Raw genomic sequence first — 55,976 nt, 5'->3', positions numbered from 1 at the left:
TCATCCACGGCCATTACCTTCAGGCCATTGACCTTGGCTTTGGCCACAATGGCCGGGCCGAGGGACACATCCGGCGGGCAGATCACAAAGCCCTTGGCGCCGTTGGCCGCCAGGCTGTCGATGGCCGAGAGGGTTTTTTCACCATCGGGCACGGCGATCTTGATCACGGTAAAACCATGTTCCTTGCCGGCTTTTTCGGCGAAGGCCCATTCGGTCTGGAACCAGGGCTCTTCGGCCTGTTTGACCAGAAAGCCGATCTTCACTTCTTCGGCCGATACAAAACCGCTGAAGGCAACCGCGAGCGCCACGGCGCCGAGTGTTTTCTTGAACATGAACCACCTCTGATTGTTGTTAGTCGTGGTACATCACTGAACGCCCGCCATCGATCATCAGGCAGGTTGCGTTGATAAAGGGCGCCTCGTCGGTCGCCAGAAACAGTGCCGTCATCGCCACCTCGACCGGCTGGCCGATGCGCTTGGGCGGGTGCAGGTCGAACGCGCGCTGGCGCTCGGCGTGGGGGTCGGGGAAACCGTTCCAGTAATCGACGTTGAGCTGGGTTTCGATATAGCCCGGCGCGATGGCATTCACGCGGATGCCCTTGGGCGCGTACTCGATGCCGAGGGCCCGGGTGAGGCCGAGCAGGCCGTGCTTGGCCACGGGGTACGGGAAGCAACCGGGAATGATGTGGCTGGAATGGGTAGAGGCGATATTGATGATGTTGCCGATGCCCTGCTCGATCATGTGCGGGAGCACCGAGCGGCAACCGTACCAGGCGCCGTCGAGGTCGATGGCGAAGCAGCGGCGCCAGTCTTCGTCGGTCATTTCCAGAGGGTCGCGGAACACATTGACCCCGGCGCAGTTGACCAGTACATCCACACGCCCAAAGCGCTCGATTGCCACGTTGACCAGCGCCTGCCATTGCTCTTTTGAAGTGATATCGACGGGTTGCGCGTAGATTTCAGCGCCGCGTTCGCGCCATTGGGCAGCGACTTTCTCGACCTTGTCGCCCTGGATATCCGCGATCACCAGGCGCGCCTGCTGGGCCTGGAAACACGCGACGATCGCCTCGCCAATGCCTTGGGCGGCGCCGGTGATGATCACCACTTTGTGCTTCAGCCGCTCGCCATAGGTGGGCTCGGGCACGGCGGGTAACGACAACGGTTGGGGCTGCATCGCTTCACCTGTTTTATTTTTGGTAGTGAGTGCTGATGCAGGCGACTATAAACCCATCTTTTGAAATATCTCAATATATAAATTTGCATCCCATATAGTGAGTAAAAATCAAAAAAATGTGGGAGGGGGCTTGCCCCCTCCCACATTTGGACTTCGTTGTTGATTTAACCCTGGGCAAAATCCCGCAGCGCATCGCCTTCCATGCGGTAGCGCACCCACTCTTCCTGTGGCTGGGCGCCGATGGATTTGTAGAAGGCAATTGCCGGCTCGTTCCAGTCCAGCACGCTCCACTCGAAGCGCCCGCAACCGTTGTCGCAAGCGATCTTGGCCAAGTGCCGCAACAGCTTCTTGCCCGCCCCGCCGCCGCGTTGCTCGGGGTTGATGTAGAGGTCTTCGAGGTACAGGCAGTTGCTGCCCAGCCAGGTGGAATAGCTGAAAAAGAACACGGCAAAGCCAATCGGCAGACCATCGCGCGAGCAGATCAGGCCATGGGCGGTGGCGCCCTCGCTGAACAGGCTGCGTTCGATGTCCACCACGCTGGCGATCACTTCATGCCGGGCCTTTTCGTATTCGGCAAGTTCGGTGATGAAAGTCAGGATCTGCGCAGCATCGCTGGGCACGGCGGGGCGAATCTCGATGGACATGGGCGAGCCTTGGGCAATTTCAAAGCCGACATACTAAGGGGGTTTCGTGACGGATTGCAGCACACAAAATCTTACAGGTAACCCACGACCGTTCGTCGCCATCAAGGCACGAACGCGCGAGCCGGGCGGACCAATAGAGGGTAAGGACATTAATCATATGGAGACACCCTCATGAAAAATTCCAAGTTTGCTGCTCTCGCCCTCACCGGTCTGTTGTCTGCTGCGTCGCTGAGCGCCTTCGCCGCCAGCTCGACCACCGGGCCTACCGATCCAACCCCTGACGCCACCACCGAGTCGCAGAAATCCATGGGAACCGGGCTCGACACCAATGGCGGCGCGATCATTCAACCGGGCGCCGACCCGCGCACCCAGGGCAACGATACCCAGCGCCAGGCGCCCGCTGCCGTCGGTAACGGCAAAATGGGCCCAGCGATCAATCAGCCCAATATCAACAAGGGCGATGACTCCAACGTCCCTGGCGCACCCAAACAGCCTGCTCCTTGATCCACCGACAGTAAGACAGACACCCGATCATTCCCCAGTGAAGAGGTACGCATGAACGTCGATAGAAACCTTGAAAAAGAAGTCCTCACCCGCCTGCTGCACGCCCACCCGCACGGTTTGGGCAAGGAGGTGCTGGATAACTACCGCGGTGAAAAGGTGGTCGCCAGTGTCTTGGCGTTTCTCCAGGACCGCGGGTTGATCAAGGATGGGCATGTGACCACCGACGCCGCCGGTGAATATTCGTTGAACCTGCCGATCAAGCTGACCGCGTCGGGTGTGGATGAGGCCCGCAAGCTGGAAGGTGAGACCAGCCAGTAGCCTAAATGCTGTAACAAATGTGGGAGGGGGCTTGCCCCCGATGGCAGTGGGTCAGTCAGTAACTCTTTAGCTGACCCACCGCTATCGGGAGCAAGCCCCCTCCCACATTTTGTCCGGTGTTTATTCAGAGACTAAGGCGTCGACTTCATCGGTGCCAGGCGAGGTCGCCGGCCCCCAGCGCGTCACCGCCAACGCCGCCGCCGCATTCGCTCGGCGTGCCGCATCCGCAGGTTTCAACCCCTTGGCCAACCCGGCGATAAACACCCCTGCATGGGCATCCCCCGCGCCATTGCTGTCCACGGCCTGCACCTTGAAGCCGGGCACATGCTCAATCTCACCCACACGCCCTACCCAGCAGCCATTCGGCCCGTCGCGCACGACCAGCAGCGTCTCGGCGGGCAAGTGACGGTTCAGTTCGGGCAACGCGGATGCAATATCTGCCGCGCGGGTGAACGCCAGGGCCTCCGGGCCGTTGCTGGTCCAGATGTCGATGCGTGGCAACAACGCGCGCATCAATGCCGAATCCGGCGCCTTGACCAGCGGGCCAGGGTCGAACACCACCACGACCTGGCGTGGCAAGGCCAGCAGCCAGTCGATCAGCGGCTCTGCCTTGCCCTCCAGCAGCAGGCTGTAGCCACTGACGTACACATAGTCGTCCAGCCGCGGCACCACGCTGGCCAAGTCCTCGGCACTCAGTTCACCCTCGGCGCCAATGTGGGAAATGAAGGTTCGCTCAGTGCTGGCTTCGGTCAGCGACACACACAAACCGGTGTCCTTGCCGCTGCTGGCGCCCAGGGCCATGTCGATGCCTTCAGCCTGCATCGCGGCGCGGGCCAGGTCGCCGAAACGTCCCTCGCCGTGGCGGCCCAGGTAGGACACTGGCAGGCCATTACGCCGTGCGGCGGCCATCACGTTGAAGCCTCCGCCGGCTTCGAAGCTGGCGGAGTTCGCCAGCACGTCGCCGCCGGTGGCGGGCAAGGTATCCAGGGCCATGACCAGGTCAACGATGACCTGGCCGGTGTGCAGCAATCTAGACATTAGCGCTCTCTACCAAAGCCGGGCGACGGTCAGCCGCGCCGCCGAGTACCGCATAAATCCCGCCGGCCACCAGGAAGGTGACGATCCAGCCCAGGCCGTTATGGCCCAGCCAGGAGTCGGACAGCGGCCCGGCGAACCAGATGTTTTCGGCGGTGGTGCCGATGGTGGTGAAGCTGAAACCCAGTACGATCGCCACGGCCCAGGCGCCGAAGGCACGCCATTCCACGCCGCCACGGTACCAGTAGGCGCTGCTTGGGCTCACGTCCAGCAGGTCTTGGGGGCTGTAGTAGTGGCGATGGATCAGGTCGACCACAAAGATCCCGACCCACGCGGTGATCGGCACCGCCAGCAACGAGATGAAGGTGATGAACGGGCCGTAGAAACTGTCGGCGATGAGCATGAAGTAAATCGAACCGGCGAAGATCGCCACGATGTCGACGATCACTGCGTGCACGCGCTTGACCTTCAAGCCGAGGGTCAAGGTGGTGAGGCCGGCCGAGTACACCGACAGGTTATTCGACAGCAGCAGCCCGCCAAACGCGGTGATCAGGTACGGCACGGCCATCCAGGTCGGCAGCATGTCGCGGATCGCGATGATCGGATCGGTGGCCGACGCCAGGTCGTTATTGCCCACCGACAGCAGGCCGCCGAGGGTGATCAACAGCACCAGCGGAATCCCCGCGCCAAACGCGGCGGACGCCACCAGGCGCACGGCCTTCACGCTGCGGTGCTGGTAGCGCGACATGTCGGCACCGGCGTTGGCCCAACCAATGCCGGTGCCGGCCGCCATGGTGCCGACGCCGATGATCATTGCGCTCAGCGGCGCCGGGGTGGCGTTGAACACCGCACTCCAGTCGATGGTGGCGCAGAGGAAACCGCCGACCAGGATATTCAAGGCGCCGAACACGTAGGTGGCCCACTTCTGGATCACCAGCAAGGTGGCATGGCCCAGGCCGGAAACCGACAGGGTCAACAGTACGAAAATGGCGATGAAGATCAGCGTGAGTACCGGCGCGCTTTTGGCCTCGACCGGCGAGCCGAACAGGATCGAGCACAACGACAGCAACACAAACGCCGCCGTGGTGGTGTTGACGGTTTCCCAGCCCAGGCGCGACATCAGCGACACCAGGGTCGGCCCGATATTGCCGCGCACGCCGAAGATGGCGCGCGACAGGGTCAGGCTCGGCGCACGGCCACGCCGGCCGGCAATCGAGATGATGCCGACCACCGCGAAAGAACCGGCGGCGCCGAGAATCGCCACGATGATCGCCTGCCAGATCGCCAGGCCGCGAAACGCCACCAGGGTCGCGCCCAGCGGCAAGCCGAGGATGCTGATATTGGCCGCGAACCACACCCAGAACAGTTGCAGCGGGTGGCCGTTGCACTCGCCTTCAGGGACCGGTTCGATGCCGCGTGTTTCCAATTGCCCGGCGCTTTGGCCGGAAGACGTGCTGCTCATGAGGGGGTGCTCCTGGTGCCTGTATTGTTGTGGTTGTGGCAGATCTGCAAATAGAAACTCTTACGCGGTCTCCATGACTCGACACGATCAATTGTGGGAGGGGGCTTGCCCCCTCCCACCTTTTTTTGCCTGCGGCGCTTAGCGCATTGCGAGCAACCCCTGGACCAGCGGCTGCAAATCCAGGCCGTTCACCTGTTTGACCTGTTCAATCATCGCTTCCGGCCAGCACTGCATGCCCAGGCACGCGCCCAACATGGCGCCGAGAATCGCCGCGATGGTGTCGGTGTCGCCGCCCAGACTGGCGGCCAGGCACAGGGCTTCGAAGGCATTCATGTCGCCGACCGCCACTTGCTGGGCCAGGGCAAACGAAACCACCACCGACTCCTGGGAGGCGACGGAAGTCCCGATCAGTTCGTACAGCAAGTCGGCAAACAGCGCCTTGTCGCCGCTGCCGACGCTCAGGGTGCGCGCCCAACTGATGCGCGTGGAAATGCGCCCACCGGCAATCCAGTGGCCATGGCCTTCGGCCTGTTGGGCGATCTGCGTACCGATATTCAAAGCTTCGCCAAGGTCCACACCATTGATACCAGCCGACACCACCGCCGCCACCGCCGCCGCGCTGGAGATGCCCAGCGTGGTGTTATGGGTCACCTGGCACGCCTGGATCACCGCCTGGATAAACCGCGCCGGGTCGCTGACATCGGCAGCGATGCCCACCGGAGTGATGCGCATGGCGGCGCCGTTGGTGGTGCCGTAGCGTCCCGATTCTTCCGGGGTGTGGCCGGCGAGGATCATGTCGATCGCACGTTTGGTGGACGGGCCGAGCAGATCCTGGGAGCCCTTGGCGCGCATCACCGCTTCCCAATCGATCAGGCGTTGGGCGAGCACGGTGGGTTCGATGGTGCCTTGGCCTTCGACCAGCAACTCGCCGACCAGGATCGCCTGTTCGGTGTCATCCGTAATCGAGCCGGCGGGCATGTTGGGTGCGATGGGCTGATCGGCGTCGGCATCTTCCAGTGCGGTAATGGCACCAAAACGCTGCTGCACCTGCTCACGGCTCAGGGACTGGGTGGGCATGCCCAGGGCATCGCCCAGGGCCAGGCCGTAGAAAGCCCCGAGGGCGCGGGTATTCGGGGTCATTTCGAAGATCCAAACTGCAGGTGCAGGCGAAAGTGCAGAGGGTCGAGCAAGCTTTCAACGTATTCCATGAAACGCTCGCGCCGGTCGTAGGTGGTACGCGACGCCTTGAGAAACACCGTGCCGGTCGGGCGGCCAAGCAGCTCGGCGTCTTCATCGCTGAGGGGCTCGGCGCCGATCCATTGGTCACCTTCGGCGCCCACGTAGCCGTAGGCGGCCAGGGTGATGGTCAGGGAATTATCGATCAGGCCCACGCGGGGCAGGCTGTCGAGGCCGCCGGCGGCGGGCATCAGCGAACGCTCAAGGGACACAGCGATGCCATCGGGCGTGCGGCGCAGGCGGTCGAGGGCGATAAATTGGTCGCTGCCAAAACGGCTGAACAGGTCCGGGCGGGTCACCGCTTCCAGGCGCAGGATGTCGGTGGTCACCCGCGCGCCGGTGTCGGCCAGCGCCTGGGCCCAGCCGCTGCGCTGGTCGAGCGCCATGCCGTCAAAGGTGACGATGGAGCCGACGCCGCTTTGGGTGGCGATGTAATTGCGGCGCTTGAGCTCGGCGAGGGCTTCGCGCAGGGTACCTCGGCTGACCGCAAATTCTTCGGCCAGTTGATGCTCGCCCGGCAGCAGGAAACCGTCGGCCATTACCCCACCCTCAATACGGCGGATGAGCTCGTCGACGACGCGTTTTTTCTTATCAAATCGGACATGTCTAATCATGTACAAATTGATAACCGAAAGGAGCCGTTTGCAGCAAGCGAATTATTTCAGGGAAATGAAAAAACCGGCCTCAGGGCTCCAGCCCGATGCGGAAAAACTCCCCTCCGCTCCATACGCCCAGCCAGTTCTGACCGTTGATCGGGCGGCTCACCGCCAGCTCCACCAATTGGTAGAACACGTTGCGGTGTACCAGGGCTTCGAGGTTGGTGCGCACCCGCAGGTAGGGTGACGGCTCCTGGGTGACGGGGTCGATCACCACACGAAATGGGTGTTCGAGGCCGGCCTCGACCTCTTCGTCGACATTGGTGGTAAATCGCAGCAGCTGGCTCTCGCCCTGCCCCTGCACATCCAGGGTAACCGCCACAAATGGCGCATCTTCGACGCTGATCCCGACTTTTTCCACCGGGGTAATCAGGAAGTAATCATCGCCATCGCGGCGGATGATGTTGGAGAACAACTTGACCATCGGCTTACGCCCGATCGGCGTGCCCTGGTAGAACCAGGTGCCGTCGCGGGCGATGCGCATGTCGATATGGCCGCAGAAATCCGGGTTCCACAAATGCACCGGCGCCGGCCCCTTGCCCTTGGGCAGTTGCGCCAACAGATCATTGGCCTTGGCGGAATCGGTCATGGGGATCTACCTTTTGGTTACTGATCACTCATGCCCAGCAGGCTCCGGGCGTACTGCGCCAGCGGACGGGCGACCAGGTCTTCTGGCTTGTTGTCGTGGAACGTCAGTAAACCGCCACGACTGCGAATGCGTGCAGTATCAATCAAATACTGTGTGCTGGTCTCGATCAACATGATCTGGATGACCCCGTTGTCCAGGCCAACCCGGTCCAACGCCTCTTGGTCAGCCCACTCATCGGCGTTGCCGATGCGGTCATCGGCCTTGGCGAAGCGGCAATACAACAGGTAGTGGGCGCCCGCCGCACGGGCTTCGGCCATCGCCTGCTCGAGGCCTTCAGGCTGACGGGCACGGCGCACCATGGGGAAATATTCGACGAAACCGTTGAAGGCTTCTTCGGCCACCACGTTCGGGCGTGGGTAGGCGCTGCCCGGTGGCACGAATGTGCCCTGGGCGATAAACACAAAGGAGTCCGGCTGTATGCGCACCGATGCGGTACGGCGGGTATCACTGTGGTCGAGCAACCCGGCGTCGCTCATCTGATAGCGGGTGCCTTCGGCCATATCGCTGACGGTCATGCAACCACTCAGCGTCAACGACGCCAGCAACAAAACCAGACTACGCATCCTAATCCTCCAGAGGCCGGTGACGGAAAACCGGCGAATGGGCGTGAGATGCAGAATCCGCGCCATTCAGCAGCGCCTCCCACATTGGTTGATGTGTAATCCTAGCCGCCGATGATTTTCATGATGGTGGCACCGCCGGAGAAGGCGACTTCCTGCTTATCGCCCAACGCCTTCATCAGCAAGCCTTGCAACGCCGGCAACGCCTGGTGACGCGGTTTGTCCAGCAGGTCGCCAACATAGTGTCGATTGCTCGACGACAAACAGCCATGCAGCCAGCCGGTAGACGACAAGCGCAGCCGCGAGCAGGTACGGCAGAACGGCACGCTTTCATTGGCGATCACGCCAAAGAAGCCTTTGCCAGGCACTTCATAACGCACTGCGGTGGCATCCACCGGGGCATTGGCTTGCAGGTATTCGTGGTGTTCGCCAATCAGGCTGAGCAGTTGTTGCAGGCTGACGAACTGTTGCAGGAACGCATTGGAATCCTTGGCCAGGTGGCCCATGCGCATCAGTTCGATAAAGCGCAACTCGTAGCCACGTTCCAGGCAGTATTCGAGCAGCGGCATCACCTGGTCGAGGTTCTGGCCGCGCAACGGCACCATGTTGACCTTGATCTTGATCCCGGCGGCGCGGGCCTGGTCCATGCCGTCGAGCACGGTGGCCAGGTCGCCGCCACGGGCGATAGTGCGGAAGGCGCCAGCATCCAGGGTGTCGAGGGAGACGTTGATACGCCGAATTCCGGCGTCCACCAGCAACGGGAGTTTGCGCGCCAGCAGTTGGCCGTTGGTGGTCAGGCTGATATCACTGAGGCCCATCTGCCCCACGGCGCCCATGAACGCTTCGAGCTTCGGGCTGACCAGCGGCTCACCGCCGGTAATGCGCAGGCGGTCGATACCAGCCGCTTCGATCAGGTATTCCACGCCACGCGCCATGGCCTCGGCCGAGAGCTCGTCCTGGGCAGCCACCAGCCGCTTGCCGTTGGGCACGCAGTAGGTACACGCGTAATTGCAGGCTGAGGTCAGGCTGATCCGCAAATTGCGAAAACGCCTGCCTTGACGATCAACGATCATGGATCACTCCGGCAGAGGATGATTCGGGCGCGCTAAAAGCTGACTTAAAATTCAGCTTTTAGCAAGATCCTTGCCTGAGTATATTCCTGGGGTACTGCGCCTGGCTTTAAATAATCAGCTGGCAGGCGTTTCAGCGGGCGCGTGCGGCAGCTCGGTGCTGTGCTTGCGCTTGTTGCCCATGCGCACGCCGATGTCCATCAGGAACTGGAAGAAGCCTTCCTGATCCTCCAGCACATTGCTCCAGAACGGCGAGTGGTACAACGCCACGGCGCCATGCACCAGGGCCCAGGCGGCGCAGTAGTGGAAATACGGCGGTACGTCTTCCAGCTTGCCTTCACTGATGCGGCCTTTGATCAGCAGGGTCAGGCGTTCGAAGTTCGAGGCGCGGATCTTGTGCAGCTCCTCGACCATTTCCGGCACCTGATGGCCCTTGACCACCTTCTCTTCCAGGCGGTCGAACAAGCGGTAGCGCTGCGGGTCGCGCATGCGGAACTCGAAGTAGGCGCGGGACAGCGCTTCCTTGTCCTTGTCGACATCGGCCGAATGCAGCAGCTCGTTCAAGTCACGCTCGTAGTCGAGCATCAGGCGCAGGTAGATCTCGGCCTTGGACTTGAAGTGTTTGTAGATCGTGCCTTTGCCGATACCCACGGCATCCGCAATCATCTCGACGGTGACGCTGTCTTCACCCTGTTCGAGGAACAACTTCAGTGCGGTGTCGAGAATTTCCTGCTCACGGCGGCGAAACTCACGGACCTTACGGGGTTCTTTGTGCATGAGGAAGAGGTCTGCAAAGGTCGGAATAGGGAGGGTTGCGCAGGGCCACGATTACATGGCGATACGATTTACCCAGTGCGAGGGATTATCCCGACTGAACGGTCGTTGGGCAACGCCTATGTGAACCCGTTACGCACTTTACTTTCAGCGCGCGAACGATTTCATGCCTGCCAGTCAGAAATAATACGCAACAACTACAGCTGTGCACCCGCCCAATGAGAACTCAAGCGAAGCGCGCGTATTCCAAATCTGTTTAAAAAACGACCAGTCGCGACTGGACTGAATCGGATACTGATCAATACTTGAACTGTCGGCGCGGCATCTCCCCCAAGTGACGCGTCGACCTGGGTACCGACGGACTGTGTGCCCTTGTTTACTCCTAATGGTCTTAACCCGGATTCCCCCCCCAGAACCCGGGTTTTTTTTGCCCGCGATTTGCTCGCGTCAGCCGGCCACATGAGCCAGCGGGAACAGACGCTTGAAGTTCGCCGTCGTCTGCTCGGCAAAGCGCTCGTAGGATTCGCCGCGCAGCATCGCCAGGTAATCCGCCACATCGCGCACATACTCCGGCAGGTTCGGCTTGCCGCGATGGGGGATGGGCGCCAGGTAGGGCGAGTCGGTTTCCACCAACAGGCGATCGGCCGGTACTTGGCGCGCCACGTCACGCAGGGCGTCGGCATTGCGGAAGGTGACGATGCCCGACAGGGAAATATAGAAACCCAGGTCCAGGGCCGCCTTGGCCATGTCCCAGTCTTCGGTGAAGCAATGCAGCACGCCGGCCTGGGGCAGCGCGGCTTCGCGCAGCAAGGTGAGCGTGTCGGCGCGGGCGCCGCGGGTGTGCACGATCACTGGCTTGCCGGTTTGCTGGGCGGCTTGCAGGTGCAGGCGGAAAGAGGCCTGCTGCAACTCGGCGGCTTCGGGCTCGTAGTGGTAATCCAGGCCGGTTTCGCCGATGGCCACCACACGCGGGTGGTTGAGTTCGCCCAGCAGCCAGTCGAGGGCCGGGGCTTCGCCGGGCTTGAGGTCCAGCGGGTGGATACCCACCGAACAGTCCACATCGGCGTAGCGATCAGCCAGGGCTTTGACGTCGGCGGCGTTTTCAGCGCTGACGCCGATGCACAGGAAGTGCCCTACCCCGCGCTGGCGCGCGGCGTCGAGGGCGGCGTCAAGGGAGCCGCCGTGCTGGGCAAGGTCGAGGCGATCCAGGTGGCAATGGGAGTCTACGAGCATAGGAAGTTACAACTTTGTTCACGGAAAAGGGTCTGGCCCACGATACACCCGCAGGCCGCTGAAATTATCGTCGGCCGAGCAGGCCAACCCACTGCACCAGCAGCGCTTCGAGCAACAGCACGCGGTTCAGGTTGGCCTTGCCGAGGACCTTCTGGCGTTGGGCGAGGATCCAGTCCTGGATCGTCAACACCTTGTCCTGGGCGCTCTTCTGCGCGAGGTATTGCACCACCTTGCGCATGTCCGGCAGGCCCAGGCCGTTTTCATCCTGGGTCAGCTGGTAGCGCAGGATCAGGCTCGACCAGTCGCAGAACCAGTCGAACAGCAGCAGCAAGGGAATGTCCTTCCAGGCGGTTTCGGCCAGCTGCGTGGCGGAGACCTCCTGCTTGATCAGCTTCTTCACGCCCTCCACCACCAGCGCACGCTGCTCGCGTACACCTTGGGCCTGCAGCTTTACGGCGGCCAGCGGCGAGCCGGCGGCCAGGGTCAGCAGCTCCACGCGTTCGTCTGCCGAGCAGTCCGGCAGCGCCTGCGCCAGCCATTGCAGGCTCATGGCCTCGCTCGGCAAAGGGCACGCCTGCTGCACGCAACGGCTGCGGATGGTCGGCAGCAAGCGGCTTGACTGGTGGCTGACCAGCAGCAGCACGGTATCGCCGGACGGCTCTTCCAGGCTCTTGAGCAAGGCGTTGGCGGCGTTGATGTTCATCGCCTCCACCGGCTCGATCAGCACCACCTTGCGCCCGCCCATCTGTGCGGTTTGCACGACGAAGCTGACGAGGTCGCGCACTTGGTCGACCTTGATCGCCTTGTCGGCCTCCTCCGGCTCAAGCACGTAGTTATCCGGATGGCTGCCGGCCTTGAGCAGCATGCAGGATTTGCATGCGCCGCAGGCTTCCAGATTGACCGGGCGCTGGCACAGCAGGCTGGCCATGAGCCGCTCGGCCAAGTCACGTTTACCGATCCCCACCGGGCCGTGCAACAGGTAGGCATGGGCGTGCTGGGCACGGCCGGCCAATTGCTGCCAGAGGCTGTCCTGCCACGGGTAGGCTTCAGCCACGGGCGCGCTCCAACAGGGTCGGCAACAGGGCGTCGATGGCCTGCTGCACCTGGGCCAACGGCTGGGCGGCGTCCAGCAGGGAGTAGCGCGCGGGTTCGGCCCTGGCGCGCTTGAGGAATGCGCTGCGCACCGCATCGAAGAATGCCCGACCTTCCAGCTCGAAACGGTCAAGGCGGCCACGCGCGCTGGCGCGGGCCATGCCCACTTCCACCGGCAAGTCGAACAGCAGGGTCAGGTCCGGGCGCAACTCGCCCTGCACGAAGGTTTCCAGGCTGGCGATGCGCTCCAGGGACAAACCCCGGCCGCCGCCCTGGTAGGCGTAGGTGGAATCGGTAAACCGGTCGCAAATCACCACGGCGCCGCGCGCCAGGGCTGGGCGGATCACCTCGGCCAAGTGCTGGGCGCGGGCGGCAAACACCAGCAGCAGCTCGGTGTCCGCATTCATCTGTTCTTCGCCTGGGGCCAGCAGCACCTCACGAATGCGCTCGGCCAGCGGCGTGCCGCCGGGTTCACGGGTCAGCACCACTTCAATACCTTCGGCGCGCAAACGCTCGGCCAGGTAATCGCGGTTGGTGCTTTTGCCGGCGCCTTCAGGGCCTTCCAGGGTAATAAACAAGCCAGTCACAGGCAGTCCTTAGTCAGAGTCATTGCGGGCTTTGCGGTGCGGAGGTGTCTGGCGCAGGCTCGGCGGGTGCATCAGTAGCCGGCGAGGTTGCGCCTTCGGCAGGCTTTACCACCGGCGCCGGGCTGGAACGGTAATCGGCGCGGCGCTTGAGCTGAAACTCACGCACGGCGGCATTATGCGCATCCAGGTCATCGGAGAAAATATGGCTGCCATCGCCACGCGCAACAAAATACAGGCTGCTGCCCGGCACCGGGTTGAGTGCTGCATGGATTGCCTCGCGCCCAACCATGGCGATGGGCGTCGGCGGCAGCCCGGCAATCATGTAGGTGTTGTAGGGGTTGGCTTCCTTGAGGTGGGCGCGGGTCAACTTGCCGTTGTAGCGCTCGCCCAGGCCGTAGATCACGGTAGGGTCGGTCTGCAACAACATGCCGATCTTGAGGCGGCGCACGAATACCCCGGCGATTTGCCCGCGTTCCTCGGGCACGCCGGTCTCTTTCTCCACCAGGGAGGCCATGATCAGCGCCTGGTAAGGGTCGGTGTACGGCGCATCGGCGGCGCGTTTGCTCCACTCCTGGGCGAGCACGTCATCCAGGCGGTTGTAGGCTTTTTTCAGGAACTCGACGTCGGTCATGCCGCGCACGAAACGGTAGGTATCCGGGAAGAACCGACCTTCAGGGAACACACCCGGGTGGCCGAGCTTGTCCATCACTTCGCTGTCGGTAAGACCGGAAAGGGTCTGCACGATCTTTTCGTGCTTGGCCAGGGCCGAGCGCACCTGGCGGAAATTCCAGCCTTCGACCAGCGTGAGGCTGTATTGCACCACCTCGCCACGCTGCCACACGCCGATCAGGCCCTGGGCGGTCATGCCCGGGGTCATGCGGTATTCGCCGCTGTGCAGGGGTTGGCCGTCGAGGTTGAAGCGCCAGTACAGGCGCAGCCAAAAGGCACCGTCGAGCACGCCATCGGCTTCCAGGCGGTTGAAGGTGCCCGTCGGGGTCGCCCCGGCCGGCACGTCGAGCAGTTGCTCTTCGGTCAGCTTCAACGGCTGCTTCAGGGCAGCGTCGTATTTCCAGGCGCCATAGCCCAACAGCAAAGCCGCCGAGAACAGGCCGATCAGCAGCAGTACAAGCAGTTTTCGTATCAACTCAAATATCCAATAGCGCGCGAACAATGGCCTGCAGTTTACGGGTGAGCGGCCCAACCGGCCAGCTCATCGCAGCACAGCCACGCACCGGCCAAATGCCATAAACGCTGTTGCACACAAATACTTCGTCAGCCTGCTGCAACTGCTCGAGGCTGATGTCGGCCACGGCCACCGGGACGCCCAGGGATTGTGCCTGGGCCAGAATCTCGGCGCGCATCACGCCCGCAACGCCGCAACGATTCAGATCGGCGGTTAGTAACAAGCCATTGCGCACCAGGAACAAGTTGCTGAATACGCCTTCGATGACCCGTCCAGACATATCCAGCATCAAGCCTTCGGCATGCTCGGCGTCTTGCCATTCGGCGCGGGCGATCACCTGCTCCAGGCGGTTGAGGTGCTTGAGGCCGGCCAGCAACGGCTGCTCGGCCAAACGGGTGGCACACGGAAACAGGCGGATGCCGTCGGCTCCATGGGCGGGGGGATAGGTAGCGGGCGCACTGCCCTGCAAGATACGGCGCACCGGCGCGCCGGGGTTGATGCCATAACCGCGCAGGCTGTCGCCACGGGTGAGGATCAATTTGAGGACACCGTCGCCGAGGGCGGCGGCATAGGCCAGCACTTCGCTGCGGATCAATTGCGGGTCCGCAGCCAAGGCCAGGCGCCTGCAGCCCTCATCGAGGCGCTGCAGGTGGCGGTCGAGCAGCACGGGCTGCCCGGCCTTGACGGCGATGGTCTCAAACACCCCATCGCCATACGCCAGGCCGCGATCTTTCAGGGGCACCGTGCCCTCTGGCTGACCGTCGACCCAGCTGTGCATCACTCGGCGAACCGGCGGAACACCAGGGAACCGTTGGTGCCACCAAAGCCGAACGAGTTGGAGATTGCCACGTCGATCGGCATCGACTGCGCTTCGTGAGGCACAAAGTTCAGGTCGCAGCCTTCGTCCGGCTCATCGAGGTTGATGGTCGGCGGGGCGACCTGATCCTTGATGGCCATGACGCTGAAGATCGCCTCGACCGCGCCCGCCGCACCCAACAGGTGGCCGGTCATGGACTTGGTGGAACTGACCGCCAGCTTGTAGGCATGCTCACCGAACACCGACTTGATGGCTTCGGCTTCCGCCAGGTCGCCGGTCGGGGTCGAGGTGCCATGGGCGTTGATGTACTGCACCTGGGCCGGATTCACCTTGGCATCACGCAGGGCATTGGTAATGCAGCGCGCGGCCCCGGCACCGTCGGACGGTGGCGAAGTCATGTGGTACGCGTCGCCGCTCATGCCAAAGCCAATCAGCTCAGCGTAGATGGTGGCGCCACGCGCCTTGGCGTGTTCCAGCTCTTCCAGTACCAGCGCACCGGCACCGTCGGACAGTACGAAACCGTCACGGCCTTTGTCCCACGGACGGCTGGCGCGAGTCGGCTCGTCGTTGCGGGTCGACAGCGCACGGGAGGCACCAAAGCCGCCCATGCCGAGACCGCAGGCCGCCATTTCGGCGCCGCCGGCGATCATCACGTCGGCTTCGTCATAGGCGATGTTACGCGCCGCCATGCCGATGCAGTGCGTGCCAGTAGTGCACGCCGTGGCAATGGCGTAGTTAGGCCCCTGTGCACCCAGGTGGATGGACAGGAAACCGGAAATCATATTGATGATCGAGCCCGGTACGAAGAACGGTGAAATTCGACGGGGGCCGGAATCGTGCAGCGTGCGGCTGGTTTCTTCGATATTGGTCAAACCGCCAATACCCGAACCCATGGCCACGCCGATGCGCTCACGGTTGGCGTCGGTGACTTCCAGGCCGGCGTTACGCACTGCCTGAAAACCGGCTGCCAGGCCGTATTGAATGAACAGGTCGAGCTTGCGGGATTCTTTGACCGAGAGATATTCCTCGACATTGAAGCCCTTTACCGAGCCGCCAAAACGGGTGGAATAGGCAGAAAGGTCCGTGTGTTCGATCAGACCAATACCACTGCGGCCAGCCAGAATGCCCTCCCAACTGCTCGGCACATCCGTACCCAGTGGCGACAACATACCCATACCGGTGACTACGACGCGTCTACGCGACACAGCACTCTCCTTTTTCTTGATGACGACACTTTGCATCAGAGCTAAAGAAAAAACCGCACGCCGTTACAGCAGTGCGGTTTTTCCCTAACAGCAAGCGACGACTACAAACTATTACGCCTGGTGGCTAGTAACGTAGTCGATAGCAGCTTGAACAGTAGTGATTTTTTCAGCTTCTTCGTCCGGGATTTCGGTCTCGAATTCCTCTTCCAGAGCCATCACCAGCTCAACGGTGTCAAGGGAATCGGCACCCAGGTCTTCTACGAAGGAAGCGGTGTTGACCACTTCTTCTTCTTTAACGCCCAGTTGCTCGGCAACGATTTTCTTGACGCGCTCTTCGATGGTGCTCATACCTTGTTTAACTCCTAATGGACAAATTCAGGCAGCTGGCCAGTGGGTAAGTGTATAGAAAGCCTTTTCAGCTTTTCAACTGAAAGCTTCACCCTGTACCCGGTCGGCCACCTGCCTATAAATTAAGTTGCAGCTTTATAACGGATTTTAGACAGCTCGTATGACATTTTTTTGAAGCGATCCGTCACAATTTAACTCATGTACATCCCGCCGTTAACCGGGATTGTAGCCCCAGTCACGTATGCCGCACCGTCAGATGCCAGGAAAGTGACCACATTCGCGATCTCTTGAGCCTGGCCCAGACGGCCCAGCGGAATCTGCGTCAGCAAAGCTTCACGCTGTGCTTCCGGCAGTTCGCGGGTCATATCGGTATCGATGAACCCTGGGGCCACCGAGTTGACCGTAATCGACCGCGAGCCGACTTCACGCGCCAGTGCACGGCTGAAACCTTCCAGACCGGCCTTGGCGGATGCGTAGTTTACTTGGCCTGCGTTGCCCATGGCACCCACTACAGAGCCAATATTGATAATTCGGCCCCAACGCGCCTTGGTCATGCCGCGCAAAACACCCTTGGACAGGCGAAACAGACTGTTCAAGTTGGTATCGACCACGTCGTACCACTCGTCGTCTTTCATGCGCATCATCAGGTTGTCACGGGTGATACCGGCGTTATTCACCAGAATCGCCGGCGCGCCGAACTGTGCGGTGATCGCAGCCAGTACCGCAGCCACGGATTCATCGCTGGTTACGTTCAGTTCCAGGCCAGTGCCTTGAACGCCGTTTTCCTTCAAGGTCGCGGCGATACGCTCGGCGCCCGAGGCGGAAGTGGCGGTGCCGATCACAACGGCACCCTGACGGCCCAGTTCCAGGGCGATCGCCTGGCCAATGCCACGGCTGGCGCCGGTAACCAGTGCAACTTTACCTTGCAGACTCATGCAGGCTTCTCCTTAGTTCAGGATTCAGGGATCAGGCCAGTGCTGCGCGAGCGGCAGCGAAGGCATCCGGGGTATTGAGGTTGGCAGTCGACACGCCGTCGGCGCAGCGCTTGTTCAGGCCGGCCAGGACTTTGCCCGGGCCGCATTCGACCAGCTCGGTGGCGCCATTGGCCGCCAGGGTCTGGACCGATTCGACCCAGCGTACCGGCTTGTAGAGTTGCTCCAGCAGGTCGCGCTTGAGAGTTTCGAGGTCGGCGGGCACGGCCGCGCTGACGTTCTGCACCAGCGGAATCTGCGGCGCCTGCCAGTTGATGGCAGCGATGGACTCGGCAAAACGCTCGGCCGCCGGGCGCATCAGCTCGCAGTGGGACGGCACGCTAACCGGCAACGGCAACGCGCGCTTGGCGCCACGGGCCTTGCAGCCTTCGATGGCACGCTCAACGGCAGCCTTGGCACCGGCGATCACCACCTGACCAGGGGAGTTGAAGTTGACCGCGCTGACCACGTCACCCTGGGCCGCTTCGGCACAGGCTTCGATCACCACCGCATCGTCCAGGCCCAGGATCGCGGCCATGCCGCCCTGCCCGGCCGGAACAGCTTCTTGCATCAGTTGGCCACGACGCTCGACCAGCTTGACCGCCTCACCGAGGGTCAGGCTGCCCGCAGCGACCAGGGCGCTGTATTCGCCCAGGCTGTGACCGGCCACGTAAGCCGGGCGCGCGCCGCCTTCGGCCAACCACAAACGCCACAGGGCGATCGAAGCGGTCAGGATGGCCGGCTGGGTCTTATCGGTTTGATTGAGTTGCTCTTCCGGCCCTTGCTGGGTCAGCGCCCACAGGTCATAACCCAGGGCGTCGGAAGCTTCCTTGAAGGTTTCCAGGATCAGCGGGTACTGCGCGCCCAGCTCGGCCAACATGCCGAGGGACTGCGAACCCTGCCCTGGAAAGACGAATGCGAGGGATGTAGACATGTAACAAGCCCCTAATGATCTGGTCGTCAAAAATGCGCGCGCCTACTGTGGGAGCGCACGAAACTGACAGATTGGATGGTCAATTGAACTGGCCGGTCACATTTAAGCATTCCCGGGCCGATTCGCCTAAGGCAACAGATCCTCAAGACGGCCGTGCAAGCGTTGCGGCAGGTTTTCCTGGATCTCGATCACGGCCCGCGCAACCGCACTCTGGAAGCCCTCCACACCCGCAGAACCGTGGCTTTTCACCACGATGCCCTGCAAGCCGAGAAAACTTGCGCCATTATGCCGTGCCGGCGCCAGGTCAGCCTGCAACCGGCGCATCAGCGGTAGCGCCAGGGCGCCGACCAGCCGCGACACAACGTTGCGCTTGAACAACGCCTCGATGCGCGTGGCGATCATGGTCGCCAGGCCTTCGCTGGACTTGAGCAGGATATTGCCGACAAACCCGTCGCACACCACCACATCCGCTTCGCCACGGTATAAGCCATCGCCCTCGACAAAACCGATGTAGTTCAAGCCCCGCGCGCCTTGCAACAAGGTGGCCGCAAGCTTGACCTGCTGGTTACCCTTGATGTCTTCGGTACCGATATTCAGCAAGGCCACACGCGGCCGGGCCACACCCAGCGCTTCGGCGGCTACCGAACCCATCACAGCGAACTGGAGCAGGTGCTCGGCACTGCAGTCCACGTTCGCGCCCAGGTCCAGCAACTGGCAATAGCCTTGCTGCGTCGGAATCGCCGCCACCATCGCCGGCCGGTCAATCCCTGGCAAGGTCTTGAGCACATGCCGCGACAACGCCATCAAGGCCCCGGTATTGCCAGCGCTGACACAGGCTTGCACCTTGCCATCACGCAACAACTCAAGGGCCACCCGCATGGAAGAATCGGGCTTGCCACGCAGGGCCGCCGCCGGCTTGTCATCCATGCTGATGGTTTCGCTGGCTGGCGTAATCGTCAGGCGCGCGCGACCCACCGCCGGATGGCTGGCAATCAGTTCTTCAAGAAGGGAGGGTTGACCGACGAGGGTCAGGTGCAGCGAGGGTGTGGCAGACAGGCTGGCAATGCAGGCCTGAACAATGCTGCGGGGACCGAAGTCCCCGCCCATTGCGTCAATCGCGATGACTAGAGCAGACAAGTGATTACTCGTCAGCGCCCTTGTCGATCACTTTACGGCCACGGTATACGCCTTCTGGCGATACGTGGTGACGCAGGTGAATTTCACCGGTGGTTTTTTCTACAGACAGAGTGCTCGCCGTCAGGGCATCGTGCGAACGACGCATGTCACGGGCGGAACGGGATTTTTTGTTCTGCTGAACAGCCATAATTGATTAACTCCTAAACGTTTGGGTCACGCTTTAACTGCGCCAATACACTGAACGGGTTGGACCGCGTTACCTCGTCCTCGCTCGGCTCGGCCTCGTCATCAAGGCCCTCCGGCTGCTGGCATTCTTCCGGATGATGAGCAGGCACAATGGGCAAGGCGAGCAGAAGCTCTTCCTCGATCAGTGCATGCAGATCCAAAGGATCTTCGCCCAGTTCCAGCACGTCATAACCTTTCGGCAACGACTGGGTATTCGCACCCTCCTTCACCACAGCGTAACTGCATTCGCTGTGAATCGGCAGGGTGACCAGCTCAAGACAACGCTGGCAAACCATTTTGACTTCGGTGTCGATAAAGCTGTGGATTACCACAGATTTACGTTCATCTCGTTCAAATACGAATTTGGCCTGCACCGTACCGACAGTGTCGGAAAGCGGGTCGCAGAGTCTCTCCAAATCGGCCAGCAGCAATTCACCTTGAAGGGAAGTGCCACGATCAGCCAATTTGCGCGGGTCAACGTGAGGTGGAATCGGGTCATTCAACATAGGCGCAGCATTATAGGGATGCACCCAGCCATGTCAAAGGAAATTCAGCCCTGTGCGTCAGCCGGTCGCCCCGCTAGAATTTGCCGCTGCCTTGAGGAGACGCCCATGCTGCCTTTATTACTCGCATCCAGCTCGGTTTATCGCCGGGAATTGCTGAGCCGCCTGCACCTGCCATTCACCTGCAGCTCGCCGGATATAGACGAAAGCCATCGTGAAAACGAGTCCGCCATCGAGCTGGTCAAACGCCTGGCCGAACAGAAAGCCCGCGCCCTCGCCACCAGCCATCCGGGGCATTTGATTATAGGCTCCGACCAGGTGGCCGCTCTGGAAGGCCGCATTATCGGCAAGCCCCACACCTTTGAAAACGCCCGTGAACAGTTGCTGGCAGCCAGCGGCAAGCGCGTGAGCTTCCTGACAGGCCTGGCACTGCTGAACAGCCAGACAGGACACTGCCAGGTCGACTGCGTGACTTTTACCGTGCACATGCGCGAGCTGGACGTTGAGCGCATTGAACGTTACCTGCGGATCGAGCAGCCGTATGACTGCGCGGGCAGCTTCAAGGCTGAAGGGCTGGGTGTGAGTTTGTTCCAGAGCACTGAAGGGCCGGATGCTACCAGTCTGGTGGGGCTGCCGTTGATTCGCCTGGTGGATATGTTGCTGGCCGAGAACGTACAGATCCCTTAAGAACACCACAAAACCAAATGTGGGAGGGGCGGTGCGACGATTCGACTTGCCCCCGATTGCAGTGGGTCAGCTACAGATAAACTGGCTGATCCACCGCTATCGGGGGCACCCCCCCTCCCACATGTTGACCCCAACCAACCCCCAAATCAGCGCAGTGTCGGGCCCTGGAAGCCCATGTACAAGGCCAGCTTCTCAGCCACGCTGGCGCCGAGCTTCTTGGAGAACCGGTCAAACGGCGATTCCTGAACAGTGAAATCCACCAGTTCCTTCTCGCCGATCACATCGCGTGCCACCAGGCTGGCGCTGCCCAAGCCATCGATCAGGCCCAGCGGCAACGCCTGCTCACCCGACCACACCAACCCGGAGAACAGCTCCGGATGATCTTTATCCTTCAGACGATCCCCACGCCCCTGCTTCACGCTGGCAATGAACTGGCGATGGGTAGTGTCGAGCACGCCCTGCCAGAACTCGGTTTCATCGGCCTTTTGCGGCTGGAACGGATCGAGGAACGACTTGTGCTCGCCCGAGGTGTAGGTGCGACGCTCCACACCCAGCTTCTCCATGGCGCCGACAAACCCGTAACCGGCCGCCGTCACACCAATGGAGCCCACCAGGCTGGCCTTGTCGGCATAGATCTGGTCGGCGGCGCTGGCGATGTAATAGGCGCCCGAGGCACCCAGGTCGGAAATCACCGCGTACAACTTGATGTCCGGATGCAGCGCGCGCAGACGGCGAATCTCGTCATACACATAACCCGACTGCACCGGGCTGCCACCCGGGCTGTTGATTCGCAGGATCACGCCCTTGACCTTGGGGTCTTCAAACGCGGCACGCAGGCTGCTGACGATATTGTCGGCGCTGGCGGACTCCTTGTCGGCAATCACCCCGCGCACTTCGATCAGCGCGGTGTAGTTGGCGCCACGGGTCGCGCTTTTTTCCATGTCCATCAGCGGGCTGAACAGCACCAGCATGGCAATCAGGTAGGTAAAGGTCAGCAGCTTGAAGAAAATCCCCCAACGCCGTGCGCGGCGCTGCTCCTGGACGCTGGCCAGGAGGGTTTTCTCCAGCAGCTTCCAGCTCTTGTCATCACCGCTTTCAGCCTTTTCGGGCGCTTTCCACTCGTCACTCATGCCATCAACCCCAGCAAAGACTTATTGGGCCCGGCTCAGCCAGGCCTGCAATTCGGAAAAATGATCAATCGTCAGCCTGGGCTCGTATTGCTGCAAGGACTCGGCAGCCTGGGCGCCATAGCTGACCGCCACGCTGTCCATGCCAGCATTGCGCGCCATCATCAGGTCGAAGGAGGCATCACCCACCATCAAGGCCTGACGCGGCGACACACCGCAATGCGCCAGGATCTGCTCCAGCATCAGAGGGTGAGGTTTGCTGGCGGTTTCATCGGCCGCGCGGGTGATGTCGAAAAAATCTTCGAAACCGTGAGCCTTCAGCACCCGATCCAGCCCGCGACGGGCCTTGCCGGTGGCGACGGCGAGGTGATAGCCCTCGGCACGAAAGGCCTCCAGCGACTGCAGCACGCCATCGAACAACGGCGACGGCGTGGCTTCCAGGGCGATGTAGTGGTCGGCGTAGTGATCGCGAAATGCAACCAGCTCAGCGTCGCCGATCTGCGGATACAAGGTGCGAATCGCCTCAGGCAAGCCGAGGCCGATGATGCCCTTGACCGCAAAATCAGTGCACAACTCAAAGCCCGAGCGGGTCGACGCCGCGTGCATCGACTCAACGATCCGGCCAATGGAATTGGCCAGCGTTCCGTCCCAATCAAAGATCAGCAGTTTGTAATCAAGGTGCGACACTCAAACGCTCCACGGTCTTGGCCCACATCTCATCAACCGGCGCCTGCAGCTTCAATTCGCCACCATCGGGCAGCGGCACCGTGAGCATGTAGGCGTGCAGGAACAGGCGCTTGCCGCCCAGGTCGCGGATTTCCTTGGAGAAATCCTCGTCGCCGTACTTGGTGTCACCGGCGATGCAATGGCCCGCATGCAGGGTGTGCACGCGAATCTGGTGGGTACGTCCGGTCACCGGCTTGGCCTCGACCATGGTGGCGAAGTCGCCGAAGCGGCGCAGCACCTTGAACAGGGTCAGGGCTTCTTTGCCCTCCTCGTCCACTTCGACCATGCGTTCGCCGGAGCGCAGGTTGCTCTTCTGCAACGGTGCACGCACGCTCTTGATGGAGCTGGCCCAGTTGCCGCGCACCAGGGCCATGTAGCGTTTGTCGACGCCATCGCCACGCAGGGCGGTGTGCAGGTGGCGCAACATACTGCGTTTCTTGGCGATCATCAGCAGGCCGGAGGTGTCGCGGTCCAGGCGATGGACCAGCTCCAGCTCCTTGCAATCCGGACGCAGCTGACGAAAGGCTTCGATCACACCGAAGTTCAGCCCGCTGCCGCCGTGAACCGCAATCCCGCAGGGCTTGTTGATCACGATGAGCTTGTTGTCTTCGAACACAATCGAAGCTTCAAGGCGCTGCAGCAGGCCCTGGGCCAGCGGCACGGGCTCGTCGCGCTCAGGCACGCGCACCGGCGGCACACGCACGATATCGCCCGCCTGCAGCTTGTACTCGGGCTTGATACGGCCCTTGTTCACGCGCACTTCGCCTTTACGCAAGATGCGGTAGATCAAGGTCTTGGGCACGCCTTTGAGCCTGGCCAGGAGAAAATTGTCGATGCGTTGGCCGGCATATTCCGGCGAGACCTCGAGCAGCTGGACGCTGGGGGTCTGGGGGGCGGTAGTCGTCATGGCGGCGATGATAACAATTTTTTATGGAATTGAAGCACTTAATCATTGCTGCTATAGTCGCGAACGCCGCCAAAAGCGGCCTGGACAGAGGACTTGCGGCAAACTGCCGGCCCTGACCATCGCAATTCATCAGGACGCGAGGCCGTCCTACGGGGCTTTCGCCACCTTGGAAGGCTCAAGATTGTAACAAGCGCAGGTGACATGAGGCCTGAAGCGAGTGCAGAAAGCAGAGTGAATACTCGCGTTCTGCGCCGATATTTACGGCCAGTTCACAAAGTGCAGTCAGTCTTGAGCCAGACCATGGCGAATGCTTCGGAAACAACGCCTGTTAAGAGCTGAGTGAGAGCGCAGTCGCGCTCACCCAGTCTTGTTTAGCCATGAGCGTGGACTCCCCATTGGAGCACACGGTAAATGCCAACCCGCTGCGGATTCTGCGCGCGGCAGCACCCGAATTATCAGGGATACGTGTAGGGTGGAGATGCACAACCGTCGGACCGTGTAGCACTAGGCTTATATTTAGACGCTTCATCTCGTCCACAGTCGCCGGTTGATTCCTCCTCCTGACCTTAGCTTTTGTTGAAGTGGTGCCTTTGTCACCACCGCTAACAAGCAGGACGCGTCCGTCGCGATACCGGCCCAATTGGCTGATTATTGCTGGACACTGGAGTGGCCAACCACTCTTGACGCACCTGACACCGACCGTGAGAAGTCGTGTGTGCCGAACGCCGTTTCCGGCAGCCCGGAAACCGACGGTACAACATGAAAAGAATGCTGATTAACGCAACTCAACCCGAAGAGTTGCGTGTTGCACTGGTAGATGGCCAACGCCTCTACGACCTGGACATCGAATCCGGTGCACGCGAGCAAAAGAAGGCCAACATCTATAAAGGCCGTATTACTCGCATCGAACCAAGCCTTGAGGCTGCCTTTGTCGATTTCGGCTCCGAGCGCCACGGCTTCCTGCCCCTCAAAGAAATCTCCCGCGAATACTTCAAGAAAGCCCCTGAAGGCCGCGTGAACATCAAGGACGTCCTGAGCGAAGGCCAGGAAGTCATCGTTCAGGTCGAAAAAGAAGAACGTGGCAACAAGGGCGCAGCCCTGACCACTTTCATCAGCCTGGCTGGCCGCTATCTGGTCCTGATGCCGAACAACCCGCGTGCCGGCGGCATTTCCCGTCGCATCGAAGGTGAAGAGCGCAACGAACTGCGTGAAGCGCTCAACGGCCTGATCGCTCCGGCCGACATGGGCCTGATCGTACGCACTGCCGGCCTGGGCCGCAGCAGCGAAGAAATGCAGTGGGACCTCGACTACCTGCTGCAACTCTGGACCGCCATCAAAGAAGCCTCGCTGGATCGCTCCGCGCCATTCCTGATCTACCAGGAAAGCAACGTGATCATCCGCGCCATCCGCGACTACCTGCGCCAGGACATCGGCGAAGTGCTGATCGACAGCGTTGAAGCCCAGGACGAAGCCCTGACCTTCATCCGCCAGGTGATGCCGCAGTACGCCAGCAAGATCAAGCTCTACGAAGACAGCGTGCCGCTGTTCAACCGTTTCCAGATCGAAAGCCAGATCGAAACCGCCTTCCAGCGCGTGGTCGAACTGCCTTCCGGTGGCTCCATCGTGATCGACCCGACCGAAGCCCTGGTGTCCATCGACATCAACTCGGCGCGCGCCACGAAGGGTAGCGACATCGAAGAAACCGCCCTGCAGACCAACCTGGAAGCGGCTGAAGAAATCGCCCGCCAGCTGCGCCTGCGTGACATCGGCGGCCTGATCGTGATCGACTTCATCGACATGACCCCCGCCAAGAACCAGCGCGCCGTGGAAGAGAAAGTCCGCGAATGCCTGGAAGCTGACCGTGCCCGCGTACAGGTCGGCCGTATCTCGCGCTTCGGCTTGCTGGAAATGTCCCGTCAGCGCCTGCGTCCATCCCTGGGCGAGAGCAGCGGCATCGTCTGCCCGCGTTGCAACGGCACCGGCATCATCCGTGACGTTGAATCGCTGTCCCTGGCGATCCTGCGCCTGATCGAAGAAGAAGCCCTGAAAGACCGCACCGCCGAAGTCCGTGCGCAAGTGCCGATCCCGGTTGCAGCCTTCCTGCTCAACGAAAAACGCAACTCGATCACCAAGATCGAACTGCGCACCCGTGCCCGTATCGTGATCCTGCCGAACGATCACCTCGAGACGCCGCACTTCGAAGTACAGCGCCTGCGTGACGACAGCCCGGAAGCCCACAGCGGCCAGTCCAGCTACGAAATCGCTGCCGCTGCTGCCGAAGTGGAAGAAGTGCAACCCGCCGCCGCGACCCGCACCCTGGTTCGCCAGGAAGCTGCCGTGAAGACTGCGCCAGCCCGTGCCAACGCACCGGTACCGGTTGAAGCGGCTGCCCCGGTTGCCGCGCCGGCCGTCCTGCCTGAGCCAAGCCTGTTCAAAGGCCTGGTGAAGTCGCTGGTCAGCCTGTTCGCTACCAAGGAAGAGCCCGCTGCCCCGGTTGTGGTTGAAAAACCTGCCACCGAGCGCCCGGCCCGTAACGAAGAGCGTCGCAACGGTCGTCAGCAGAGCCGTAACCGCAACGGTCGCCGTGACGAAGAGCGCAAGCCTCGCGAAGAACGTGCACCGCGTGAAGAACGCGCCCCACGTGAAGAGCGCGCGCCGCGCGAAGCCCGTGAAGAGACCCCAACCGTAGCCCGTGAAGAACGTGCACCGCGCGAAGAGCGCGCACCACGTACCCCACGCGCTCCGCGTGAAGATCGCAAGCCACGTGGCGAGCGTGAAGAGCGTGTGCGTGAACTGCGCGAGCCGTTGGACGCCGTTCCAGCCGTTGCTGCCGCCGTCACCGCCGAAGCCACCAGCGAAGAACGCCCGGCCCGCCAGCCGCGTGAAGAACGCGCCCCACGTGAAGAGCGCCAGCCGCGCCCACCGCGTGAAGAGCGTCAACCACGCGCCGAGCAAGCCGCTGCCGCCAGCGACGAAGATGTACTGACCGCTGAAGAGCAGCAGGAAGATGGCCAGGACAACGCCGAAGGCGATCGTCCACGCCGCCGCTCCCGTGGTCAGCGTCGCCGCAGCAACCGTCGTGAGCGTCAGCGTGATGCCAACGGCAACGTGATCGAAGGCTCGGAAGAAGCCGGCGAGAACGCTGAAGGCGCAAACAGCGAACCGACTGGCGCCGATCTGGCTGCCGGCCTGGCCGTTACCGCCGCCGTTGCCAGCTCGGTCATCAGCGCACCTGCTGAAGCCCAGGCTCACGAACAGGCTGAACGTGCTACCGCTGCTGTCGAAGAAACTGTTGCAGTAGAAGCACCGGTTGCCGAAACGCCTGTAGTTGAAGCGCCAGCCGCTGAAGCCGCGGTCGTGGAAACGCCAGTTGTTGAAGCTGCCGTGGTTGAAGCGCCAGTGGTCGAAGCCACTACCCCGATCGAAGCGCCCGTTGTACCGGAAGTAGAAGTTGCCCCGGTTCAAGAAGCGCAGCCAGAAGTGGAAGTGGTTGCTGTCGAGCCTGCACCGGTCGTCGAGCCTGAGCCAGTGGTTGAAGCGGTCGTTGAAGCGCCAGTTGTCGAAGCCGCCCCGCAAGTGCGTGAAGTTCGCGAAGAACAGACCGCCTTCCAGTGGTCTGCCGAGCCAGCCGCACCGGTTGAAGCGCCAGCCCCTGCCCCTGTGGCAGAAGAAGCGCCAGCACCGGTTGTTGAAGCCGTGGTTGCCGAGCCGGCGCCAGTGGTTGAGCCAGCACCGGTCGTTGAAAACGCGCCAGTGGTTGAAGAAGCGCCAGTGGTTGCCGAAGTCGCCGCCCCGGTGGTTGAAGCCGCACCGGCCAGCGCCCTGACCGAAAACGGCCGTGCGCCGAATGACCCACGTGAAGTGCGTCGTCGTCGCAAGGAAGCTGAGGCTGCTGCCGCTGCGGCAGCTCAGGAAACAGAAGCACGAGACTAACCTCTCGTCTGATTCCAGCAGCTACTAAAAAGCCCCGCCTGAGTGATCAGGCGGGGCTTTTTTATCTGGCGATTTTTAGCGGTACTGCAGCCTCGCGGGCACATCCACATCCCACAACACACCGGCGTCCTGTACCAGTACCTCCTCTAATGCCGCCTGGGCAAACAACGGCTTGGCGCCGCGATCACCGGTCAGCGCCATCAGCTGCGGCCCGAACGCACGGCCAAACGCAACCGGATGCCCATACCGCCCCGCCTGTACCGGCACGCTGATGCCATCTGCCACCAGCGCGTCAATCACCTGCTCAATGCTGGTTGGCTGGATAAACGGCATATCCCCCAACACCACCAGCCAGCCCTCGGCCGACGCACTGGCCGCGACCGCCGCGGCAATGCTGTCACCCATGCCCGCCGAGTGCAGCAGCACGACCTGGCAGCCATAAGCCTCGGCCAAGCGGATGACCTCCGTACGCTCTGGCGAGGTCACCACCCAACGGTCCACCACGCGCGCGGGCAAGTTCACCAGCACTTGCTCGATCACCGGCCGCGTCACGCCATCCCGGCCGACACACTGGGCCAGCAACTTATCCTCGCCCGTCTCGGCGCGAAACCGGCTGCCCAGCCCCGCCGCCAGCACAATCGCCGTGACTGTCACTCGGCGACCACCGGCAACGGTTTTTTCTGCATCGGCGCCACGCCGTTCTTGATCGCGACAATTTCCGCCATCAGCGACAAGGCGATTTCCGCCGGCGTATGGCTGCCGATATGCAAGCCAATCGGGCCATGCAAGCGTGCAATGGCCTGCGCCGACAAGCCCAGCGCCGCCAGGGTTTCGCGACGTTTCTGGGTGTTGACCCGCGAGCCCAGCGCGCCGATGTAGAACGCGCTGGAGTTCAACGCCGTGAGCAAGGCCATGTCGTCCAGGCGCGGGTCGTGGGTCAGGCACACGATAGCGGTGCGCTCGTCGGTCTGGATATTCAGCACCGCCTCGTCCGGCATGCCCGGCACGAAGCGGCCATGCTGTTCTTCCCAGCCATAGACGAACTCTTCGCGCGGGTCGCAGATCAGCACTTCGAAATCCAGCAAGCGCGCCATTTCCGCCACATACCGCGACAGCTGCCCGGCACCGATCAGCAGCAGGCGCCAACGCGGGCCGTAGATGGCGCGCAGACGTTCGCCGTCGAAGGTCACCACATCGGTCTTGCTCGCGCCGCTCAAGGTGACTTCGCCGGTGGCCAGGTTCAGCTCACGGGCGACCACTTGGTGGTCCTCGCAGCGCGCCAGCAATTCGGCCACCCAGGCCCAGTCATCCACGCGCTCTTCGGTGAGGCGCAAGGTGCCGCCACACGGCAGGCCAAAACGCGCTGCCTCATCGCGGGTAACGCCGTAGGTCACCAGTTGCACGGGCGGTCCGTCGGCGGCCAGGCGGCCATCCTGCAAGCGTGCGATCAAGTCGTCCTCGATGCAACCGCCGGACACCGAACCGATCACCACACCATCGCCCCGCAAGGCCAACATCGCCCCCGGTGGGCGCGGCGCACTGCCCCAGGTCTGCACCACGCTGTACAACACCACTTGCTGCCCGGCGCGGCGCCATTCAAGCACGCTGCGCAGGACATTCAGATCCACACTGTCCATCAGGTCTCCCGCCAGCGTTGTTGATGAAGTAGTCATTTACTGTAAAGGAAAAGTGCCCGCGCAGAAACGCAAACGCCCCGAACCAGTCGGGGCGTTTGTGAGTAGCTGTCGGCGCGTGCTTACGCCATCAGCGGCTTACTTGACGACAGGTGCAGGGCCTTCGGCCACGCCCAGGTCGTCGATTTCGCGGGTTTCCGAGATACCGGTACCGCCGGACGCCAGCTCGCTTTGCAGCTTGTCGGTGTCCAGTTCCTTGACCCACTTGGCCACAACGATGGTGGCAACGGCGTTACCGACCAGGTTGGTCAGTGCGCGGGCTTCGGACATGAAGCGGTCGATACCCAGGATCAGCGCCAGGCCGGCAACCGGCAGATGGCCTACGGCCGACAGGGTCGCAGCCAGTACGATGAAGCCCGAACCGGTCACGCCTGCAGCGCCTTTGGAGGACAGCAGCAGCACCAGCAACAGGGTGATCTGGTGGGTGATGTCCATGTGGGTGTCAGTCGCCTGGGCGATGAACACGGCAGCCATGGTCAGGTAGATCGAAGTACCGTCGAGGTTGAACGAGTAGCCGGTCGGGATCACCAGGCCTACTACGGATTTCTTCGCGCCCAGACGCTCCATCTTGATCAGCATGCGTGGCAGTGCGGATTCGGAAGACGAAGTACCCAGAACGATCAGCAGCTCTTCACGGATGTAGCGGATCAGCTTGATCACGCTGAAACCGTGGGCGCGGCAGATGCCACCCAGCACCACCAGCACGAACAGGAGGCAGGTGATGTAGAAGCAGATCATCAACTGGCCCAGCTGCACCAGCGAACCTACACCGTAGGCACCGATGGTGAACGCCATGGCGCCCAGGGCACCGATTGGCGCGAGCTTCATGATCATGTTGATGATGTTGAACATCACGTGGGCGAAGCGATCGATGAAGTCCAGCACCGGCTTGCCGTAGGCACCCAGGCGATGCAGGGCGAAACCGAAGATCACCGAGAACATCAGCACTTGCAGGATGTCGCCGTTGGCGAACGCGCCGACGATGGTGTTAGGGATTACGTTGAGGATAAAGCCGACGATGCTCTGGTCTTTACCGGCAGTGACGTAGGCCGCCACTTTGGAAGCGTCCAGAGTCGCGACGTCGATGTGCATGCCGGCGCCCGGTTGCACAACGTTCACCACGATCAGGCCGATCAGCAGGGCAACGGTGGAAACGATTTCGAAGTACAGCAGCGCGTAGCCGCCGGTTTTGCCGACCGATTTCATGCTTTGCATGCCAGCGATACCGCTGACAACGGTGCAGAAGATGATCGGGGCAATGACCATTTTGATCAGCTTGATAAAGCCGTCACCCAGTGGCTTGAGGGCCACGCCGGTCTGCGGGTAGAAGTGACCGAGCAAAATACCGATAACGATTGCAACGATCACCTGGAAATACAGGGATTTGTAAATTGGCTGACGAGTCGTCATTGCAAAGTTCCTCAATCGTCCCGTGTGGCAAATATCCGCCATTGCCCACGACACTTGAATTGCGAACCCTCCTGCACTGGAGGGATTTGTTGTTTGCGAGGTCTGTAGGACCAGGCCTGCGCTGTAATCCTTATCGCAAACGCCGTGCCACTTTGCTGAAAAACCCTTGAGGCCTTTAGACATCAGGGCTCGAGCTTTTCAGGCGAGTGTGCGGCGACCCAACAGGTGGCGGATTTCCGCCCACTCACCCAATCCCGTCCTACAATTTGGCGGATATCCGCCTTGTCGCCCTCCCCCGGCGTGGCTACCATCCGCCACTCCAAGGACGAGGCCTTCGCATGCGTGAACGTACCATCGCCAGTCACTATGCCCGGGCGGCCCTCGGCGGTGCGCGTCGAGCCGGTTACGACTATTCGGACCTGCTGCAACAGCTGGGCATTACCCCGCAACTGCTGAGCGAACCCCGCGCGCGCATCGCGCCGGAGCAATTTACCCGGTTGCTGCAAATGCTCTGGCTGGGCCTGGACGACGAATACCTCGGCTTCGCTGACGGGCCGAGCAAACGCGGCACATTCGCCATGATGTGCCACGCGTTGATCCACTGCCGCACCCTGGAGAAGGCTCTGGAACGCGGCTTATTATTTTATAGCCTATTCCCGCAGGGTCCGCGCTGGCAGCTGACGCGCGAAGGCGATATGGCCCGCCTGAGCCTGGATGACTCCCGACTCTGGGACCCGGATCACTTCCTCAGCGAATGCCTGCTGGTGATCTGGCATCGGCTCGGCAGTTGGCTGATCGGCCAGCGCATCCGACTGCACCAGGCCACGTTCAGCTACCCGATGCCGGCCCACGCCGGAGAATACGATCTGCTGTTTCCCTGCACGCTGGTATTCGGCGCACCGAACAGCAGCCTGGTGTTTCCCAGCCGATACTTGAGCCTGCCGTTGTTGCAGGACGAACGCACCCTCAAGCATTTTCTCGAGCGCTCGCCTGCCGACCTGCTGTCACGTCCGGATGAGGGCGACAGCCTGAGCAGCCAGTTGCGCCGTTTGTTGAGCCGCGACCGCACGCCCTGGCCGGACCTGGAAGCGGTGGCCCAGCACCTGCACATCAGCCCGCAAACCCTGCGCCGCCACCTGCGTGAAGAAGGCACCAGCTTTCAGGCGCTCAAGGATGAGCTGCGGCGGGACATCGCCATTTATCATTTGGGGCGGGCGGATTTGTCGTTGCAGGAGATTGCCGAGCAGCTGGGGTTTTCCGAGCCTTCGGCGTTTCATCGGGCGTTCAAGAAGTGGACGGGGGTGACGCCGGGGGCTTATCGGGCTCAGGAGGGTTAGAGGTGGGTTGTCTGTAAGGGCCTCATCGGGGGCAAGCCCCCGATGAGGCCAGTACAGCCACTACACATCACACAGCCGGAAAATGAATCTTGAACGCCGCCCCACCCAACGGCGAATCCCCCAACGTCAGCCGCGCGCCATAGCTCTCGATAATATCCTTGACCACCGCCAGCCCAATCCCCTGCCCCGGATGCTGACGGTCCAGCCGCTCACCCCTTTGCAGAATCCGCGCACGCTGATCGGGTGGCACACCCGGCCCATCATCTTCGATACACAGCTCAGTGCCTTCCAGGCTTTCCACCAGGCTGATGCGCACTTCACTCAGGCACAGCCGATAGGCGTTCTCCAACAGGTTGCCGAGCATTTCCAGCAAGGCGCCCTTCTCGATGGGCACATCGCATTCCGGCGGCAGGTCATAAGTCACGGTGACGCGTTTGTCGCGATAGACCTTGCCCAACGTGTCGCACAGGCTTTGCAGCACCGGTTCCAGGCGCACCTGATGGCGTACCAGGCCGCTTTTACGCAGGCTGGCGCGTTGCAATTGGTAGCTGATCTGTTGGCTCATGCGTTCAATTTGCGATTGCAGCACCCAGGCCTGGTCGCGATCTTCCGGGCGCTGGGCCATGTCTTCGCTCACGCCTTGCAACACCGTCAGCGGGGTTTTCAGGCTGTGGGCGAGGTCGTCGAGGGAGTCGCGGTAGCGCGCACGCTGCTCACGTTCGCTGTGCAGCAAGCGGTTGAGCGAGCCGGTCAGGCGCAGCAGTTCACGCGGGTGTTCTTCGCTGAGGCTTTCGCGGGTGCCGCCTTCGATCTGGTCGAGTTCCTGGCTCAGCCGCCGCAGGGCTTGCAGGCCCCAGGTCAGGCCCAGCCACAGCAAGGTCAGCAGTACCAGCAGGGCCGCACCGAAACCCAGGTAGAGGTTTTCGCGCAGGCCTTCGAGGGTCAATTGGTATTCGCGCACCGGTTGCAGGGCGACAATACTGAACGCCGCGCTCTTGCCGCCGAGCAGCTTGACCTCCACGTCATACACGAAGAATTCCTGGCCGTTGGCCTCGCGAATCCGTGCGAACTCATTACCGCGCCCGTCATAGCGCGGTTTGTAGTTGATGTTTTCTTCCTTGGTCGCGCGCGAACGCCACACCAGGTGGCCTTCACGGTCGTAGATATAGCCCAGCAGCCGGCTATCGGTGAGGTTGAAGCGTTCGTCGGGCAACTGCGCCGGCATCAGCAGGCGGTTGTTTTCGACGCGTGCGGCGGAAATCAACGTGGTGACGTCCGACGCCAGGCGCTGCTCGATGGAATCCTGCAACGCCAGGCTGAACGCGCCCTGCATCGCCGGCAGCAAGCCCAGCATAAACAGCACGGCCAGGGTGGCGGCCGCCAGCATCAAGCGCACGCGAAGCGAGCGAATCAACGGCAGCGCTCATTGAACAGGTAGCCCAGGCCGCGCACGGTGTCGATCGGCTTGAACCCCGCCGGGCCTTCCAGCTTGCGACGCAGGCGGCCGACCAGCACTTCGATGACGTTCGGGTCGCGCTCGTCGTCGTCCGGGTAGAGCTGTTCCATTAAACGGTCCTTGGCCACCACTTGCTGGTGATGGCGCATCAGGTATTCGAGGATCCGGTATTCGTAGGCGGTGAGTGCCAGCGGCTGTTCGTCGAGGGACGCCTGCTTGCGGTTGAGGTCCAGCAGCAAGGGCCCGGCGACGATGGTCGACTGGGTAAAGCCGCTGGAACGGCGCAGCAAGGCATTCATGCGCGCCTCCAGCTCTTCGAACTGGAACGGCTTGACTACGTAGTCGTCGGCACCGGCGGCCAGGCCTTCGACCTTGTCCTGCCAGTTGCCGCGCGCGGTGAGGATCAGGATCGGGAAGGTCTTGGCCTCGCTGCGCAATTTACGAATCAGGTCCAGGCCGCCCATGCCGGGCAGGCCCAGGTCGATGATCGCCAGGTCATGGTTGAATTGGCCGGTCTGGTACAGGGCCTCTTCGGCATTGGCCACGGCCTCGACCACGTGGCCGCTGTCGGTCAGGCGGGTAAACAGGTGATGACGCAGCAGCGCCTCATCTTCCACCACCAGCAATTTCATAAGGCTCTCCAAAGCAAATCAGCTGTCCGACAGAGGGATATCATAGCGGCCCTGCAAGTCTTGCGGGCGCAGTTTAATGCCATTGAACTCGCCGGTCTGGTGTTCATAGCCGGCGCGGTAGTTCGGCTGCGGCGTCGTGAGGCCCAGGGATTGACCCCAAGGCGTGGGCTGGCTGGATGCGTCTTCGAAACTGACACGCTGGATCAACGTGCTGGTTTTTTTGGTTTTCTCACGACCAAATTCGGCAAACGCCCCATCAGAAGCCTGGACCCCGGCGGTGGCACTGAGCATGGTTAACGCCAACATCAGCTTTTTGATCGCAGTCATGGTGTTACCTCATACGCGCGTGGCTGTGGTGTGTTGGCTTCAGCCTACGCAAACGCCCCTGAACTCCCCCTGAACAGGCCGCGCACCGCCCCGGGCTATCCTCTGGCGCAGCAACTCGGCAAAATACCGCCCATGACGCCCTTACCCGCTTGCTGCACCCCACTCGATGCCCATTGGCCGCTGCCCGAACCCTTGCCGGGCACGGTATTTTTGAGCACCCGCTTTGAGCCTGCCCTCTTGGCCGAGGGAGACTTCCTGCGCAGCGCCGTGCCGCCACCGCCGAGCATCCAGCGCTCGGTGGCCAAGCGCCAGGCCGAGTTCCTCGCCGGCCGCTTGTGCGCCCGCGCCGCCCTGCAACAACTCGATCAGCTGGACTGCATCCCGGCGATCGGCGAAGACCGCGCCCCGGTGTGGCCTGCGCATATCAGCGGCTCGATCACCCACAGCACCGGGCATGCCGCCGCGATTGTCGGGCACAAGGCGCAGTGGCGTGGGTTGGGGATGGACCTGGAAAATATCCTCAGCCTGGAACGGGCCGAACGGCTGGCCGGGGAAATTCTTACTGCTGATGAACTGCAGCGCATGACGTTGGTGCCGCGTGAGCAGGTTGCGTTGCTGGTGACGCTGACGTTTTCTGCGAAAGAAAGCCTGTTCAAGGCGCTCTACCCGATTGTGCAGAAGCGCTTCTATTTTGAGCATGCTGAGGTGGTGGAGTGGGCCGAAGACGGCTCGGTGCGTCTGCGGTTGCTCACTGATCTGTCGGATGAGTGGTGCCATGGCAGGGAGCTGGTGGGGCAGTTTGCGGTGGATGAGGGGCAGTTGTTGAGTCTGGTGGCTATCAGCGCCTGACCTACAGCTATCGGGGGCAAGTCGAATCGTCGCACCGCCCCTCCCACAAGGGAATGCATTCCAACGTTGGAATTCAGTCAACTGTGGGAGGGGGCCCTCGATGGCGGTCTCAGGGCTTGTCCTGATCCCTGGGCCAACTCAGGCTGAAACACGCCCCACCTAAATTATTGCTCTTGCCTATCAATGCCCGCCCGCCGTGCCAATAAATGATGCGCCGCACAATCGACAGCCCAAGGCCATGCCCGCCGGACGCGCGGGTGCGGCTGTCGTCCAGGCGCAGGAACGGCGTGAAGATGCGTTCCCAGGCACTCTGCGGCACGCCTGGGCCGTCGTCTTCCACGTCGATACGGCAACGCACCTGGCCCACCTGGTAACTGATCAACACCCGACCCTGGGCGTGGCGCATGGCGTTGCTCACCAGGTTCTGCAGCGCGCGGTGCAGGTAGCGCGGCTCGGCATCGACCCAGGCGTCGTCCCAATGCGCCGAGGACAGGCAAATACCCCGGGCCACTGTGACCTGCGGGCGCAGTGGCGATAATTCGCCGATCACCTGATCGAGCAGCGCATTCAGGTCGACCCGCTGGAAATTCAGCTCCGGCGAGCCCTGTTCCAGGCGCGCGTAGGTGAGCATTTCATCCACCAGGCCGTCGAGGTCCTGGATATCACTGTCCATGCCGTCCAGGTATTTGCGTCGGGCCTCAGGGGTTGCGGCATCGCCAAGCATCTCCAGGCCGAAACGCAGGCGCGCCACCGGCGTGCGCAGCTCATGGGAGACCGCGCGCACCAGCTCGCGCTGGATCGCCAGCAACTGCTGCAAGTGCTCGGCCATGCCATTGAACGCTGCTGCCAGGCGCCCTACCGAATCGGCACCACGGGCCGGCACGCGCACTTCCAGGTTGCCCTTGGCGATACGCGTGGCCGCGGCTTCCAGGCCTTTGAGGCGGCGCTCAAGCTGACGCACCAATAGATAGACGATCAGGCCGATCAGGGTCAGGCCAATCAGGGCGATCAGGATCAGCCACTGCGCCGGGTAAGGGTTCATCTGGAACAGCGGGCCGATTTCCAGCACCCACGGCGTACCGACCATGCCGGCGAACACACGGATGGAGTCGCCGCCCTTGCCCAGGGCCATGACCGTATCGCCTTCCGATACGCGGCGGCGCTGATCGTCGTCCATATCGGCCTGGTCAAGGGTCATCAGGTGCATGTCGAAGCCAAAGCCCTTGGCTTCTTTTATATCGGCCAGGCGCTGCGGCTGCTCGGCCACCGGAAAGCGCACCAGTTCGTCAGCCAGCAGGTAAATAGTCGCGCGGGCCAGTTGTTCGCTGATCTGCTGTACTTCGCCTGTAAGCACCAGTTGCGACTGCTCGCTGACCAGGCGCAACACCCGCGCCGCGTGGGGCCCGGTCTGCTGCACCAGCACCTGGCCGCGTTGCAGGCGGTTGCGTTGGCTGAGGTCCAATTGCGCATCGGCCAGCGGGCGCAGTTCCAGGGGAATGCCCAGCAGCCGCTCCCATACCGCGAGGGCGCGCTGGCGCTCGATGGCACTCATGGGTTGCAGGTTGTCGCCCATCAGCGCAAAGGTGCCATGGGCCAGGCGCTCGCGGTACTGGCCGCTGCGTACCTCGTTGAGCAGGTGCAAGGCCAGCACGCCGAGCAGCGCCACCAGGATCAGCGCCGCGCACATGCCGCCATAAATGCGCAGGAAGATCGAGTTCACAGCGGCATATCGGCGGCGGCTTCAGGGACGAACAGATAGCCTTTGCTGCGGATGGTCTTGATCAGGCGCGGGTGGATCGGGTCGTCGCCGATTTTCGGGCGGATGCGCGAAATGCGTACGTCGATGGAGCGGTCCTGGCCGTCATAGCCGATGCCGCGCAGGGCGATAAAAATTTCTTCGCGGGACAGGATGCGGCCCGCATTCGCCACCAACAGCCACAGCAGGTCGAATTCGGCGCTGGTCAGTTCGATGCCGCCGTCATGCAGCCAGGCTTCGCGCAGGGCGTTATCGACCACCAGCGGGCCGAATTGCAGGCGGCGCTGGGCCTCCACAATCGCCGGTTCCGCCGGCTCGCTGCGCCGCAGCAGGGCCTGGATGCGCGCCAGCAGCAGGCGCGGGCGCACCGGTTTGCACACGTAGTCGTCGGCGCCCATGTCCAGGCCCATCACCTGATCCATGTCGTCGGTGCGGGCGGTGAGCATCAGGATCACGCCGTCGTAGCGCTCGCGCACCTTGCGGCAGATGCTCAGGCCGTCTTCGCCGGGCAGCATCAGGTCGAGGATCACCAGGTCCGGCTGTTCAGCAATGATCCGCGCCGCCGCCATGGCCCCATCGCCCTCCACCGACACCCGCAGGCCATTGCTCTCCAGATAGTCGCGGGTCAACTCAGCCAGCCGCTGGTCGTCCTCGACTATCAATACCTGCCAGGCTTCTTGCTCCATGCGCGATCCTCGTTGTTATTAGGTTTTTTATTGGCTAATTCGGTCAAATGTGGGAGGGGGCTTGCCCCCGATAACGGTGGATCAGTTGATAAATCTATCACTGACACACTGCCATCGGGGGCAAGCCCCCTCCCACATTTTGATCTTCAGCGGCCATACCTTGTTTGTAATGTTCGCAGGGCATAACAAGGTCGATTGTAGCCATGCCCCAACCCTCAAACACAAGCCGGGAAATCCATTCGGTGATCGCATTTTTTTGTGATAGGGTTCGCGCCCTCAAAAATCCAATCGGCTGTTTATAGCTTGGAATATTCAGTGACAAACGGCCGAATCCAGCAGTACTGCGGCCTACGCGGCTGTTCCACGATTCATACACATTTTACCCACAGCGTTATCCACAGGTAGTGCGTTGCTAAGCCCCCCAAAACGCATTATCTTGTAGCTCGGCGCTAAAAAAACCCTACATGTAGGGTTTTCAGCGAAAAAACCAAACACAAATCAGACAAGAAACTCAAGTTCTTTCTTGCTCCTGTTTGGTCGAATCCAGGCATTTTTTCAAGCCCAAACCGCGCACGCGGATGGCGGCCGTTTTTCCGCTCCAACAGCGCAAAACGGTACGGGTGTTGCAGTGCTTGAAGCGGGCAACTGTCACCCAGCAGGAATACGGCCAAGGGCTTTTGCGCCCCGAACCGAAGACTTCGGCATGGAAGCGGCGCGATCAGCTCCCTTCCTCCTGTCCCGAAGTTGTTATGCCAGGCCCAGGCCTGTTGTAAGTGCTTCAGGACGGAACGGTGGGCACCGTGATGGTGCCCAAATAAATATAGAATGTGGAGACAACCCCCCATGCAAACCGACACAACTCGCGAGAACCCGCAGGGCTCCGTGCCGCAGGCCGCTGATTCGAACCTGGATCTGTCTGCCACCGCACCTGGCCAATTGCGCGTGATCAAGCGTAACGGCACTGTCGTTCCTTACACCGATGACAAAATCACCGTCGCCATCACCAAAGCGTTTCTTGCAGTTGAAGGCGGCACCGCTGCCGCTTCGTCGCGCATCCACGACACCGTTGCCCGCCTGACCGAACAAGTCACCGCGACCTTCAAGCGTCGCATGCCCTCGGGCGGCACCATCCACATCGAAGAAATCCAGGACCAGGTCGAACTGGCCCTGATGCGTGCCGGCGAGCAGAAAGTCGCACGCGACTACGTGATCTACCGTGACGCCCGTTCCAAGGAACGTGCCGTGCGCTCCCCGGCCGAAGAAGCTGCCGTGCAAGCCCACCCGTCGATCCGCATCACCCTGGCTGACGGTTCGTTTGCACCCCTGGACCTGGGCCGCCTGAACACCATCATCACCGAGGCCTGCGAAGGCCTGGAAGAAGTCGACGGTGACCTGATCCAGCGCGAAACCCTGAAGAACCTGTACGACGGCGTGGCCCTGACCGACGTCAACACCGCCCTGGTGATGACCGCCCGTACCCTGGTCGAGCGTGAGCCGAACTACTCGTTCGTGACCGCCCGCCTGCTGATGGACACCCTGCGTGCCGAAGGCCTGGGCTTCCTGGGCGTGGCCGACAGCGCCACTCACCACGAAATGGCCGACCTGTACGCCAAGGCCCTGCCGGCCTACATCGCCAAGGGTATCGAATTCGAATTGCTGAACCCGATCCTGGCCAGCTTCGACCTGGAAAAACTCGGCAAGGCGATCAACCACGAGCGCGACCAGCAGTTCACCTACCTGGGCCTGCAAACCCTGTACGACCGTTACTTCATCCACAAGGACGGTATCCGCTTCGAACTGCCGCAAGTGTTCTTCATGCGCGTGGCCATGGGCCTGGCGATCGAAGAGAAGCACAAAGAAGACCGTGCGATCGAGTTCTACAACCTGCTGTCGTCCTTCGACTACATGTCGTCGACCCCGACCCTGTTCAACGCCGGCACCCTGCGTCCACAGCTGTCGAGCTGCTACCTGACCACCGTGCCGGATGACCTGTCGGGCATCTACCACGCGATCCACGACAACGCCATGTTGTCCAAATTCGCCGGCGGCCTGGGCAACGACTGGACCCCTGTGCGTGCACTGGGTTCGTACATCAAGGGCACCAACGGCAAGTCCCAGGGCGTCGTACCGTTCCTGAAAGTCGTGAACGACACCGCCGTAGCGGTCAACCAGGGTGGCAAGCGCAAAGGCGCGGTGTGTGCCTACCTGGAAACCTGGCACATGGACATTGAAGAGTTCATCGAGCTGCGCAAGAACACCGGTGATGACCGCCGTCGTACCCACGACATGAACACCGCCAACTGGATCCCGGACCTGTTCATGAAGCGCGTCTTCGATGACGGCCCGTGGACCCTGTTCTCGCCATCCGAAGTACCAGACCTGCACGACCTGACCGGCAAGGCCTTCGAAGAGCGTTACGAGTACTACGAAGCCCTGTCCCAGTACCCGGGCAAGATCAAGCTGTTCAAGACCATCCAGGCCAAAGACCTGTGGCGCAAAATGCTGTCCATGCTGTTCGAAACCGGCCACCCATGGTTGACCTTCAAGGACCCATGCAACCTGCGCAGCCCGCAGCAGCACGTGGGCGTGGTCCACAGCTCGAACCTGTGCACCGAGATCACCTTGAACACCAACAAGGACGAGATCGCCGTTTGCAACCTGGGCTCGATCAACCTGCCGAACCACATCGTCAACGGCAAGCTGGACACCGCCAAGCTGGAACGCACCGTCAACACCGCCGTACGCATGCTCGATAACGTGATCGACATCAACTACTACTCGGTGCCACAGGCGCAGAACTCCAACTTCAAGCACCGTCCGGTCGGCCTGGGCATCATGGGCTTCCAGGACGCTTTGTACCTGCAGCACATTCCTTACGGTTCGGATGCTGCGGTCGAGTTCGCCGACAAGTCCATGGAAGCGGTCAGCTACTACGCGATCCAGGCTTCCTGCGACCTGGCCGACGAGCGCGGCGCCTACGAGACGTTCCAGGGTTCGCTGTGGTCCAAGGGCATCCTGCCGCTGGATTCGCAACAGATCCTGATCGAGCAACGTGGCCAGAAGTACATCGACGTCGACCTGGAAGAGTCCCTGGACTGGGCGCCGGTACGTGCCCGTGTGCAGAAAGGCATTCGTAACTCCAACATCATGGCCATCGCACCGACCGCGACCATCGCCAACATCACCGGCGTATCGCAGTCGATCGAACCGACCTACCAGAACCTCTACGTGAAATCGAACCTGTCGGGCGAATTCACCGTGATCAACCCGTACCTGGTTCGCGACCTCAAAGCCCGCGGCCTGTGGGACTCGGTCATGATCAACGACCTGAAGTACTACGACGGCTCCGTGCAGCAGATCGAACGCATCCCGCAAGAGCTCAAAGAGCTTTACGCGACCGCCTTCGAAGTGGACACCAAGTGGATCGTTGACGCCGCCAGCCGTCGTCAGAAGTGGATCGACCAGGCTCAGTCGCTGAACCTGTACATCGCCGGCGCCTCGGGCAAGAAGCTCGACGTGACCTACCGCATGGCTTGGTACCGTGGCCTGAAAACCACTTACTACCTCCGTGCCCTGGCGGCGACCAGCACCGAGAAGTCGACCATCAATACCGGCAAGTTGAACGCTGTTTCCAGCGGCAACCATGGTGATGATTCGGTTCTCGCCGCTCCAGCCGGCCCGGCGCCAGTGCCAAAAGCCTGCGCGATCGACGAGCCGGATTGCGAAGCTTGCCAGTAAGCTGAGCGCGTCCCGGGCTTGATCGCCCGGGATTTAAAAACCCGATAAACCCTGGATGCAGTTGGGTTTATCGGGTTTTTTATTGCCTGCATCAAACCAAGGCAAATGCCTCGGCGCCAGCCGGTGGCTGCCCGCCTCGCTTGCCCCACATTTCTTCTCGCCCACCGATGACTGCCAGGGAATGGCCACCCCATTCGCCCTGAATCATCACCTGGTGACTGACAACACCAAGCTGTCCGCTCGCCAACTCTGACGCAGTGGTTTTTCGCATGTGGCCGCTGAGCCCCAGTCGCATCAGCCCCTCGCCACCGTCCTCACCGTCGTTGAGGCTTTGCAACGCAGCAGTAAAACTCTGCCGGGCATAACCGTCGCTGTTCTCGTTCTGCGCGCGCTTGGCGCTCACAGCAAACAGAAAGTTGGCATCGGTCAGCATGGCCGGGTTATCGCCCTCGAAGCGTGCCTGCTCTGCTGCCTGTTTCACTTCAGCCTGACTCAAGTGAAGCCGGTAGCCATCGCGCATTTGCACATCAAAGCCATCCCCCGCCGCTTTCACCTCCTTGAAAATATCCGTGGGTTTCTGGCCAAACTTCATCATTGCCGCCTTGATGGCTGAAACCGTGACGCAGTTACCATCCGGCCCCTGCTTGAAACCTGACCAGATATTGCCGTCCTCTCGACCCATGCCGGGTTTTTTCCCGGGTTCACTGTTGTCTGGCCTGTAGTGATGGTAATTGGCCCCCTTGGTCAAGGGCTTGTTGCTCATGGACTCCGCGGGGCGATTGCGGCTTGGGTTAACCCTGCCGCTGTTGCCGCCATCACCAACGCCGCCGCGACCCGGCGATGGTTGCGGAGCAGGCGATGGCGAAGGTTCATCGCCTGGAAAAAGGTCCGGAAACAGCCGCCTCAACAACGCAAGCCAGCTCTGGGCTATCTCTTTGTTTATTTGTTCGAGAATCTCCTTGAACCGGGTATCCCCCAACTCCGCGCGCTTTTCATTCAGCTTGTCGCGCAGGTCCCGGGCAGTCTGGTTGCTGGAGGTTCTTTCGGCATCATCGAGTTCGCCGAGAAGCTTTTTAACGTCGTCCTTATCAGAACTTATGCGCTCTTTGGACGCCACTGAAGGGCTGACACCCCACAGGACCGCCCCACTCCCACCGACCCCATGGCCGGACACCGACGAATTCCACATACCCACCCACTCCGTAATGAAAAGATCTACTTCTTGGCTGGATAAGTGGAAAAAAAGCCGTAGTCGGTTCCAACGTTCAGTTGTCATCTCCTGCCATGGCGGCATGGGAAAAGTCCTGGCACTCATATGACGCCCACAAAAAAGCCCCTCTTTCGAGGGGCTTCTTGTGCAGCCTTACAGCATCAGGTCATCTGAATGATGGTCTGCATGATGGTGCTCTGGGTGGAGATGGTCTTGGCGTTCGCCTGGTAGTTGCTCTGGGCCTTGATCAGGTCCACCAGCTCGTTGGTCAGGTTGACGTTGGAGTTCTCCAGGGAGTTGGCCACGATCGAACCCAGAGTACCGGCTTGCGGGGTGTCGTAACCCGGCTGGCCCGAGGCGAAGGTCTCTCTCCAGGTAGTACCGCCCGCTGGCTGCAGGCCTTGTTCGTTGTTGAAGCTGGCCAGGGAGATCTGGCCGATGGCCTTGCTCTGCTGGTTGCTGAAGGTCGCGAACAGGACGCCGTTGCCATCGATTTTCAGGCCGGTGATCTGGCCAGTGGCGTAGCCATCGGTGACCGGCGGGTTGCGATAGCTGGCCGAGTTGTACTGGGTAACGTTGCCCATGTTGACGGCGATGTCCGGCGCGGTCGCATCGTTTGGCGCCCACACGCCGCCGGTGACCGAACCTGGCACCCAGTCTTTGAGCGTCAGGGTCGTGCCGGCCACGTCGGCGCCGGCCACGTCCTTGAGCTTGCCCGCGCCATCAAAGGTCAGGGTCACTGCAGGAGGCATCCCGGTGCCCGTGGTGGTAGGCAGCGAGCCGTCAAGGTTACGGCCATCGATCAACGTGTAGGATTTCCACTCGTTGGCATCGCTTTTCACCATGTACTGCACCATGGCGTGGGAGTTGCCCTGGTCGTCATACAGCGTGGTGCTGTACTGGGTGGTAAAAGTACTGGTGTCAGCTGGGTTGAATATTTTGGTGGTCTGATCGATCACCAACTCCGAGGAGTTCAGGTTGCTGGTGGAATCGACTTTGGTGGACGCCTTGGGTGGCAGGTTCGACAGGTTCAGTTGCAGGTCAACCAGACCGCCCTTGATGATCTTGCCGTCGTCATCCGCAGCGTAACCTTGCAGGCGCGAAGTACCGGTGTTGTTGGTGATGTAGCCATCTTTATCCGCACGGAAAGCACCGCTGCGGGTGTACTCCAGCGAACCGTCGCTGCCTTTCTGTACGAAGAAGCCACCGCCCTGGATCGCCATGTCCAGAATGCCGCCGCTGCCATTCACGTCACCTTGGGTGAACTGCTGCGACACGGCCGCCAGGTTCACACCGTTGCCGATGCTGTTCTGGCCGGTGCCCAGCTTGGACGCCGCGTAGATGTCGGCGAATTCCGCACGGGACGATTTGAAGCCCGTGGTCGCGACGTTGGCGATGTTGTTACCGGTCACGTCCAGCTGTTTGTTGGCCGCATAGAGACCGCTAAGGCCGATATTAAAAGACATGTTTCTCTCCCTCTGCCGTATTTAGCCGGCTCTATGTACCGATAGTCTGGATTTGCGACAGCTTGACGCTGCCCATGCCGCCGGCAAGGTTCAGCACCATTTCGCCGCCGGTCTTGCTCAAAGTCACGCTGGTGACGGTGGCCGGCAACGAAGTTGCCAGGGCTACCGCGTCGCCCTTGTCATTCTTGGTGGTGGCCGCGAAGGTGTAGGTGCCGGCGGGGGCAACCTCGCCTGCGTCGTTCTTGCCATCCCAGATAAAGTCGGAGTTGCCAGCGCTCTGGGCGCCCATGTCGATGGTGCGTACCACGTTGCCGTCTTTGTCGGTGATCTTGATCGCGACGTTACCGGTCGCCGACGTCACCGCCACCGAACCGGTCATGCTCTTGCTCGTGTCCACCAGGGCCTTGTCGGTCTGGGTGATGATCGAACGGCCTACCAGCGACGACGCCTGCAATGCTTGCGAGGAGCTGAAGTTGCTGGAGATCGCATTCACCGAGTCATTCAGGGTGTTGATGCCTTCCAGGCTGCTGAACTGTGCCAACTGAGCCACGAACGCGCCGTTGTCCTGAGGCGACAGCGGGTCCTGGTTCTTCAGCTGAGTAACCAGCAATTGCAGGAACGCGTCCTTGCCCAGCGACTGACTGCCGGTGGCGGCAGTGGCAACGCTGGAGACGTTGTCTGTGGCGGTCTTGACCTTGGTATTGAAAAGGTCCTGGACTGCCGTGTTGGTAGAAGTATCAACGATGGCCATTATTTGGCGCCCCTTATCACTGACCCAGGGTCAGGACCTTCTGCATCATGGTTTTGGCGGTGTTCATCATTTCCGCGTTGGTCTGGAACGAGCGGCTGGCGGAGATCATGTCTGCCATTTCCTCGACCACGTTGACGTTCGGGTAGTACACATAGCCTTTTTCGTTCGCTGCAGGGTGGTTCGGCTCGTAGCGCGCTTCCAGATTGCTCTGGTCTTCCACCACGCCGAGGACCTGCACGCCTTGGCCGGCGGCATCCTGGTTCTGGAACAGCGAACTGCCGCTACCGCTCTGCCCCGCCTGGCCGTCCTGGAACATGGTGGCGAACACCGGGTGGCGTGCGCGGTAGGTCTGGTCAATGCTCGACGACACGGTCTCGGCGTTGGCGATGTTACTGGCGACGGTGTTCAAACGCGTGGTCTGCGCGCTCATGCCACTGCCGGCAATATTAAAAACACTGGCTAGGGACATGGCTTATTCTCCACGCAGGGCTGACATCAGCCCTTTGAATTTGCTGTTGAGCAGGGTAAAGCTGGCCTGGAAGTTCACCGAGTTCTCGGCGTAGGCCGATTGCTCCAGTTGGGCGTCCACGGTGTTCTGGTCGATCGACGGTTGCATCGGCGTGCGATACAGCAACGACTCATCACCACTGCTCAGGCCTTGCGCTTCGATATGACGGCTGTTGGTCATGTTCAAGGCGAAGGTGCCGTTCTTGGTCTTGTCCTGCTGTGCAGCGAGCACGGCGGAGAAGTCCAGGTCCCGAGCCTTGTAGTTCGGGGTGTCGGCGTTGGCAATGTTGTTGGCCAGGACTTCGGCACGCTGGGCGCGGAAGCCCAGGGCTTGTTCGTGGATACCGAGCGCTTTATCGAAGCTGATGCTCATGGCGGAAACCTTTAGGCTGACCTGCTTTTCGTAACAAGGTCATAGCAAGGCGCATGCCAGTTTTCGCGAGGCCCGTAATTCAAGGGTTTGCCGGGTGTTTGCCGCCGGCAATGCCAGAAAAGCGGCAAGCGGTTTCCGCGTAGCGCCAGTAAAGCGGCAATGGGGAGTTGCCGCTTTCCGAAGGATTGCCGCAAATAAAAATGTGGGAGGGGGCTTGCCCCCTCCCACATTTTTGACTGCGTACGGGTTACTTGGCCTGGTAAATGATCCCCGGGCTGCATTGCACCATCTGGTAGTGATCCGGCAGGCCGTTCAGCGCTTCGGAAGCGCCGAGGAACAAGTAACCGCCGCGCTTGAGCGTGCCGTGGATGCGCAACAGGATGTCTTTCTTCACCTCGGCCGAGAAGTAGATCAGCACGTTGCGGCAGAACACCATGTCGAACTTGCCCAGGCTGGCGTAGCTGTCGAGCAGGTTGAACGAGCGAAACTCCACGCGGCTCTTGATCGGCGCCTTGACCGCCCAACGCCCCGCCCCTTTCGGGTCGAAGTAACGTTGCAGGCGTTCCTGGGACAAACCACGGCCCAAGGCCAGGCTGTCGTACTCGCCGGTCTTGCAGTTGGTGAGCATCGTGCCGGACAGGTCGGTGGCCACGATTTGCGCGCCGGCCTTGAGCTGGCCCATGTTGGTCCGTTCGAATTCGTCGATGGACATCGAAATCGAATAGGGTTCCTGCCCCGAGGAGCACGCCGCCGACCAGATACGCAGACGCTGGCCAGGGCTGGCCTTGATGGCCTCGGGCAAGACTTTGCTCTTGAGCACTTCAAAGGGGTAGGTATCACGAAACCACAGGGTTTCGTTGGTGGTCATGGCATCGACCACCATTTCCTTGAGCCCACTGCGCGGCTGGCCCTGGATACGCTGAACCAGCTCACCCAAAGACTTGATGCCCTGCTGTTCCATCAGTTTGTTGAGACGGCTGGATACCAGGTACTGCTTGTTTTCACCGAGCAATATGCCACAGGCTTTTTCCAGGAAGACCCGGAACTGTTCAAAATCCAAATTACCCGTAGACAATGGTACCGCCTCTTAAATCGTGTGACCGCCAGGGAAAACCCCCTAGCCGTGATCTGCAGCCTTGATCCGGTCGACTACCCGGTTCGCCAGGTCATCAGGGCGGAATTTGGCCAGGAAGTCATCAGCACCGACCTTCTTGACCATCGCCTGATTGAACACACCCGACAACGAAGTATGCAGGATGATATGCAATTTTTGCATGCGTGGATCGTTGCGTATCTCGGCCGTGAGGGTGTAGCCATCCATTTCCGGCATCTCGATGTCGGAGATCATCATCAAGAATTCTTCTTCCGGCTTCTTGCCGTCATCCACCAGCTTGCGCAAGTAGTCCAGCGCCTGGCGGCCGTCGTTGAGGGCCACCACTTCCACGCCGACGGTTTGCAGGCAACGGGTCACCTGTTTGCGCGCCACCGAGGAGTCATCCACGGTCAACACCCGCAGGGAGATGGCCTTGTGCGCCGTTTCGGCATCCACCACACCCACGGAAATCGATTCCGAGGTGGGCGCCACTTCGGCGAGGATCTTCTCTACGTCGATGATTTCCACCAACTGGTTATCCACCCGCGTCACGGCCGTGAGGTAGTGATCGCGGCCGGTGCCCTTGGGCGGCGGATGGATCTCTTCCCAGTTCATGTTGACGATGCGTTCCACCGAGCGCACCAGGAAACCCTGGGTCTTGGTGTTGTATTCGGTAATGATCACAAACGGGTTTTCACGGTCCTGCAACGGCGCCGAACCGGTGGCCAGGGCCAGGTCGAGAATCGGGATGGTCGCGCCTCGGATGTTGGCGACGCCACACACCACAGGGCTGGACTTGGGCATGATCGTCAGCTTGGGGCATTGCAGCACTTCCCGCACCTTGAACACGTTGATGCCATATAGCTGCTTGCCATCCAGGCGAAAAAGTAACAACTCCAGGCGATTCTGCCCTACCAGCTGTGTGCGCTGGTTTACTGAATCCATTACACCTGCCATGCCCAGACTCCTACGCTAAAACCTATAAGGGTGCGACGCGCACCCAGCACTAAACGGCACGAGCTTTGCTATTTACCCATCATGGATATTAAAACGACAGTTTCCCGACGCTTACGATTCCCACGATACCGCAGATTGCTCTGCGCCTGCGTGGTGCTGCTGGCTGCGAGCCTGGGAGCCACGGCCCGCGCAGACAACGTCACCTTGCCTGATCTACTTATCGGCGTCACCCAAGGCTTTCTTGAGTTCACTGTAGAAGATTATCTGGCGACCACCCAGACTCCCGGGCGTTATGAAATCCAGGTCAACCAGCTGGACCCCCGCCTGCGCATGCCAATGTGCGACAAGGAATTGACAGCCACCCTGGAAAGCCCGGCCCAGCCGATTGGGCGCGTAACGGTAAAGGTACGCTGTGAAGGCGCCTCGCCCTGGACGGTGTTCGTGCCGGCCCAGGTCAAGCTGTTCCGTGATGTGGTGGTGGTTGCCCGCCCGATGAAACGCACCGGCATCATCGGTTTCGAGGACGTGGTACTGCGCGAACGCGACATCAGCATGATCAATCAGGGCTACCTGACATCCCTGGACCAGGCCGTCGGGCAGAAATTGACCCGACCAGTGGTCACCGATCAGGTCGTCACTCTGGTTCAACTGGAGCAGGCGGAAGTGATTCGCAAGGGTGACCAGGTGGTGATTTCCGCCAGCAGCGGCGGCCTGCATGTGAAGATGCCGGGCGAAGCGCTGTCCAATGGCGGCATGAGCGAGCAGATTCGGGTCAAGAACCTCAACTCCAATCGCGTGATCAAGGCCCGGGTCACAGCGCCGGGCCAAGTGGAGGTCGCCTTATAGACCACTGGTATCGGACGCCGGCTTTTCCTACACTGTCGACTGGGCGCCGGCCTGTGCAGTTTATTGTCAATTGCGCCTAAAGTTTGTCCGGGTATGGCCGAAAACATGGCAAGCGTCCAAATACCCAGAGGTTTTTTATCATGGTCATCGATTTCAGTCGTTTAAATAACACCCCGGCTACGTCAGGCACTTCGCGCACCACCGGTGCCAAGGACAGCGTAGAAGCCAAGGCCCAGCCACTGCCCGCCAAGGCAGAACAGGCCAGCGCCAGCCAGAGCGGGGAATCCGTACACCTGAGCAATGAGGCTCAACAGTTGCAGAAGGTCACTGACTCGCTGCGCGATCAACCGGTGGTCAATAAAGCCCGTGTGGCCGAATTGAAACAGGCAATCGCCGATGGCAGCTATAAAGTCGACAGCAACCGTGTAGCCAGCAAGCTGCTTAACTTCGAAGCCGAGCGCTAGGCAAAGGCCTGCGCCGGGCTTTTGGACGCTTAAACCCCAAGGCCAGCCATGCATCACGACGAACAATTGCTTCAACTGATCATTGATGATCACGCGCCGACACAACAGCTGCTTGAGCTGCTTCGGGAAGAATCCCTGGCCCTCTACGGCCGGGACATGCCCCTGCTCGAAGAAATTCTCGCGCGCAAACAGTCGTTGATTGTCCTGCTGGAACAGCACGGCAAAAAACGCAGCCAGATCCTCATCAGCCTGGGCCTGCCGGCAGACCACGATGGCCTGGCGCAACTGGCCAGCCATTCTTCGGTGGGCGATCAACTCCTGGCCCAGAGCAAAGAACTCAATCAATTGCTCGCCCAGTGCCAGGAAGCCAACTTGCTCAACGGTCAGTCGATCCAGCTTCAGCAAGCTACGACCGCCAACCAGTTGCGTATACTTCACGGCGGCGAGCCTCCGGCGCTTTACAACGCCCAGGGCTCCACCTCGCGCCTGGTCAAGCCAAGCACCCGCAGCCAAGCCTGATGCCGGTTTACGGCCCGCCCTATCCAAGGCGCGCCACATACTGGCAAAATGCCTGTTCTTGCGTGTAGTCGTATTTTGTCTGGAGATGGAAGAACCGTGTTCAACGCCCTTAATGCGGAAGATGCACCGCAGCCACCCAAGGTGCTCACCACGCCTCTGGAAATCGCCGGCACCTTGCGCATGCTGCAAGACAGCCATGACCCGCTGATCATCACCTTCCACGAGCGCAGCCAGCGCTTCCAGAGCTACCTGGTGGACGTCGACCGTGACAGCGGCACGCTGGCCCTGGACGAGATGATCCCGCGCGACGGCGAACGTCACCTGGAAAATGGCGAACCCTTCCGAATCGAAGGCTTCCACGACGGCGTACGTGTTGCGTGGGAAAGCAACGGCAACCTGAGTATCAGCGAAAAGGACGGCCACCGCATTTACACTGGCGCGCTGCCTGACGAGGTGGTCTACCACCAGCGCCGCAATGCCTTCCGCGCCGCCTTGAAGCTGGCCCAGCTGGTCAACATCGAGCTGGGCGGCGAGAAACTCAAGGCACCGGTCAGCGGCAAACTGCTGGATATTTCCGCCACCGGCTGCAAATTGCGCTTTGAAGGCGACATCTCCGAGCGCCTGCAACTGGGCCAGGTATACGACCGCTTTATCGCCGCCCTGCCCTTTGGCAGCATGACCACCTCGGTCGAACTGCGTTACCTGCACTTCGAAGAGAAGATCAACACAACCTTTGCCGGCGTACGCTTCCACAACATGAGTGGGTTGGTGCAACGCCAGGTCGAGCGGTTTGTGTATCAGCTGCAACGCGAAGCGCGGCGCTTCGATAAAGACGACGATTTTTAAGGTTTAAAGATCGCGACAAAAAAACGGGCAGATCCTGATGGGATCTGCCCGTTTTTGCGTTCAGGGGCGCGCCCTGCTCAAGTCGTGGGGATGCTCGTCGGGGTCCAGCGGGTCTGATGGCGCCTCAACGGCGGGCTCATCCGCCGGTGCTTCGGGCTCGGCTTCTGGCTCTGGAGCACTGGTTTGCATCTGCTCCTGCACGACCGCCTCATCCACCCGCGGATCGAGGCAAGCCACCAGCGGCGAGCTGGACATGCTGTCGGGCATTGCCACATGGTGCAACGGCGCGTCGTCCACCTGATGCAGGTTGGTTACCGCTTTCGGGCGAATGCGCCACACCAGGATCAACGCGCACAGGCTGAAAAACGCATAGAGCATGTGGCTGCCGAACATCTTCATCACCACACCGGCGAGCAACGGCCCGATACTGGCGCCGACGCCGTAGGTCACCAGCAGCATGGCCGTGAGCGACACGCGGCGGTCACCCTCCACGTGGTCATTGGAGAACGCCACCGCCAGCGGGTACAGGCAAAACTGCACCAGGGAACACAAGAAGCCCGCCACGAACAACACCTCCAGCGGCACGTTGGTCATTACCGCCAGCGGCAACGCCGCCACCGCCAGGCACAGGGCAAAGCAGCGAATCAGCAGCGCGCGGTCATAGCGGTCCGACAACCAGCCCAATGGCCACTGCACCACCAGGCCGGCAAAAATGCAGCTACCCATAAACAGACCCACCTGCTCGGTGGTCAGCCCCTGCTGCGAGGCGTAGAGCGGCGCCAGGCCGTAGAACGAGCCCACGATCAACCCCGCGCCCAGCACCGTACTCAACGACTGCGGCACGCGCTTGATAAAGAAGCGCGGCTCCATCGGTGCCGGGTGCAAGGGTGCCGGGTGAATGCGCCGGGTCATCGCCACCGGCACCAGGCACAAGGCAAAACACAGCGCCACCAGCATCAGCAATTCCAGGCCAAGCTCAGGGTGCATCACCAGAATCAGCTGACCCAGCACCAGGCCCAGGTAGGACGCGATCATATAGCCACTGAACACCGCGCCACGCTGCTTGGCGTCCGCCTGCTCATTGAGCCAGCTTTCGATGACCATGTACTGGCACATCATCCCCAGGCCCACGATCATCCGCAGCACGATCCAGGCCGGCAGCCAGTTGATCAGGCCGTGGCCCAGCACCGCCGCACCGACGATCCCGGCACAAGTGGCGTAAGCCCGGATGTGCCCGACACGACCAATCAGGCGGTGCCCGATCTTGCCACCCAGCACCAGGCCAAAATAGTTGGCCGCCATCAGCGCGCCGACCCACAGGCTATCGACATGGTCGGCCGCCAGGCGCAAGGCCAGGTAAGTACTGAGCAGGCCAGAGCCGATCAGCATCATCAGGGAAGCGAAATAAAGGGCTCGAAAAGGTTTCCAGATCTGGCGCATCGGCGTTCCGAGCGGCTCCTTGCAGTGAGAGACAGGGCTATCGGCATGATAGTCCGGGGTAGCGGGATCCGGACAGGCGAAAGGCACTGTTTCCGGGGATTATTTTGCATAACAGCTCAGACGCTGCCGGGTGGCGTGCAAGGTACACCGTTGCGAAAAATACCCGACGGCACCTGCTGTGAACCTCGATCAACGGCAAGGTTCGACCGGTATTGGAAAAGATCGAACACCCACGAAAAAGCCCCGCCAGAATATTCTGTGCGGGGCTTCCTATAGGGATTGCGAATCTGGTGTCCCAGGGCCGGTTCGAACGGCCAACCTTCCCCTTAGGAGGGGGATGCTCTATCCAATTGAGCTACTGGGACTAATGACAGCCATCGGGCCAGGAGCACTGCGACGGACGGCGTGCATGTTAACGGCCGAGGTCGGTTTTGTCATGTCGTCCGTGGGCTTTTTGAGTGTAGGCCGTTCCCTGCCCTGACGATCCGTGTTTCACCCCGTAAACACAGGCACTTGCTCCCATCGTGCAAAATGCATTACCCCAAAATGCCTGCATTGCAAATTGCAACCTTTGCGCGCCTTAAAGTAGACTCAACCCATTGATTTTATTGAGATAAAAGATTGGCACAAGACCTGCAATACTTCTCCTACAAGAGCCCTTCAGCCACGGCGTTAAGCGGAGAACATGACCATGAACAGTGCCCTTCTGTTAGCCCTCAACACCGTAGCCCTGGCTGCCCTGGTGACGTTCCATTTCCAATCGGCCGGCAGCAGCGACCCTGCACAGATCAGCCAGGCAGTACCTCACCACCTGCAACAGCGCCCGCAACTGGCTGTGATGATGCCCGGCGCGCAATCGCCAGTGCGCCTGACCCAAGACACCCAGGCTGCCCCCGTTTCTGAACATTGGGTTTTCTAAGGAAACCGCTGATGACTAAATCCGCCTGGCTGTTTTTGTGCCTGACCGCCATCACCGGCATTCTGGGCCTGAATGCCGACGCTCAAGATGCGCAGACCACCGCGTTCGTCGCAACCGGGGTATTTGCAATCTTGCTGGTGCTCACGCTCATCGTTGGTCGCCGATTTAAATTTGACCCGGTTTTACGCTGATCCCTTCCCCCCGCCCTACCTTATGTCGCCCCGTCCTAGTAAATCGGCAAATTGCCACTAGTCTTAAAAATAAGGGCAAAAGGCCACTTTGCTATACGATGTGCGGCCTCAAGCCCGATGGTGGCCTGTGCTTACAGGAAGTTCCGTCGCGGAGTCAGCGGTTGAAAAGTTTTCCAACCAGTCCGCAAAAATGTAAATGAGTGCTGGCATAAAGCCTTTAGGCAGTTCAATATTTGTCACAGAATTGACGCCAAGGAACTGTCAAATCTGAGGCATGATGCGGCCTCTTTGCAATTAGGGTTGAACTTTAGTCGTGAGCCTTGTCTTAACACTCATCTTGCGGCCAATTCCAAAAACCGCTCCCCTGAACTAACCGGTTAAATATATGCGCCCATTGAAACAGGCAATTTATTCCAGCCGTACGGCTGACAAATTCGTCGTACGTCTGCCAGACGGAATGCGGGAACGCATTGCCGAGGTGGCTCGCAATCATCACCGCAGCATGAACTCCGAAATCATCGCGCGCCTGGAACAGAGCCTTATTCAGGAAGGTGCGCTGGGCGACGAGTTGAGCATGCGCCTGGACAGCCCTGAGCTGTCGCTGCACGAACGCGAACTGCTGCAGCGTTTTCGTCAGCTCTCCCACCGCCAGCAAAATGCTCTCGTCTCGCTTATTGCGCACGACGTTGAAGCGGCCGCAGAAGCCAACTGATTTAGAATTGAAAGCCGAAGCCAGCCATGTGCTGGCTTTTTTTTTGCGCGGGATTTGGCAAGGCGGGGGCAGAACAGCCCCCCGCAGGAAGGAATTACAGCAGGAAGATCGTCGCCAGGCCCAGGAAGATGAAGAAGCCACCACTGTCGGTCATGGCCGTAATCATCACGCTGGCGCCCATGGCAGGGTCACGCCCAAGGCGCGCGAGGGTCATGGGGATCAGCACCCCCATCAGCGCTGCCAGCAGCAGGTTGAGGGTCATGGCGGCGGTCATCACCACCCCCAGTGACCAGCTGCCATACAGCAAGTAAGCCACCACGCCGATCACACCGCCCCACACCAAACCGTTGATCAAGCCCACGGCCAGCTCTTTGCGCAGCAAGCGCGAGGAATTGGCGGTACTCACCTGGTCCAGCGCCATCGCGCGCACGATCATGGTGATCGTCTGGTTACCGGAGTTGCCACCGATACCCGCCACAATCGGCATCAGCGCCGCGAGAGCGACCAGCTTCTCGATGGACCCCTCGAACAAACCGATCACACGCGACGCGATAAACGCCGTGATCAGGTTGACCGCCAGCCAGGCCCAGCGGTTATGCAAGGAGCGCCAGACCGAGGCAAAGATGTCTTCCTCTTCACGCAAACCCGCCATGTTGAGGACTTCGGTTTCGCTTTCTTCACGAATCAGGTCGACCATCTCATCGATGGTCAGTCGGCCAATCAGCTTGCCGTTCTTGTCGACCACGGGGGCCGAGATCAAGTCGTAACGCTCGAACGCCTGGGCGGCCTCGTAGGCATCCTCGTCCGGGTGAAAACTCACCGTATCGCTGGCCATCAAATCCGCAACTTTCTTGTCCGGATCGTTCACCAGCAGGCGCTTGATCGGCAGCACGCCCTTGAGGATGCCTTCATAGTCGACCACGAACAGTTTGTCGGTATGGCCCGGCAGCTCTTTGAGGCGGCGCAGGTAGCGCAACACCACTTCCAGGCTGACGTCTTCGCGGATGGTGACCATCTCGAAGTCCATCAGGGCGCCGACCTGGTCCTCGTCATAGGACAACGCGGAGCGCACGCGCTCACGCTGCTGACCGTCGAGGGCCTCCATCAGCTCATGGACAACATCACGGGGCAGCTCAGGAGCCAGGTCAGCCAGTTCGTCGGCGTCCATCTCCCTGGCTGCAGCCAGGAGCTCGTGATCATCCATGTCCGCGATCAGGGTTTCCCGGACGGAGTCGGACACTTCAAGCAGGATGTCACCGTCGCGGTCGGCCTTGACCAACTGCCAGAGGGTCAGTCGATCATCCAGCGGCAAGGCTTCGAGAATATAGGCGACGTCGGCGGAGTGCAGGTCATCGAGCTTGCGTTGCAACTCGACGAGATTTTGCCGGTGAACCAGGTTTTCAACACGGTCGTTGTTGGGACCGTCCTGGCGGTGCGTGAGGTCTTCGACCACGCGCTGGCGCTGCAGCAGCTCGATGACTTGAGCCAAACGATCCTGCAGGCTTTCTTGTGTTTTCTTTACTTCTACTTCGGTCATAGGCGAACTCCACTCCCAGCAGCGGGGCACGCCGGAAGGATCAATCAGTCAATTCATGATTGGTAAAGCGGGGTACTGAGTAACTACTGGGTAAGTCCATGGAGGTATTCCACAAGCCCCGGCGGGGCTGACGGGCGCAATGATACACGCTGCGCACGCTTTTAACGTCAAAAAACTGGAAAGAACAAGCGCTTGCGAGCCAAAGTTGAGTATTGGCTGCATCTATGAACTGCGACGACGCCGCACGAAGGGAAAACACATGAAGCAGAAGAAAAAGACAAAATCCCACACAAACCCCAGACGGCAAAAAGCCCGCACTAGGCGGGCTTTTTGTTTGTATGGTGCACTCGACAGGATTCGAACCTGTGACCGCTCGGTTCGTAGCCGAGTACTCTATCCAGCTGAGCTACGAGTGCAGATTGTGTTTTTAGACCAGATCACAACTGGTTGAAGCCAAGCTACCTGCATTGCTGCAACTAACTCTTAAATGGTGCACTCGACAGGATTCGAACCTGTGACCGCTCGGTTCGTAGCCGAGTACTCTATCCAGCTGAGCTACGAGTG

General features: G+C 60.9%; 57 protein-coding genes and 2 tRNA genes (1 of these 59 running past the window's edge). 14 read left to right on the top strand and 45 right to left on the bottom strand.

Going from position 1 to position 55,976, the window contains the following annotated elements; all coding sequences use genetic code 11:
- The 3 genes from AC0IYH_RS02835 to AC0IYH_RS02825 form a co-directional block, all read right to left on the bottom strand.
- Positions 1-332: the 5' portion of a substrate-binding domain-containing protein gene (locus AC0IYH_RS02835; protein WP_122772444.1), read on the bottom strand. It extends 649 nt beyond the left edge of the window; the window shows 332 of its 981 coding nt (coding positions 1-332); it begins with the start codon at positions 330-332; its stop codon lies beyond the left edge, outside the window.
- Between the two features lie 19 nt (positions 333-351).
- Positions 352-1,173 carry an SDR family oxidoreductase gene (locus AC0IYH_RS02830; protein ID WP_471832913.1) on the bottom strand — a complete coding sequence of 274 codons (822 nt, stop codon included), beginning with the start codon at positions 1,171-1,173 and terminating at the stop codon, positions 352-354.
- 164 nt (positions 1,174-1,337) lie between these two features.
- Positions 1,338-1,817: a GNAT family N-acetyltransferase gene (locus tag AC0IYH_RS02825; RefSeq protein WP_116625952.1), complete on the bottom strand. Its 480-nt coding sequence runs from the start codon at positions 1,815-1,817 to the stop codon at positions 1,338-1,340.
- 171 nt (positions 1,818-1,988) lie between these two features.
- Here AC0IYH_RS02825 and AC0IYH_RS02820 point away from each other — a divergent pair, with 171 nt between their 5' ends.
- A complete protein-coding gene (locus AC0IYH_RS02820) occupies positions 1,989-2,321 on the top strand; it encodes a hypothetical protein (protein ID WP_015885416.1) in 333 nt (110 codons plus the stop codon).
- 51 nt (positions 2,322-2,372) lie between these two features.
- The gene (locus tag AC0IYH_RS02815) at positions 2,373-2,639 is read left to right on the top strand and encodes a hypothetical protein (RefSeq protein ID WP_116625951.1); all 267 of its coding nucleotides are present in this window, start codon (positions 2,373-2,375) and stop codon (positions 2,637-2,639) included.
- A gap of 120 nt (positions 2,640-2,759) precedes the next feature.
- On the opposite strand, the gene AC0IYH_RS02810 is transcribed toward AC0IYH_RS02815, so the two are convergent.
- The 20 genes from AC0IYH_RS02810 to AC0IYH_RS02715 form a co-directional block, all read right to left on the bottom strand.
- Positions 2,760-3,677 (bottom strand): PfkB family carbohydrate kinase, encoded by a 918-nt coding sequence (locus AC0IYH_RS02810; RefSeq protein ID WP_471832912.1) that lies wholly within the window; start codon positions 3,675-3,677, stop codon positions 2,760-2,762.
- Positions 3,670-5,136 (bottom strand): purine-cytosine permease family protein, encoded by a 1,467-nt coding sequence (locus AC0IYH_RS02805; RefSeq protein ID WP_471832911.1) that lies wholly within the window; start codon positions 5,134-5,136, stop codon positions 3,670-3,672. The genes AC0IYH_RS02810 and AC0IYH_RS02805 overlap by 8 nt, the downstream gene beginning before the upstream one ends.
- Before the next feature lie 138 nt (positions 5,137-5,274).
- Positions 5,275-6,276, bottom strand: a complete 1,002-nt coding sequence (locus AC0IYH_RS02800; protein WP_116625948.1) for an ADP-ribosylglycohydrolase family protein — start codon at positions 6,274-6,276, stop codon at positions 5,275-5,277.
- Entirely contained in the window at positions 6,273-6,986 is a 714-nt protein-coding gene (locus AC0IYH_RS02795) for a GntR family transcriptional regulator (protein WP_116625947.1), read from the bottom strand. The genes AC0IYH_RS02800 and AC0IYH_RS02795 overlap by 4 nt, the downstream gene beginning before the upstream one ends.
- A 70-nt stretch (positions 6,987-7,056) precedes the next feature.
- On the bottom strand, positions 7,057-7,617 hold the full coding sequence (locus AC0IYH_RS02790; RefSeq protein WP_116625946.1) for a DUF1285 domain-containing protein: 561 nt from the start codon (positions 7,615-7,617) through the stop codon (positions 7,057-7,059).
- Positions 7,618-7,634: 17 nt separating this feature from the next.
- Positions 7,635-8,240, bottom strand: a complete 606-nt coding sequence (locus AC0IYH_RS02785; RefSeq protein ID WP_116625945.1) for a DUF4823 domain-containing protein — start codon at positions 8,238-8,240, stop codon at positions 7,635-7,637.
- A gap of 101 nt (positions 8,241-8,341) precedes the next feature.
- Positions 8,342-9,310, bottom strand: a complete 969-nt coding sequence (locus AC0IYH_RS02780; RefSeq protein ID WP_471832910.1) for a GTP 3',8-cyclase MoaA — start codon at positions 9,308-9,310, stop codon at positions 8,342-8,344.
- Between the two features lie 114 nt (positions 9,311-9,424).
- Entirely contained in the window at positions 9,425-10,084 is a 660-nt protein-coding gene (locus AC0IYH_RS02775) for a TetR/AcrR family transcriptional regulator (RefSeq protein ID WP_116625943.1), read from the bottom strand.
- 444 nt (positions 10,085-10,528) lie between these two features.
- Complete coding sequence (locus AC0IYH_RS02770) at positions 10,529-11,314, bottom strand: TatD family hydrolase (protein ID WP_116625942.1); 786 nt, start codon at positions 11,312-11,314, stop codon at positions 10,529-10,531.
- A 64-nt stretch (positions 11,315-11,378) separates the two neighbouring features.
- Entirely contained in the window at positions 11,379-12,368 is a 990-nt protein-coding gene (locus AC0IYH_RS02765; RefSeq protein WP_471832909.1) for a DNA polymerase III subunit delta', read from the bottom strand.
- A complete protein-coding gene (tmk, locus tag AC0IYH_RS02760) occupies positions 12,361-12,993 on the bottom strand; it encodes a dTMP kinase (RefSeq protein WP_471832908.1) in 633 nt (210 codons plus the stop codon). Before tmk ends, AC0IYH_RS02765 begins: the two co-directional genes overlap by 8 nt.
- Before the next feature lie 19 nt (positions 12,994-13,012).
- The gene (mltG, locus tag AC0IYH_RS02755) at positions 13,013-14,137 is read right to left on the bottom strand and encodes an endolytic transglycosylase MltG (protein WP_471832907.1); all 1,125 of its coding nucleotides are present in this window, start codon (positions 14,135-14,137) and stop codon (positions 13,013-13,015) included.
- A gap of 1 nt (position 14,138) precedes the next feature.
- Positions 14,139-14,954: an aminodeoxychorismate lyase gene (gene pabC, locus AC0IYH_RS02750; protein ID WP_471832906.1), complete on the bottom strand. Its 816-nt coding sequence runs from the start codon at positions 14,952-14,954 to the stop codon at positions 14,139-14,141.
- A complete protein-coding gene (gene fabF, locus AC0IYH_RS02745; RefSeq protein WP_116625937.1) occupies positions 14,954-16,198 on the bottom strand; it encodes a beta-ketoacyl-ACP synthase II in 1,245 nt (414 codons plus the stop codon). Before fabF ends, pabC begins: the two co-directional genes overlap by 1 nt.
- 111 nt (positions 16,199-16,309) lie before the next feature.
- Positions 16,310-16,546: an acyl carrier protein gene (acpP, locus tag AC0IYH_RS02740; protein ID WP_003175607.1), complete on the bottom strand. Its 237-nt coding sequence runs from the start codon at positions 16,544-16,546 to the stop codon at positions 16,310-16,312.
- 191 nt (positions 16,547-16,737) lie between these two features.
- Entirely contained in the window at positions 16,738-17,481 is a 744-nt protein-coding gene (gene fabG, locus AC0IYH_RS02735; RefSeq protein ID WP_186693422.1) for a 3-oxoacyl-ACP reductase FabG, read from the bottom strand.
- Positions 17,482-17,512: 31 nt separating this feature from the next.
- Positions 17,513-18,451 (bottom strand): ACP S-malonyltransferase, encoded by a 939-nt coding sequence (gene fabD / locus AC0IYH_RS02730; protein ID WP_471832905.1) that lies wholly within the window; start codon positions 18,449-18,451, stop codon positions 17,513-17,515.
- A 126-nt stretch (positions 18,452-18,577) separates the two neighbouring features.
- Positions 18,578-19,588 carry a phosphate acyltransferase PlsX gene (plsX, locus tag AC0IYH_RS02725; RefSeq protein ID WP_471832904.1) on the bottom strand — a complete coding sequence of 337 codons (1,011 nt, stop codon included), beginning with the start codon at positions 19,586-19,588 and terminating at the stop codon, positions 18,578-18,580.
- 4 nt (positions 19,589-19,592) lie between these two features.
- Positions 19,593-19,775 carry a 50S ribosomal protein L32 gene (gene rpmF, locus AC0IYH_RS02720; protein ID WP_008152339.1) on the bottom strand — a complete coding sequence of 61 codons (183 nt, stop codon included), beginning with the start codon at positions 19,773-19,775 and terminating at the stop codon, positions 19,593-19,595.
- A 13-nt stretch (positions 19,776-19,788) separates the two neighbouring features.
- Positions 19,789-20,319: a YceD family protein gene (locus AC0IYH_RS02715; protein ID WP_032886799.1), complete on the bottom strand. Its 531-nt coding sequence runs from the start codon at positions 20,317-20,319 to the stop codon at positions 19,789-19,791.
- 105 nt (positions 20,320-20,424) lie between these two features.
- Here AC0IYH_RS02715 and AC0IYH_RS02710 point away from each other — a divergent pair, with 105 nt between their 5' ends.
- Positions 20,425-21,003, top strand: a complete 579-nt coding sequence (locus tag AC0IYH_RS02710) for a Maf family protein (RefSeq protein ID WP_471832903.1) — start codon at positions 20,425-20,427, stop codon at positions 21,001-21,003.
- A 146-nt stretch (positions 21,004-21,149) separates the two neighbouring features.
- On the opposite strand, the gene AC0IYH_RS02705 is transcribed toward AC0IYH_RS02710, so the two are convergent.
- The 3 genes from AC0IYH_RS02705 to rluC are packed head-to-tail and all read right to left on the bottom strand — an operon-like array spanning position 21,150 to position 23,763.
- Positions 21,150-22,133 (bottom strand): S49 family peptidase, encoded by a 984-nt coding sequence (locus tag AC0IYH_RS02705; protein ID WP_122772456.1) that lies wholly within the window; start codon positions 22,131-22,133, stop codon positions 21,150-21,152.
- 21 nt (positions 22,134-22,154) lie between these two features.
- Entirely contained in the window at positions 22,155-22,817 is a 663-nt protein-coding gene (locus AC0IYH_RS02700; RefSeq protein WP_471832902.1) for an HAD-IA family hydrolase, read from the bottom strand.
- Complete coding sequence (gene rluC, locus AC0IYH_RS02695; RefSeq protein WP_065939065.1) at positions 22,804-23,763, bottom strand: 23S rRNA pseudouridine(955/2504/2580) synthase RluC; 960 nt, start codon at positions 23,761-23,763, stop codon at positions 22,804-22,806. The genes AC0IYH_RS02700 and rluC overlap by 14 nt, the downstream gene beginning before the upstream one ends.
- 759 nt (positions 23,764-24,522) lie before the next feature.
- Here rluC and rne point away from each other — a divergent pair.
- Positions 24,523-27,696 carry a ribonuclease E gene (gene rne, locus AC0IYH_RS02690; RefSeq protein ID WP_471832901.1) on the top strand — a complete coding sequence of 1,058 codons (3,174 nt, stop codon included), beginning with the start codon at positions 24,523-24,525 and terminating at the stop codon, positions 27,694-27,696.
- Between the two features lie 75 nt (positions 27,697-27,771).
- Here the strand turns inward: rne and AC0IYH_RS02685 are convergent, their stop codons facing one another.
- The 3 genes from AC0IYH_RS02685 to AC0IYH_RS02675 form a co-directional block, all read right to left on the bottom strand.
- Entirely contained in the window at positions 27,772-28,350 is a 579-nt protein-coding gene (locus tag AC0IYH_RS02685; RefSeq protein WP_471832900.1) for a nucleotidyltransferase family protein, read from the bottom strand.
- Positions 28,347-29,333: an XdhC family protein gene (locus AC0IYH_RS02680; RefSeq protein ID WP_116625929.1), complete on the bottom strand. Its 987-nt coding sequence runs from the start codon at positions 29,331-29,333 to the stop codon at positions 28,347-28,349. The genes AC0IYH_RS02685 and AC0IYH_RS02680 overlap by 4 nt, the downstream gene beginning before the upstream one ends.
- A gap of 135 nt (positions 29,334-29,468) precedes the next feature.
- On the bottom strand, positions 29,469-30,800 hold the full coding sequence (locus AC0IYH_RS02675) for a dicarboxylate/amino acid:cation symporter (RefSeq protein WP_099587180.1): 1,332 nt from the start codon (positions 30,798-30,800) through the stop codon (positions 29,469-29,471).
- 338 nt (positions 30,801-31,138) lie between these two features.
- Here AC0IYH_RS02675 and AC0IYH_RS02670 point away from each other — a divergent pair, with 338 nt between their 5' ends.
- Positions 31,139-32,137 carry an AraC family transcriptional regulator gene (locus tag AC0IYH_RS02670; RefSeq protein WP_471832899.1) on the top strand — a complete coding sequence of 333 codons (999 nt, stop codon included), beginning with the start codon at positions 31,139-31,141 and terminating at the stop codon, positions 32,135-32,137.
- A gap of 67 nt (positions 32,138-32,204) precedes the next feature.
- Here AC0IYH_RS02670 and AC0IYH_RS02665 read toward each other — a convergent pair whose 3' ends face one another.
- The 3 genes from AC0IYH_RS02665 to AC0IYH_RS02655 are packed head-to-tail and all read right to left on the bottom strand — an operon-like array spanning position 32,205 to position 34,552.
- Complete coding sequence (locus tag AC0IYH_RS02665; RefSeq protein WP_471832898.1) at positions 32,205-33,551, bottom strand: ATP-binding protein; 1,347 nt, start codon at positions 33,549-33,551, stop codon at positions 32,205-32,207.
- The gene (locus AC0IYH_RS02660; protein ID WP_116625926.1) at positions 33,548-34,225 is read right to left on the bottom strand and encodes a response regulator; all 678 of its coding nucleotides are present in this window, start codon (positions 34,223-34,225) and stop codon (positions 33,548-33,550) included. The genes AC0IYH_RS02665 and AC0IYH_RS02660 overlap by 4 nt, the downstream gene beginning before the upstream one ends.
- An 18-nt stretch (positions 34,226-34,243) precedes the next feature.
- Complete coding sequence (locus tag AC0IYH_RS02655) at positions 34,244-34,552, bottom strand: hypothetical protein (protein ID WP_116625925.1); 309 nt, start codon at positions 34,550-34,552, stop codon at positions 34,244-34,246.
- A 132-nt stretch (positions 34,553-34,684) separates the two neighbouring features.
- On the opposite strand from AC0IYH_RS02655, the gene AC0IYH_RS02650 reads away from it, so the two are divergent.
- Positions 34,685-35,401, top strand: a complete 717-nt coding sequence (locus AC0IYH_RS02650; RefSeq protein WP_116625924.1) for a 4'-phosphopantetheinyl transferase family protein — start codon at positions 34,685-34,687, stop codon at positions 35,399-35,401.
- Between the two features lie 109 nt (positions 35,402-35,510).
- Here AC0IYH_RS02650 and AC0IYH_RS02645 read toward each other — a convergent pair whose 3' ends face one another.
- Both AC0IYH_RS02645 and AC0IYH_RS02640 read right to left on the bottom strand, forming a co-directional pair.
- On the bottom strand, positions 35,511-37,121 hold the full coding sequence (locus AC0IYH_RS02645; RefSeq protein ID WP_116625923.1) for an ATP-binding protein: 1,611 nt from the start codon (positions 37,119-37,121) through the stop codon (positions 35,511-35,513).
- Positions 37,118-37,843, bottom strand: a complete 726-nt coding sequence (locus tag AC0IYH_RS02640) for a response regulator (RefSeq protein ID WP_471832897.1) — start codon at positions 37,841-37,843, stop codon at positions 37,118-37,120. The genes AC0IYH_RS02645 and AC0IYH_RS02640 overlap by 4 nt, the downstream gene beginning before the upstream one ends.
- An 843-nt stretch (positions 37,844-38,686) precedes the next feature.
- On the opposite strand from AC0IYH_RS02640, the gene AC0IYH_RS02635 reads away from it, so the two are divergent.
- The gene (locus tag AC0IYH_RS02635) at positions 38,687-41,581 is read left to right on the top strand and encodes a ribonucleoside-diphosphate reductase subunit alpha (RefSeq protein ID WP_116625920.1); all 2,895 of its coding nucleotides are present in this window, start codon (positions 38,687-38,689) and stop codon (positions 41,579-41,581) included.
- 91 nt (positions 41,582-41,672) lie between these two features.
- Here AC0IYH_RS02635 and AC0IYH_RS02630 read toward each other — a convergent pair whose 3' ends face one another.
- From AC0IYH_RS02630 to AC0IYH_RS02600, 7 genes are all read right to left on the bottom strand, one after another.
- Positions 41,673-42,875, bottom strand: coding sequence for a hypothetical protein (locus AC0IYH_RS02630; RefSeq protein WP_471832896.1), 1,203 nt, complete (start codon positions 42,873-42,875; stop codon positions 41,673-41,675).
- 77 nt (positions 42,876-42,952) lie between these two features.
- Entirely contained in the window at positions 42,953-44,257 is a 1,305-nt protein-coding gene (flgE, locus tag AC0IYH_RS02625) for a flagellar hook protein FlgE (protein WP_116625918.1), read from the bottom strand.
- Between the two features lie 31 nt (positions 44,258-44,288).
- Entirely contained in the window at positions 44,289-45,008 is a 720-nt protein-coding gene (gene flgD / locus AC0IYH_RS02620) for a flagellar hook assembly protein FlgD (RefSeq protein WP_116625917.1), read from the bottom strand.
- 16 nt (positions 45,009-45,024) lie between these two features.
- Positions 45,025-45,477 (bottom strand): flagellar basal body rod protein FlgC, encoded by a 453-nt coding sequence (gene flgC, locus AC0IYH_RS02615; RefSeq protein ID WP_116625916.1) that lies wholly within the window; start codon positions 45,475-45,477, stop codon positions 45,025-45,027.
- Positions 45,478-45,480: 3 nt separating this feature from the next.
- Positions 45,481-45,888 carry a flagellar basal body rod protein FlgB gene (flgB, locus tag AC0IYH_RS02610; RefSeq protein ID WP_003175633.1) on the bottom strand — a complete coding sequence of 136 codons (408 nt, stop codon included), beginning with the start codon at positions 45,886-45,888 and terminating at the stop codon, positions 45,481-45,483.
- A gap of 247 nt (positions 45,889-46,135) precedes the next feature.
- Positions 46,136-46,963 carry a protein-glutamate O-methyltransferase CheR gene (gene cheR / locus AC0IYH_RS02605; protein WP_016979774.1) on the bottom strand — a complete coding sequence of 276 codons (828 nt, stop codon included), beginning with the start codon at positions 46,961-46,963 and terminating at the stop codon, positions 46,136-46,138.
- A 42-nt stretch (positions 46,964-47,005) separates the two neighbouring features.
- On the bottom strand, positions 47,006-47,938 hold the full coding sequence (locus AC0IYH_RS02600; RefSeq protein ID WP_116625915.1) for a chemotaxis protein CheV: 933 nt from the start codon (positions 47,936-47,938) through the stop codon (positions 47,006-47,008).
- Between the two features lie 81 nt (positions 47,939-48,019).
- On the opposite strand from AC0IYH_RS02600, the gene flgA reads away from it, so the two are divergent.
- The 4 genes from flgA to AC0IYH_RS02580 all read left to right on the top strand — a co-directional run bounded on the left by flgA (position 48,020) and on the right by AC0IYH_RS02580 (position 50,613).
- Complete coding sequence (gene flgA / locus AC0IYH_RS02595) at positions 48,020-48,784, top strand: flagellar basal body P-ring formation chaperone FlgA (RefSeq protein WP_471832895.1); 765 nt, start codon at positions 48,020-48,022, stop codon at positions 48,782-48,784.
- A gap of 140 nt (positions 48,785-48,924) precedes the next feature.
- Positions 48,925-49,248 (top strand): flagellar biosynthesis anti-sigma factor FlgM, encoded by a 324-nt coding sequence (flgM, locus tag AC0IYH_RS02590; RefSeq protein WP_116625913.1) that lies wholly within the window; start codon positions 48,925-48,927, stop codon positions 49,246-49,248.
- A gap of 48 nt (positions 49,249-49,296) precedes the next feature.
- Entirely contained in the window at positions 49,297-49,767 is a 471-nt protein-coding gene (locus AC0IYH_RS02585; protein ID WP_116625912.1) for a flagellar protein FlgN, read from the top strand.
- Between the two features lie 96 nt (positions 49,768-49,863).
- Positions 49,864-50,613, top strand: coding sequence for a flagellar regulator YcgR PilZN domain-containing protein (locus tag AC0IYH_RS02580; protein ID WP_116625911.1), 750 nt, complete (start codon positions 49,864-49,866; stop codon positions 50,611-50,613).
- Positions 50,614-50,673: 60 nt separating this feature from the next.
- Here the strand turns inward: AC0IYH_RS02580 and AC0IYH_RS02575 are convergent, their stop codons facing one another.
- The gene (locus AC0IYH_RS02575) at positions 50,674-52,053 is read right to left on the bottom strand and encodes an MFS transporter (protein ID WP_116625910.1); all 1,380 of its coding nucleotides are present in this window, start codon (positions 52,051-52,053) and stop codon (positions 50,674-50,676) included.
- Positions 52,054-52,341: 288 nt separating this feature from the next.
- Positions 52,342-52,418, bottom strand: a tRNA-Arg gene (locus tag AC0IYH_RS02570).
- A gap of 326 nt (positions 52,419-52,744) precedes the next feature.
- Between AC0IYH_RS02570 and AC0IYH_RS02565 the strand changes: the two genes are divergently transcribed.
- The 3 genes from AC0IYH_RS02565 to AC0IYH_RS02555 all read left to right on the top strand — a co-directional run bounded on the left by AC0IYH_RS02565 (position 52,745) and on the right by AC0IYH_RS02555 (position 53,875).
- Positions 52,745-52,972, top strand: a complete 228-nt coding sequence (locus AC0IYH_RS02565) for a hypothetical protein (protein ID WP_471832893.1) — start codon at positions 52,745-52,747, stop codon at positions 52,970-52,972.
- An 11-nt stretch (positions 52,973-52,983) separates the two neighbouring features.
- A complete protein-coding gene (locus AC0IYH_RS02560) occupies positions 52,984-53,163 on the top strand; it encodes a PA3371 family protein (protein WP_471832892.1) in 180 nt (59 codons plus the stop codon).
- A 385-nt stretch (positions 53,164-53,548) separates the two neighbouring features.
- Positions 53,549-53,875, top strand: coding sequence for an Arc family DNA-binding protein (locus AC0IYH_RS02555; RefSeq protein WP_003175643.1), 327 nt, complete (start codon positions 53,549-53,551; stop codon positions 53,873-53,875).
- A gap of 94 nt (positions 53,876-53,969) precedes the next feature.
- Here the strand turns inward: AC0IYH_RS02555 and mgtE are convergent, their stop codons facing one another.
- Positions 53,970-55,412: a magnesium transporter gene (gene mgtE, locus AC0IYH_RS02550; RefSeq protein WP_116625908.1), complete on the bottom strand. Its 1,443-nt coding sequence runs from the start codon at positions 55,410-55,412 to the stop codon at positions 53,970-53,972.
- A gap of 339 nt (positions 55,413-55,751) precedes the next feature.
- Positions 55,752-55,828, bottom strand: a tRNA-Arg gene (locus AC0IYH_RS02545).
- Positions 55,829-55,976 lie beyond the last annotated feature (148 nt).

The sequence above is a fragment of the Pseudomonas sp. AC463 genome, assembly GCF_979253585.1.
The sequence above is the reverse complement of the archived record's forward strand: the minus strand, read 5'-3'. Positions and strand labels throughout refer to the sequence as shown.

Excerpts from the sequence above, each read along its gene's own strand:
- AC0IYH_RS02705 (WP_122772456.1), bottom strand. The coding sequence starts at position 22,133 with ATGAGTGACGAGTGGAAAGCGCCCGAAAAGGCTGAAAGCGGTGATGAC.
- AC0IYH_RS02670 (WP_471832899.1), top strand. The coding sequence starts at position 31,139 with ATGCGTGAACGTACCATCGCCAGTCACTATGCCCGGGCGGCCCTCGGC.
- pabC (WP_471832906.1), bottom strand. The coding sequence starts at position 14,954 with ATGCACAGCTGGGTCGACGGTCAGCCAGAGGGCACGGTGCCCCTGAAA.
- AC0IYH_RS02635 (WP_116625920.1), top strand. The coding sequence starts at position 38,687 with ATGCAAACCGACACAACTCGCGAGAACCCGCAGGGCTCCGTGCCGCAG.
- mgtE (WP_116625908.1), bottom strand. The coding sequence starts at position 55,412 with ATGACCGAAGTAGAAGTAAAGAAAACACAAGAAAGCCTGCAGGATCGT.
- AC0IYH_RS02810 (WP_471832912.1), bottom strand. The coding sequence starts at position 3,677 with ATGTCTAGATTGCTGCACACCGGCCAGGTCATCGTTGACCTGGTCATG.
- AC0IYH_RS02830 (WP_471832913.1), bottom strand. The coding sequence starts at position 1,173 with ATGCAGCCCCAACCGTTGTCGTTACCCGCCGTGCCCGAGCCCACCTAT.
- AC0IYH_RS02575 (WP_116625910.1), bottom strand. The coding sequence starts at position 52,053 with ATGCGCCAGATCTGGAAACCTTTTCGAGCCCTTTATTTCGCTTCCCTG.
- AC0IYH_RS02560 (WP_471832892.1), top strand. The coding sequence starts at position 52,984 with ATGACTAAATCCGCCTGGCTGTTTTTGTGCCTGACCGCCATCACCGGC.
- AC0IYH_RS02825 (WP_116625952.1), bottom strand. The coding sequence starts at position 1,817 with ATGTCCATCGAGATTCGCCCCGCCGTGCCCAGCGATGCTGCGCAGATC.
- AC0IYH_RS02710 (WP_471832903.1), top strand. The coding sequence starts at position 20,425 with ATGCTGCCTTTATTACTCGCATCCAGCTCGGTTTATCGCCGGGAATTG.
- AC0IYH_RS02630 (WP_471832896.1), bottom strand. The coding sequence starts at position 42,875 with ATGCCGCCATGGCAGGAGATGACAACTGAACGTTGGAACCGACTACGG.
- AC0IYH_RS02640 (WP_471832897.1), bottom strand. The coding sequence starts at position 37,843 with ATGGAGCAAGAAGCCTGGCAGGTATTGATAGTCGAGGACGACCAGCGG.
- AC0IYH_RS02815 (WP_116625951.1), top strand. The coding sequence starts at position 2,373 with ATGAACGTCGATAGAAACCTTGAAAAAGAAGTCCTCACCCGCCTGCTG.
- AC0IYH_RS02655 (WP_116625925.1), bottom strand. The coding sequence starts at position 34,552 with ATGACTGCGATCAAAAAGCTGATGTTGGCGTTAACCATGCTCAGTGCC.
- AC0IYH_RS02785 (WP_116625945.1), bottom strand. The coding sequence starts at position 8,240 with ATGCGTAGTCTGGTTTTGTTGCTGGCGTCGTTGACGCTGAGTGGTTGC.
- AC0IYH_RS02795 (WP_116625947.1), bottom strand. The coding sequence starts at position 6,986 with ATGATTAGACATGTCCGATTTGATAAGAAAAAACGCGTCGTCGACGAG.
- rluC (WP_065939065.1), bottom strand. The coding sequence starts at position 23,763 with ATGACGACTACCGCCCCCCAGACCCCCAGCGTCCAGCTGCTCGAGGTC.
- acpP (WP_003175607.1), bottom strand. The coding sequence starts at position 16,546 with ATGAGCACCATCGAAGAGCGCGTCAAGAAAATCGTTGCCGAGCAACTG.
- AC0IYH_RS02660 (WP_116625926.1), bottom strand. The coding sequence starts at position 34,225 with ATGAAATTGCTGGTGGTGGAAGATGAGGCGCTGCTGCGTCATCACCTG.
- flgB (WP_003175633.1), bottom strand. The coding sequence starts at position 45,888 with ATGAGCATCAGCTTCGATAAAGCGCTCGGTATCCACGAACAAGCCCTG.
- AC0IYH_RS02675 (WP_099587180.1), bottom strand. The coding sequence starts at position 30,800 with ATGACGACTCGTCAGCCAATTTACAAATCCCTGTATTTCCAGGTGATC.
- AC0IYH_RS02565 (WP_471832893.1), top strand. The coding sequence starts at position 52,745 with ATGAACAGTGCCCTTCTGTTAGCCCTCAACACCGTAGCCCTGGCTGCC.
- AC0IYH_RS02770 (WP_116625942.1), bottom strand. The coding sequence starts at position 11,314 with ATGCTCGTAGACTCCCATTGCCACCTGGATCGCCTCGACCTTGCCCAG.
- flgM (WP_116625913.1), top strand. The coding sequence starts at position 48,925 with ATGGTCATCGATTTCAGTCGTTTAAATAACACCCCGGCTACGTCAGGC.
- fabD (WP_471832905.1), bottom strand. The coding sequence starts at position 18,451 with ATGTCTACATCCCTCGCATTCGTCTTTCCAGGGCAGGGTTCGCAGTCC.
- AC0IYH_RS02585 (WP_116625912.1), top strand. The coding sequence starts at position 49,297 with ATGCATCACGACGAACAATTGCTTCAACTGATCATTGATGATCACGCG.
- AC0IYH_RS02600 (WP_116625915.1), bottom strand. The coding sequence starts at position 47,938 with ATGGCAGGTGTAATGGATTCAGTAAACCAGCGCACACAGCTGGTAGGG.
- AC0IYH_RS02800 (WP_116625948.1), bottom strand. The coding sequence starts at position 6,276 with ATGACCCCGAATACCCGCGCCCTCGGGGCTTTCTACGGCCTGGCCCTG.
- flgE (WP_116625918.1), bottom strand. The coding sequence starts at position 44,257 with ATGTCTTTTAATATCGGCCTTAGCGGTCTCTATGCGGCCAACAAACAG.
- flgA (WP_471832895.1), top strand. The coding sequence starts at position 48,020 with ATGGATATTAAAACGACAGTTTCCCGACGCTTACGATTCCCACGATAC.
- AC0IYH_RS02805 (WP_471832911.1), bottom strand. The coding sequence starts at position 5,136 with ATGAGCAGCACGTCTTCCGGCCAAAGCGCCGGGCAATTGGAAACACGC.
- AC0IYH_RS02715 (WP_032886799.1), bottom strand. The coding sequence starts at position 20,319 with ATGTTGAATGACCCGATTCCACCTCACGTTGACCCGCGCAAATTGGCT.
- flgC (WP_116625916.1), bottom strand. The coding sequence starts at position 45,477 with ATGTCCCTAGCCAGTGTTTTTAATATTGCCGGCAGTGGCATGAGCGCG.
- AC0IYH_RS02820 (WP_015885416.1), top strand. The coding sequence starts at position 1,989 with ATGAAAAATTCCAAGTTTGCTGCTCTCGCCCTCACCGGTCTGTTGTCT.
- AC0IYH_RS02790 (WP_116625946.1), bottom strand. The coding sequence starts at position 7,617 with ATGACCGATTCCGCCAAGGCCAATGATCTGTTGGCGCAACTGCCCAAG.
- AC0IYH_RS02680 (WP_116625929.1), bottom strand. The coding sequence starts at position 29,333 with ATGGACAGTGTGGATCTGAATGTCCTGCGCAGCGTGCTTGAATGGCGC.
- AC0IYH_RS02780 (WP_471832910.1), bottom strand. The coding sequence starts at position 9,310 with ATGATCGTTGATCGTCAAGGCAGGCGTTTTCGCAATTTGCGGATCAGC.
- AC0IYH_RS02775 (WP_116625943.1), bottom strand. The coding sequence starts at position 10,084 with ATGCACAAAGAACCCCGTAAGGTCCGTGAGTTTCGCCGCCGTGAGCAG.
- rpmF (WP_008152339.1), bottom strand. The coding sequence starts at position 19,775 with ATGGCTGTTCAGCAGAACAAAAAATCCCGTTCCGCCCGTGACATGCGT.
- rne (WP_471832901.1), top strand. The coding sequence starts at position 24,523 with ATGAAAAGAATGCTGATTAACGCAACTCAACCCGAAGAGTTGCGTGTT.
- flgD (WP_116625917.1), bottom strand. The coding sequence starts at position 45,008 with ATGGCCATCGTTGATACTTCTACCAACACGGCAGTCCAGGACCTTTTC.
- AC0IYH_RS02555 (WP_003175643.1), top strand. The coding sequence starts at position 53,549 with ATGCGCCCATTGAAACAGGCAATTTATTCCAGCCGTACGGCTGACAAA.
- AC0IYH_RS02650 (WP_116625924.1), top strand. The coding sequence starts at position 34,685 with ATGACGCCCTTACCCGCTTGCTGCACCCCACTCGATGCCCATTGGCCG.
- fabG (WP_186693422.1), bottom strand. The coding sequence starts at position 17,481 with ATGAGTCTGCAAGGTAAAGTTGCACTGGTTACCGGCGCCAGCCGTGGC.